The 56,070-nt window shown below is 63.2% G+C and carries 54 protein-coding genes and 2 tRNA genes (1 of these 56 only partly in view); 35 read left to right on the forward strand and 21 right to left on the reverse strand.

Annotated elements, in window-relative coordinates; genetic code table 11:
- A protein-coding gene (locus BLR35_RS05910; protein ID WP_090378745.1) for a ZIP family metal transporter crosses the window boundary here: on the forward strand, nt 1–439 show its 3' portion. 362 nt of this gene lie to the left of the window's left edge; only the last 439 of its 801 coding nucleotides appear in the window; its start codon lies off the left edge, out of view; the stop codon is at nt 437–439.
- 52 nt (nt 440–491) lie between these two features.
- On the forward strand, nt 492–1,865 hold the full coding sequence (locus tag BLR35_RS05915; protein WP_090378749.1) for a sulfatase family protein: 1,374 nt from the start codon (nt 492–494) through the stop codon (nt 1,863–1,865).
- Nucleotides 1,866–1,914: 49 nt separating this feature from the next.
- Here BLR35_RS05915 and BLR35_RS05920 read toward each other — a convergent pair whose 3' ends face one another.
- Nucleotides 1,915–2,670, reverse strand: coding sequence for a class I SAM-dependent methyltransferase (locus BLR35_RS05920; RefSeq protein ID WP_090378751.1), 756 nt, complete (start codon nt 2,668–2,670; stop codon nt 1,915–1,917).
- A gap of 211 nt (nt 2,671–2,881) precedes the next feature.
- Between BLR35_RS05920 and BLR35_RS05925 the strand changes: the two genes are divergently transcribed.
- Both BLR35_RS05925 and BLR35_RS05930 read left to right on the forward strand, forming a co-directional pair.
- Nucleotides 2,882–3,850, forward strand: coding sequence for a transcription initiation factor IIB (locus BLR35_RS05925; protein WP_090378754.1), 969 nt, complete (start codon nt 2,882–2,884; stop codon nt 3,848–3,850).
- A 986-nt stretch (nt 3,851–4,836) separates the two neighbouring features.
- Nucleotides 4,837–6,147, forward strand: a complete 1,311-nt coding sequence (locus tag BLR35_RS05930; protein WP_090378756.1) for an RNA-guided endonuclease TnpB family protein — start codon at nt 4,837–4,839, stop codon at nt 6,145–6,147.
- A 50-nt stretch (nt 6,148–6,197) separates the two neighbouring features.
- On the opposite strand, the gene BLR35_RS05935 is transcribed toward BLR35_RS05930, so the two are convergent.
- The 3 genes from BLR35_RS05935 to BLR35_RS05945 form a co-directional block, all read right to left on the reverse strand.
- Complete coding sequence (locus BLR35_RS05935; RefSeq protein WP_090378759.1) at nt 6,198–7,286, reverse strand: SDR family oxidoreductase; 1,089 nt, start codon at nt 7,284–7,286, stop codon at nt 6,198–6,200.
- Nucleotides 7,274–8,860 carry a succinic semialdehyde dehydrogenase gene (locus tag BLR35_RS05940; RefSeq protein WP_090378762.1) on the reverse strand — a complete coding sequence of 529 codons (1,587 nt, stop codon included), beginning with the start codon at nt 8,858–8,860 and terminating at the stop codon, nt 7,274–7,276. Before BLR35_RS05940 ends, BLR35_RS05935 begins: the two co-directional genes overlap by 13 nt.
- Nucleotides 8,861–8,993: 133 nt before the next feature.
- A complete protein-coding gene (locus BLR35_RS05945) occupies nt 8,994–10,289 on the reverse strand; it encodes a polysaccharide deacetylase family protein (RefSeq protein WP_090378765.1) in 1,296 nt (431 codons plus the stop codon).
- Nucleotides 10,290–10,698: 409 nt separating this feature from the next.
- Here BLR35_RS05945 and BLR35_RS05950 point away from each other — a divergent pair, with 409 nt between their 5' ends.
- Complete coding sequence (locus BLR35_RS05950; RefSeq protein ID WP_090379735.1) at nt 10,699–11,085, forward strand: DUF2267 domain-containing protein; 387 nt, start codon at nt 10,699–10,701, stop codon at nt 11,083–11,085.
- Nucleotides 11,082–11,768 carry a class I SAM-dependent methyltransferase gene (locus BLR35_RS05955; protein ID WP_090378768.1) on the forward strand — a complete coding sequence of 229 codons (687 nt, stop codon included), beginning with the start codon at nt 11,082–11,084 and terminating at the stop codon, nt 11,766–11,768. The genes BLR35_RS05950 and BLR35_RS05955 overlap by 4 nt, the downstream gene beginning before the upstream one ends.
- An 8-nt stretch (nt 11,769–11,776) precedes the next feature.
- On the opposite strand, the gene BLR35_RS05960 is transcribed toward BLR35_RS05955, so the two are convergent.
- Nucleotides 11,777–12,676, reverse strand: a complete 900-nt coding sequence (locus BLR35_RS05960) for a universal stress protein (protein ID WP_090378773.1) — start codon at nt 12,674–12,676, stop codon at nt 11,777–11,779.
- A gap of 116 nt (nt 12,677–12,792) precedes the next feature.
- On the opposite strand from BLR35_RS05960, the gene BLR35_RS05965 reads away from it, so the two are divergent.
- From BLR35_RS05965 to BLR35_RS05985, 5 genes are all read left to right on the forward strand, one after another.
- Entirely contained in the window at nt 12,793–13,740 is a 948-nt protein-coding gene (locus BLR35_RS05965; protein ID WP_090378776.1) for a hypothetical protein, read from the forward strand.
- Between the two features lie 175 nt (nt 13,741–13,915).
- A complete protein-coding gene (locus BLR35_RS05970; RefSeq protein ID WP_090378779.1) occupies nt 13,916–14,506 on the forward strand; it encodes a methyltransferase family protein in 591 nt (196 codons plus the stop codon).
- 284 nt (nt 14,507–14,790) lie between these two features.
- Nucleotides 14,791–17,481 (forward strand): phosphoenolpyruvate carboxylase, encoded by a 2,691-nt coding sequence (gene ppc / locus BLR35_RS05975; protein WP_090378781.1) that lies wholly within the window; start codon nt 14,791–14,793, stop codon nt 17,479–17,481.
- 59 nt (nt 17,482–17,540) lie between these two features.
- Complete coding sequence (locus BLR35_RS05980; protein WP_090378784.1) at nt 17,541–18,836, forward strand: M20/M25/M40 family metallo-hydrolase; 1,296 nt, start codon at nt 17,541–17,543, stop codon at nt 18,834–18,836.
- A 108-nt stretch (nt 18,837–18,944) separates the two neighbouring features.
- Nucleotides 18,945–19,457: a hypothetical protein gene (locus BLR35_RS05985; RefSeq protein WP_090378787.1), complete on the forward strand. Its 513-nt coding sequence runs from the start codon at nt 18,945–18,947 to the stop codon at nt 19,455–19,457.
- Nucleotides 19,458–19,492: 35 nt separating this feature from the next.
- Here BLR35_RS05985 and BLR35_RS05990 read toward each other — a convergent pair whose 3' ends face one another.
- Complete coding sequence (locus BLR35_RS05990) at nt 19,493–20,443, reverse strand: AAA family ATPase (protein ID WP_090378790.1); 951 nt, start codon at nt 20,441–20,443, stop codon at nt 19,493–19,495.
- 114 nt (nt 20,444–20,557) lie between these two features.
- Between BLR35_RS05990 and BLR35_RS05995 the strand changes: the two genes are divergently transcribed.
- From BLR35_RS05995 to BLR35_RS06005, 3 genes are all read left to right on the forward strand, one after another.
- Nucleotides 20,558–20,642: transfer RNA gene (locus BLR35_RS05995), tRNA-Ser, on the forward strand.
- A 643-nt stretch (nt 20,643–21,285) separates the two neighbouring features.
- The gene (locus BLR35_RS06000; protein WP_090378793.1) at nt 21,286–22,662 is read left to right on the forward strand and encodes a 4Fe-4S ferredoxin N-terminal domain-containing protein; all 1,377 of its coding nucleotides are present in this window, start codon (nt 21,286–21,288) and stop codon (nt 22,660–22,662) included.
- Nucleotides 22,663–23,214: 552 nt separating this feature from the next.
- Nucleotides 23,215–23,412 carry a hypothetical protein gene (locus BLR35_RS06005; protein WP_090378796.1) on the forward strand — a complete coding sequence of 66 codons (198 nt, stop codon included), beginning with the start codon at nt 23,215–23,217 and terminating at the stop codon, nt 23,410–23,412.
- Nucleotides 23,413–23,446: 34 nt separating this feature from the next.
- Here BLR35_RS06005 and BLR35_RS06010 read toward each other — a convergent pair whose 3' ends face one another.
- The 3 genes from BLR35_RS06010 to BLR35_RS06020 form a co-directional block, all read right to left on the reverse strand.
- Nucleotides 23,447–24,979, reverse strand: coding sequence for a 2-isopropylmalate synthase (locus tag BLR35_RS06010; RefSeq protein WP_090378799.1), 1,533 nt, complete (start codon nt 24,977–24,979; stop codon nt 23,447–23,449).
- 175 nt (nt 24,980–25,154) lie between these two features.
- Nucleotides 25,155–25,508 (reverse strand): DUF192 domain-containing protein, encoded by a 354-nt coding sequence (locus BLR35_RS06015; protein ID WP_090378802.1) that lies wholly within the window; start codon nt 25,506–25,508, stop codon nt 25,155–25,157.
- 54 nt (nt 25,509–25,562) lie between these two features.
- The gene (locus BLR35_RS06020) at nt 25,563–27,125 is read right to left on the reverse strand and encodes a methyl-accepting chemotaxis protein (RefSeq protein ID WP_090378804.1); all 1,563 of its coding nucleotides are present in this window, start codon (nt 27,123–27,125) and stop codon (nt 25,563–25,565) included.
- A gap of 134 nt (nt 27,126–27,259) precedes the next feature.
- Between BLR35_RS06020 and BLR35_RS06025 the strand changes: the two genes are divergently transcribed.
- The 3 genes from BLR35_RS06025 to BLR35_RS06035 all read left to right on the forward strand — a co-directional run bounded on the left by BLR35_RS06025 (nt 27,260) and on the right by BLR35_RS06035 (nt 29,472).
- Nucleotides 27,260–27,796, forward strand: a complete 537-nt coding sequence (locus tag BLR35_RS06025) for a DUF7097 family protein (RefSeq protein WP_090378807.1) — start codon at nt 27,260–27,262, stop codon at nt 27,794–27,796.
- 57 nt (nt 27,797–27,853) lie between these two features.
- The gene (locus tag BLR35_RS06030) at nt 27,854–28,972 is read left to right on the forward strand and encodes a saccharopine dehydrogenase family protein (protein WP_090378810.1); all 1,119 of its coding nucleotides are present in this window, start codon (nt 27,854–27,856) and stop codon (nt 28,970–28,972) included.
- A 68-nt stretch (nt 28,973–29,040) separates the two neighbouring features.
- Nucleotides 29,041–29,472 (forward strand): hypothetical protein, encoded by a 432-nt coding sequence (locus BLR35_RS06035; protein WP_139169245.1) that lies wholly within the window; start codon nt 29,041–29,043, stop codon nt 29,470–29,472.
- A gap of 29 nt (nt 29,473–29,501) precedes the next feature.
- Here the strand turns inward: BLR35_RS06035 and BLR35_RS06040 are convergent, their stop codons facing one another.
- Nucleotides 29,502–29,699 carry a DUF5800 family protein gene (locus tag BLR35_RS06040; protein ID WP_090379738.1) on the reverse strand — a complete coding sequence of 66 codons (198 nt, stop codon included), beginning with the start codon at nt 29,697–29,699 and terminating at the stop codon, nt 29,502–29,504.
- Nucleotides 29,700–29,816: 117 nt separating this feature from the next.
- Between BLR35_RS06040 and BLR35_RS06045 the strand changes: the two genes are divergently transcribed.
- The 7 genes from BLR35_RS06045 (at nt 29,817) to BLR35_RS06075 (ending at nt 36,466) form a co-directional block, all read left to right on the forward strand.
- Entirely contained in the window at nt 29,817–30,677 is an 861-nt protein-coding gene (locus tag BLR35_RS06045; protein ID WP_090378816.1) for a polymer-forming cytoskeletal protein, read from the forward strand.
- Nucleotides 30,678–30,869: 192 nt separating this feature from the next.
- Nucleotides 30,870–31,748 (forward strand): electron transfer flavoprotein subunit beta/FixA family protein, encoded by an 879-nt coding sequence (locus BLR35_RS06050; protein ID WP_090378819.1) that lies wholly within the window; start codon nt 30,870–30,872, stop codon nt 31,746–31,748.
- 2 nt (nt 31,749–31,750) lie between these two features.
- Nucleotides 31,751–33,316, forward strand: a complete 1,566-nt coding sequence (locus BLR35_RS06055; protein ID WP_090378822.1) for an electron transfer flavoprotein subunit alpha/FixB family protein — start codon at nt 31,751–31,753, stop codon at nt 33,314–33,316.
- A complete protein-coding gene (locus tag BLR35_RS06060; RefSeq protein WP_090378825.1) occupies nt 33,313–34,995 on the forward strand; it encodes an FAD-dependent monooxygenase in 1,683 nt (560 codons plus the stop codon). The genes BLR35_RS06055 and BLR35_RS06060 overlap by 4 nt, the downstream gene beginning before the upstream one ends.
- Nucleotides 34,995–35,360: a DUF8055 family protein gene (locus BLR35_RS06065; protein ID WP_090378828.1), complete on the forward strand. Its 366-nt coding sequence runs from the start codon at nt 34,995–34,997 to the stop codon at nt 35,358–35,360. Before BLR35_RS06060 ends, BLR35_RS06065 begins: the two co-directional genes overlap by 1 nt.
- 90 nt (nt 35,361–35,450) lie before the next feature.
- Nucleotides 35,451–36,101, forward strand: a complete 651-nt coding sequence (locus BLR35_RS06070; RefSeq protein WP_090378830.1) for a helix-turn-helix domain-containing protein — start codon at nt 35,451–35,453, stop codon at nt 36,099–36,101.
- A gap of 50 nt (nt 36,102–36,151) precedes the next feature.
- On the forward strand, nt 36,152–36,466 hold the full coding sequence (locus BLR35_RS06075; protein WP_090378832.1) for a HalOD1 output domain-containing protein: 315 nt from the start codon (nt 36,152–36,154) through the stop codon (nt 36,464–36,466).
- Between the two features lie 4 nt (nt 36,467–36,470).
- On the opposite strand, the gene phoU is transcribed toward BLR35_RS06075, so the two are convergent.
- Nucleotides 36,471–37,142 carry a phosphate signaling complex protein PhoU gene (phoU, locus tag BLR35_RS06080; protein ID WP_090378835.1) on the reverse strand — a complete coding sequence of 224 codons (672 nt, stop codon included), beginning with the start codon at nt 37,140–37,142 and terminating at the stop codon, nt 36,471–36,473.
- 441 nt (nt 37,143–37,583) lie between these two features.
- Here phoU and BLR35_RS06090 point away from each other — a divergent pair, with 441 nt between their 5' ends.
- Complete coding sequence (locus tag BLR35_RS06090) at nt 37,584–38,315, forward strand: HNH endonuclease (RefSeq protein WP_090378842.1); 732 nt, start codon at nt 37,584–37,586, stop codon at nt 38,313–38,315.
- Nucleotides 38,316–38,359: 44 nt separating this feature from the next.
- Here BLR35_RS06090 and pstB read toward each other — a convergent pair whose 3' ends face one another.
- The 4 genes from pstB to BLR35_RS06110 all read right to left on the reverse strand — a co-directional run bounded on the left by pstB (nt 38,360) and on the right by BLR35_RS06110 (nt 42,273).
- Nucleotides 38,360–39,226: a phosphate ABC transporter ATP-binding protein PstB gene (gene pstB / locus BLR35_RS06095; protein ID WP_090378845.1), complete on the reverse strand. Its 867-nt coding sequence runs from the start codon at nt 39,224–39,226 to the stop codon at nt 38,360–38,362.
- 193 nt (nt 39,227–39,419) lie between these two features.
- Nucleotides 39,420–40,349, reverse strand: a complete 930-nt coding sequence (gene pstA / locus BLR35_RS06100; RefSeq protein ID WP_090378848.1) for a phosphate ABC transporter permease PstA — start codon at nt 40,347–40,349, stop codon at nt 39,420–39,422.
- Entirely contained in the window at nt 40,346–41,287 is a 942-nt protein-coding gene (gene pstC / locus BLR35_RS06105) for a phosphate ABC transporter permease subunit PstC (RefSeq protein ID WP_090378850.1), read from the reverse strand. Before pstC ends, pstA begins: the two co-directional genes overlap by 4 nt.
- On the reverse strand, nt 41,284–42,273 hold the full coding sequence (locus BLR35_RS06110) for a PstS family phosphate ABC transporter substrate-binding protein (RefSeq protein ID WP_090378853.1): 990 nt from the start codon (nt 42,271–42,273) through the stop codon (nt 41,284–41,286). The genes pstC and BLR35_RS06110 overlap by 4 nt, the downstream gene beginning before the upstream one ends.
- 201 nt (nt 42,274–42,474) lie before the next feature.
- Here BLR35_RS06110 and BLR35_RS06115 point away from each other — a divergent pair, with 201 nt between their 5' ends.
- Both BLR35_RS06115 and BLR35_RS06120 read left to right on the forward strand, forming a co-directional pair.
- A complete protein-coding gene (locus tag BLR35_RS06115; protein ID WP_090378856.1) occupies nt 42,475–43,476 on the forward strand; it encodes a phosphate uptake regulator PhoU in 1,002 nt (333 codons plus the stop codon).
- Between the two features lie 93 nt (nt 43,477–43,569).
- On the forward strand, nt 43,570–44,019 hold the full coding sequence (locus BLR35_RS06120; protein ID WP_170830974.1) for a hypothetical protein: 450 nt from the start codon (nt 43,570–43,572) through the stop codon (nt 44,017–44,019).
- A 152-nt stretch (nt 44,020–44,171) separates the two neighbouring features.
- Here BLR35_RS06120 and BLR35_RS06125 read toward each other — a convergent pair whose 3' ends face one another.
- Nucleotides 44,172–44,546, reverse strand: a complete 375-nt coding sequence (locus BLR35_RS06125; RefSeq protein WP_090378862.1) for a 30S ribosomal protein S8e — start codon at nt 44,544–44,546, stop codon at nt 44,172–44,174.
- 115 nt (nt 44,547–44,661) lie between these two features.
- Between BLR35_RS06125 and BLR35_RS06130 the strand changes: the two genes are divergently transcribed.
- Nucleotides 44,662–45,627 (forward strand): DUF7972 family membrane protein, encoded by a 966-nt coding sequence (locus tag BLR35_RS06130; protein WP_090378865.1) that lies wholly within the window; start codon nt 44,662–44,664, stop codon nt 45,625–45,627.
- A 2-nt stretch (nt 45,628–45,629) separates the two neighbouring features.
- Here BLR35_RS06130 and BLR35_RS06135 read toward each other — a convergent pair whose 3' ends face one another.
- Nucleotides 45,630–47,885 (reverse strand): NADP-dependent malic enzyme, encoded by a 2,256-nt coding sequence (locus tag BLR35_RS06135; protein ID WP_090378868.1) that lies wholly within the window; start codon nt 47,883–47,885, stop codon nt 45,630–45,632.
- Nucleotides 47,886–48,025: 140 nt separating this feature from the next.
- Here BLR35_RS06135 and BLR35_RS06140 point away from each other — a divergent pair, with 140 nt between their 5' ends.
- Entirely contained in the window at nt 48,026–48,511 is a 486-nt protein-coding gene (locus BLR35_RS06140; RefSeq protein ID WP_090378871.1) for a phosphopantetheine adenylyltransferase, read from the forward strand.
- Between the two features lie 131 nt (nt 48,512–48,642).
- On the opposite strand, the gene BLR35_RS06145 is transcribed toward BLR35_RS06140, so the two are convergent.
- Complete coding sequence (locus BLR35_RS06145) at nt 48,643–48,951, reverse strand: transcription initiation factor IIB family protein (protein ID WP_090378874.1); 309 nt, start codon at nt 48,949–48,951, stop codon at nt 48,643–48,645.
- Nucleotides 48,952–49,210: 259 nt separating this feature from the next.
- Here BLR35_RS06145 and BLR35_RS20590 point away from each other — a divergent pair, with 259 nt between their 5' ends.
- The 5 genes from BLR35_RS20590 to BLR35_RS06165 all read left to right on the forward strand — a co-directional run bounded on the left by BLR35_RS20590 (nt 49,211) and on the right by BLR35_RS06165 (nt 52,841).
- Entirely contained in the window at nt 49,211–49,384 is a 174-nt protein-coding gene (locus BLR35_RS20590; RefSeq protein ID WP_006674019.1) for a hypothetical protein, read from the forward strand.
- Nucleotides 49,385–49,432: 48 nt separating this feature from the next.
- Nucleotides 49,433–49,517: transfer RNA gene (locus tag BLR35_RS06150), tRNA-Leu, on the forward strand.
- A 248-nt stretch (nt 49,518–49,765) separates the two neighbouring features.
- The gene (gene dacZ / locus BLR35_RS06155; RefSeq protein WP_090378877.1) at nt 49,766–50,578 is read left to right on the forward strand and encodes a diadenylate cyclase DacZ; all 813 of its coding nucleotides are present in this window, start codon (nt 49,766–49,768) and stop codon (nt 50,576–50,578) included.
- A gap of 1 nt (nt 50,579) precedes the next feature.
- Nucleotides 50,580–51,344, forward strand: coding sequence for a mechanosensitive ion channel family protein (locus BLR35_RS06160; protein WP_090378880.1), 765 nt, complete (start codon nt 50,580–50,582; stop codon nt 51,342–51,344).
- 117 nt (nt 51,345–51,461) lie between these two features.
- Nucleotides 51,462–52,841 carry an APC family permease gene (locus tag BLR35_RS06165; RefSeq protein ID WP_090378883.1) on the forward strand — a complete coding sequence of 460 codons (1,380 nt, stop codon included), beginning with the start codon at nt 51,462–51,464 and terminating at the stop codon, nt 52,839–52,841.
- Between the two features lie 13 nt (nt 52,842–52,854).
- Here the strand turns inward: BLR35_RS06165 and BLR35_RS06170 are convergent, their stop codons facing one another.
- On the reverse strand, nt 52,855–53,682 hold the full coding sequence (locus BLR35_RS06170; protein WP_090378886.1) for a nucleoside phosphorylase: 828 nt from the start codon (nt 53,680–53,682) through the stop codon (nt 52,855–52,857).
- Between the two features lie 59 nt (nt 53,683–53,741).
- Here BLR35_RS06170 and BLR35_RS06175 point away from each other — a divergent pair, with 59 nt between their 5' ends.
- Nucleotides 53,742–54,182 carry a DUF488 family protein, N3 subclade gene (locus BLR35_RS06175; RefSeq protein ID WP_090378888.1) on the forward strand — a complete coding sequence of 147 codons (441 nt, stop codon included), beginning with the start codon at nt 53,742–53,744 and terminating at the stop codon, nt 54,180–54,182.
- 4 nt (nt 54,183–54,186) lie between these two features.
- Here BLR35_RS06175 and cdd read toward each other — a convergent pair whose 3' ends face one another.
- A complete protein-coding gene (cdd, locus tag BLR35_RS06180; protein WP_090378892.1) occupies nt 54,187–54,582 on the reverse strand; it encodes a cytidine deaminase in 396 nt (131 codons plus the stop codon).
- Between the two features lie 56 nt (nt 54,583–54,638).
- Nucleotides 54,639–56,012, reverse strand: a complete 1,374-nt coding sequence (locus BLR35_RS06185; protein ID WP_090378895.1) for a phosphohexomutase domain-containing protein — start codon at nt 56,010–56,012, stop codon at nt 54,639–54,641.
- Nucleotides 56,013–56,070: the final 58 nt, after the last annotated feature.

The following is a 56,070-nucleotide window of genomic DNA, read 5'->3' on the forward strand; positions in this document are numbered from 1 at the left end:
AGTCGCACTCGGCGTCGCGTTCGCCGACCTCGGCGTCGAGGGCGATCTGGTCCTCGCCGGCCTCGCGATTCCGGCGCTCGCGGTCTTCATCACGATCGCGATCTCGATCCAGAACATTCCGGAGGGGCTTGCAGTCGCGATCCCGCTTCACACGTACGGACTCGCTAACTGGAAGATATTCGGCTGGGCCGTCTTCTCGAGCGTTCCACAGCCGATCGGCGCGGCAATCGCGTACGTGTTCGTCACTATCGCTCGCGATTTCCTTCCGCTCGGATTCGGTTTCGCTGCCGGCGCGATGATTTATCTCGTCCTCCACGACATCTTTCCGGAGGCGCTCGATCACGGGTCGGAGCTCCCCGGCAGGGGCCGTCGGGAGCTGGTGATCGGGATTAGCCTGGGCGTCGCGATCATGGTTCCAGTGATGCTTCTCACGGAGTAATCGCCCGGTACAGCCGCCAAAATTATCCACGGGGTCGTGGTAGAGCGGGGCTATGGCCCCGTCGAAGCCGAACGTCGTTTTGATAACGTGTCACGATCTCGGGCGGTACCTGGGCTGTTACGGTGCCGACATCGAGACGCCCCGAATCGACGAACTCGCGGCCACTGGCTCTCTCTTCGAGAACCACTTCGTGACGGCTCCGCAATGTTCTCCCAGCCGCGGCAGTTTCATGACCGGCCGGTTCCCGCACGTTAATGGACTGATGGGGCTCGCTCACGGCGACTGGGAACTCCACGACGGCGAACGCATCCTCCCTCACTACCTCGGCGACGTCGGATACGAAACCCACCTGTTTGGCCTCCAGCACATCACGCAGGATACCGATCGACTCGAGTACGACTACGTTCACTCCGAGGGAAACCTTTATCCCGGCGTCTCGCCGGCCGTCCATCAGGCAAACCGGGCCAGAAACGTCGCAGACGTCGTCTCCGGCTTCCTCGAGCGCGAGGCGTTCGACGACCCCTTCTTTGCATCTATCGGGTTCTTCGAACTCCATCGAGTCGAAGAGGAAAACGGCCGGTTCGGATTCGACAGCGACCACTACGAGACGGACGACCCGGACGACGTCCGCCCGCTAACCTACCTCCCCGATCGGCGTGGCATCCGGCAGGATCTGGCCGAGATGCACGGCATGGTCCGCGCCGTCGACGACGCGGTCGGGTCGATCGTCGAGACGCTCGAGGAGACGGGCCTCGACGAGGAGACCCTGATCGTGTTCACGACCGAACACGGGATCGCGTTCCCCCGGGCGAAAGGGAGCTGTTACGACCCCGGGATCGAGGCGGCGCTGATCCTGCGGTGTCCGGACATCGCCGACGACGGGAACCGGTACGACGAACTGCTCAGCAACGTCGACGTACTGCCGACGATTCTCGACCTGGTCGCCGACGAGGACGACCTCGAGACGCGCCACGAAATTCACGGCCGGAGTTTCCTGCCGCTGCTGACTGGCGAGGAGTACGAGCCACGGGATCGCGTGTTCGCGGAGATGACCTGGCACGACATGTACAACCCGGTCCGCGCGATCCGGACGGAGCGATACAAGTACGTTCGCAACTTCTGGCACCTGCCGAAAGTCTATCTCACCAAGGACGTGTTCGCGAGCGAGGCAGGACGAATGGTCAGAGAGAGCGACGGCGTTCCGCCACGACCCTACGAGGAACTGTACGACCTGCACGAGAGTCCACAGGAAGACGACAACGTCGTCTTCGAGCCGAAGTACCGGGACGTCCGGGAGGACCTCTCTCGAGAACTCTACGAGTGGATGGATCGGACTGACGATCCGCTGCTGGACGGTCCCGTCGTCCCCGGCGATTACGAGACGATCACGTCGTGGTCACACGAGGCGACGGGCGACGCTGACTGAGGTCTGGAGTGAGTTTCGGACCCCCTGCGAATCGTCGTCGATCGTCCTCTCAGCAGCGCGGTTCAGGCCGGGGCTCTGCACGCACACACAGCGTGTCGGGCTCTTCCGTAGCTTTCTCGTATCGTTCGGGATTGGCGTCTCTGTACTCCTCTCGCGGGGTTATCTCTCGAAACTGGTCTATGCAGAACTCGGTTTCCACGAGCGAGTCGATAATCTCCGCGATCGGGCGATGATACTGTTCGACGGCCGCTCCGGTGTCGCCCCACTCGAGGACGTACGAGTCGACGTCGTAGTAACTCGCCAGTTCGTCTCGATGTCGTCGGTACCGTCGAACCGGATGGATCACCGTGAACACCAGGGAACCGTCGGCAGTGAGGACTCTCCCGAACTCTGCTAACACCGGCCGCCAGTTCTCGATGTGGCCAAGGACGAGATTGGCGAACACGAGGTCGAACTGGTTTTCGGATGCGAACTCTAGTTGCTCGGTAAGGTCGGCGCAGTAGAACGTAGCGCGAGACCCCAGCCGACGCTCGGCAGTCGCGATCGCCTCGGAACTGGCGTCGACGCCGACGACCTCCGAACCGTGGTCGAGGAACCACTCGCTGTAGTCACCGATTCCACAGCCCGCGTCGAGAACCGTCGTTCCCGATACAGTCGGAAGAATCGACCGGACGGCGGGCCAGACGTAGTATCGTTGATACGCACTCCCCGCCCACGGACTCGTTTCGAGGTCACTCCGTTGCTGGACCAGTCGGTCGTAGCCTGCTACGGTGGTACCGTTCGACTTTCGTCCGTCGTCAGCCATCTGTTACCGAACAGGGCGGCTCCAGATATACTTTCTCCCGCAGAGAGAGGATACAGCGCACGATCTGCATCGTGATGGATTCTCGGCGGGTATCTGTCCGTTCGGCGTTTTAAACGTGAGCCGATTCCCACGAATCGAGAAACCACCCCCCATACATAGGGATTCTAACCCAACTTCGGGCCGAGAACGACACGGAAGGGTTCAGATACGTATGTCCCAAATGAGCGTCAACGCGGTCGAGCGGACTCAGACCCCGCAAACGGAACGTGAGGCCGTGCGGCGGCAGGAAGGGAGCTGTCCGGAGTGTGACGGTCGGATTCGGCCGGACGACGACCGTGGCGAACGCGTGTGTTCGGACTGCGGGTTAGTGTCCGACGACGCGGAGATCGACTACGGCCCCGAGTGGCGGTCCACCGAGGGAGACGAGAACAGTCGGCGGCGAGTCGGTGCCCCGATCACACAGCGCAGACACGACAAAGGGCTCAGTACGACGATCGGCTGGGAGGACAGGGACGCCTACGGAAACGAACTCTCCGCTCGCAAGCGAGCCCGGCTCAACCGACTGCGAACCTGGAACGAGCGGTTCACCTCGAAGGACTCTCGAGAGCGAAACCTCAAACAGGCGTTCGGCGAACTCGAGCGCATGGCGTCGGCGCTCGGCCTCCCCGAACCGTGTCGCGAGACCGCCGCGATGATCTACCGGCAAGCGGCCGAAGCGGACCTGCTTCTCGGACGGTCGATCGAGGCAGTAGCGACAGCCAGTCTCTACGCCGCTGCCCGCCAGCACGGGACGCCGCGAACGTTCAGCACGTTCGAGTCGGTGAGCCGCGTCGACGAACCACCGACCCAGCGAGCGTACCGACAGCTCTCGAGCGAACTCGGCCTCGAGATCGCACCACCTGATCCCGATCAGTATCTCCGGCAGTTCACCTCGAGTCTCGAGGTGACCGAAGAGACCGAACGCGTCGCTCGAGAGGTTCTCGCCGCGGCGAAAGAGGAGCAACTCCACGTCGGGAAGAACCCAGCCGGCGTCGCGGCCGCGGCGATCTACGCGGCCGGCCGGCTAGCGAACGACCACGTCACCCAGGAAACGATCGACGACGCGACCGGCGTGAGCAAGTTCACGATCCGGAACCGGTACCAGGAGCTACTGGACGCGTACGGGATCTACGAGGAGTAGGACTCGACCGTCGTTCGGGATTAGATTCCGATGACCATCGTCGATCGTCCGGACATCGATTTTCGGATTCGCTGACTCGAGCGTTCGTCTACTGTCGCTCCGGACCGGACGGCGTCATCGATCGGCGACCGCAAACGTGGCTACCGACGAGTACCGGAACGCCGGGAGAACGTCACGTTGCCGACTACACGTCCGATTCGCTCGAGCTGAATATGCGATGCAGCCTCCATCGAAACCGGTCGCAATTGATATCTGATTAATAATAACGGGTATTTTATTTCTCTGTTGAAAACCCGCTACTATGCCCTCCGCTGATCGACGTCAAACGCTTACGAAGCGCCAGCTTCTGGCTGTCTGTGGCTCCTGCGCTGGGGTCGGCACGCTCGGCGGATACGCATATGGATCGGGATTTTTTCGCGACGACTGCAATCCCACCCCGCTGGATACCTCGCCGGCTGACTGGCCCCTCCCCAGCTACGATGAAGGGAACACTCGTGCCGTCCCGTCCGAACACGCGCCAGAGAACGGACTATCCGAAACCTGGAGTGTCGGCATCCGGAACCCCGAACAACTCCTCGTGCTCAACGGCTCCGTTTTCGTCGTCCCGGAAGTGCCTCCGGCGGAGTTCATCACATCGTACGATCTGTCTACCGGCGAAGAACGATGGGTGAAGCCGGTCTCTATCTTTAAACAGCGAGAGAATCCCGCCGTTCACGGCGGGCGTGAATCTTTAAACAGCGAGAGAATCCCGCCGTTCACGGCGGGCGTGAATCGCGTCACTCGACTACGCAATCCACAGTCTACAGCAGACCGAATACCGAACAGAAGTTATTAGTGCCAAAATAACGTACAAATAATTGTGCGAACTGAAATCGATATGGAGCGAGGGAGCGACCTACATGAACGGGTGAAAGAGTACGCCCGCGACAATGGCATCCGCCATCCTCGCGCCTACGCTGAACTAATCGAGAACGGATTAGACGCCAGTGACAACGATAACTAAGACACTTCAAGCGACGTTCGCCCCACCGACAGCCCACAAGCAGTCGAAACTCAACGACCTGCTCGACACGTACCGTGACGGTCTGCAAGAGGCGTTTGACGCCGGGGCAAGTACCATGTCGGCGGTGAGCGACATCGTGACGCCCTACGACCTGCCGTATCAGGCCAAAGCAGCACTCTGCAACTACGTCCCGAAACTCCGTAAGACGTACAACGCGCAGGAGTTGGACGACGAACACCCAATACGGCTCACGAATCAGGCTGCCAAGTTCGACCACTCCGAGGAACGCGACTACGAGTTCACGTGGTGGGTTCCGCGTCCCGGTCGGGGAACGAACTTCTGGATTCCACTCCGAATCAACCCCGATCAGGAAGATCTCTGGCATGGCCTCGTATCGGAAGACGCGAAGGCGGGCGAGATACGGCTTCAGAAGCATCGGAAGAGCTGGGTACTGCACGTCACCGTCGAGTACCCAGTCGAAGAACCAGCGACAGACGGTGACGCCACACACATCGGCTTGGACATCGGAGAAACTGCCCTGATAACGGGCTGTGCCCTCAAGGACGGTTCTCCGACTGACCCGTTCGTGTGTAGCGGAAGCAGAGCGAAGCATCTCCGCAAAGAGATGCACACGACCCTGAAACGACTCCAAGAGCGTGACGCATCCGAGTGGCGAATTGAAGACCGCTTCTTGCACTACCAGAACGCGCTCACCGACATCGTGGAGAAGGCGTCTCGGCAGGCCGTCGAGTACGCCCGACAGTTCGAGAACCCTGTGTTGGTGATGGAGGACTTGACGTACATCCGTGAGCGTCTCGACTACGGGAAGTACATGAACCGTCGCCTTCACTCGTGGGCGTTCGCCCAACTCCAAGGGCGCATCGAGGACAAGGCGACGGAAGCAGGCATCCCAGTCGAGTACGTGAACCCGGCGTACACCTCGCAGACGTGCCACTCGTGCCACCGCATCGGTCGGCGGGACTCCCAAGCCGAGTTCCGGTGTCCGAACGACGACTGCCACGTTTCGACGTTTCAGGCCGACATCAACGCTTCCGCGAATATCGCACGACGGGTTGACCCGTGGGGAGAGAGCGTCCCGCTTGACAAGGCGGAACGCGATGACTCGTCTCGGGATGGGCGCGGTTGTGACACCGCCATGGCTCACCGTGAGAAGAGCGTACCAGCGCAGATGACGCTCACGGCGTTCCAAGAGTCGGAACCCTCTGCCAGCGTTCACGAGACCGGAGGTCTCGTGCAGCCCGCCAGAACCGAAGGTTCTGGAGACGACGACTAACTGGTATTCCCCATGCGTGGGAAGCCTCGCCGTTTACGGCGAGGAGGATGTCACACCATCGCTTCGTCGCCGACGTCGGGATTCTCGAGAACGTACCCGACCAGTCGATCGACGTAGGATTCGAACGCCGGCACCGCGATACCACTGCCCTCGAGCGCCTGTCTCGTCTTCGGACAGGCGTACCGCGTCGGGTGGTCGAGGTAGTCGAGGGTGGCGGGCTCGAGCGGCAGCGACGACGAGAGCCGGCTCGACACCGCGCGAGCGACCTGCTTCGTCGTCGGCAGCGTGACGGTACGGTGGCCGGCCGCCGTCGCGAGGGTTTCGACGAACCGCGGAACTGGAAGCGGCGCGGGATCACAGAGCTGGTAGACCTCGCCGACGGTCTCCTCGCGGTCGCTGAGGGAGGCGATGGCGTCGACGACGTAGTCCCTGGGGACGACGTTTAGCTCGGCGTCGCTCGAGTCCGGGAGCGAGAACGCCAGCGAGAACCGCGAGGGCTGGGCGAGCAGGAGTCGAAGCAGGTAGTAGGGGCCGTCGTACTTGTCGGTCTCGCCGGTTCGACTGTCGCCGACGACGATCGCGGGCCGGTAGATCGTCGCTGGCAGACCCGCGTCCATTCGCTTCTGCACCGCGACCTCCGCGCGGTACTTGGTCTCCTCGTAGTGGTTGTTGAACGACTGGCCCTCCTGCAGGTGGTCTTCAGTGAACACGCCGTCGTAGCGGCCGCTGACGTAACAGGTGCTGACGTAGTGGAGCCGATCCACGTCGCAGTCCTCGGCGAACTCGAGAACGTGCTCGGTGCCCCGGACGTTGACCGCTTCCGCCAGGTCGCGGTCGACTGCGAGGTCGTAGACCGCCGCGAGGTGGTACAGTTCGCGGACGCTCTCGAGCGACTCGTCGTCCAGTCCGAGGTCGGGTTCGGTGATGTCACCTTCGTAGAGCCGAATCGCATCTTTGTCGACTCCATCGATTCCGTCGGTGATCTCCTGTGCCCGCCGTCGAGCCGTCTCGAGGTACTGTGGCTGGACCAGACAGGCGACCGGTCCGTCGCCGCGGGCGAGGACGCGCTCGAGCAGCGCCGAACCGAGAAACCCCGGGAACCCGGTGAAGAAGACTTCGGGCTCGGTCACGGCAACCACCTCACGAGGCGCCGCTGGATCTTCGTCAGTCCGAACATGAAGCGGGCGAACCAGCGTGGCGAGACGCCCGGCGGCGCGTCCAGCGGGCCGATTCGCGAGGTCGCGACCGTCCGAGCGTCGACGTACCGGCGGAGCCCCTCCGGGCCGTGCCGACGGCCGAGTCCCGAGTCGCCGAAGCCGCCCATCGGCGCGTCCGTCGCCGCCCAGCCGACGGTGTAGGGATCGTTGACGCAGACAGTGCCATAGTCGATCTCGCGGGCGACTTTCCGGCCGCGCTCGTGGTCGGTCGTCCAGACGCTCGCGTTTAGCCCGTACTCGGTGTCGTTCGCCCGTTCGATCGCCTCGTCGGCGCCCGAAACGGGATGGACAGTGACGACGGGACCGAACGTCTCCTCGCAGGCGACCCGCAAGTCGGGGTCGACGTCCGTCAGAATCGTTGGCTCGTAACAGAAGGGGCCGACGTCGGGCCGAGCACGGCCACCCGAGAGCAACGACGCGCCGTTCTCGACCGCGTCGTCGACGAACTCCTGGACGGCCTCGAGGTGGTTGCCGTCGATCAGCGAGCCGACGTCGGGGCCGTAGTCGAACTCGAGGCCGAGTTCGAGTCGTCGCGTCGCACCGACGAAGGCGTCGAGGAACTCGTCGTACCGTCGTTCGTCGACGTAGATTCGTTCGGGGGCGAGACAGAGCTGTCCCGCGTTCGTGAACGCGCCCTTGACCGCGCCACGGGCGGCCGTCTCGGGGTCGGCGTCGTCGAGGACGACCATCGGGTTCTTCCCGCCGAGCTCGAGCGAGCAGCCGATAAGGCTCCGACCGGCCTGCTCGGCGACCGTTCGGCCCGTCTCGGTGCCGCCGGTGAAGGCGACGTAGTCGACCTCGTCGATCAGCGCGGGACCGACCGTCGCCCCTTCGCCGGTGACGATCTGGAAGAGCCCGTCCGGGAGACCGGCCTCCGCCAGCAGATCTGCGAGCGCCAGCGCGATAAACGGCGTACGCTCGTCGGGTTTGCAGACGACGGCGTTGCCGGCGAGCAAGGCAGGTATCGCGTCGGTCATCGCGAGCGTTAGCGGGTAGTTCCACGGCGAGATCACGCCGACGACGCCGACGGGATCGTACGTGACTGTCGCGTCCGAGGCCAGCGGTACTGCACCGGATCGGTCCGCGTCTGCGAGTATCGAGGACCCGTTCGCCGCGTAGTACGAACACGTCAGCGGGACGTCGAGCACCTCTTCGACGGCGTGATGGCGGGCCTTGCCCGTCTCGAGTTGAACGATATCGAGCAACTCCTCTCGGCGTTTCAGGACGAGGTCGCCGAACCGTTCGAGTATCGCCGCCCGCTCGTCGATCGGCGCCCGTTCCCAGGCAGCCTGTGCCGAGCGAGCACGTTCGACCGCAGCCGCGGCGTCGTCGGCCGTACAGGACGGGACCGATCCGATCGCCTCGTCGGTGACGGGCGTCCGAACTTCGAGCGACGCCCCGTCGCCGGTCGTCTCGATCCGAGCCGCGAGACGCTCGAGGCGGCTGCTCTCGAGAGTCGTCGCCCCGAGGATCTGCGATCCGCTCGTCTGTTCCATGTCCCGATTTTCGCCTCGAGAGTACCTGTAGTTTGGGTTAGAAGAAGGTGAGGGTCGAAGGTTCTCGTTCGAGGCTAAAACGCTGCGACGAACTCGAGTGAGGAACCGGCCGGATGGGGCTCGCGACCGACAGTCAGTCCTCGTAGACGTACTCGTCTGCCATCTCCGCGGGAGTAATCACCTCGAGGTCGCCTTGCTCGACGAGTGCGTCGATCCGTGCGGCAGCCTCCTCGAGTGCCGCGATCGAACTCTCCTCCTCGAGTGCGTAGAACGCGAGCGAGGTGATCCCACCGTATTCGGCCGTCCAGTCGAGCTTGGTCACCGCCTCGTCGGGCTCCGGATTCGCCACGAGCGAACAGAGGTGTGGGTTACTGGCGTACCCCTGACACTCGGCCTGGCCCGCGAACGCGAGGTCGTAGTTCTCGGAGACGAGGTCGTACGACTCCTCGGTGTACTCGGAGCCCGGATAGGCGAAGAACCGGGCACCGTCCTCGTACCCCTGTTCCTCGAGCCAGTCGATCGGGTCCGTCACGTTCGACTCCAGTTCGTTCGGACTTACATCGCCGAGGTGGATGCCCTGCGCGGACTGACTGCCGATCGTCCAGCCGGCGCTGGCGAGTTCGCCGACCTGATCGTAGGTGAGCCGGTCACCCTGAACAGCGATGTCTGCCCGGAGTCGGTCGGTCGGGACGAACGCCGTCGCCGGAAGGTCGTACTCCTGGAGGACGGACATCGCTTCCGTGTAGTGAGATTCGTACCCGCCGTGGAACTGCAGCATGACCTTTCCGGTGTCGGGTTTGGGGACGAAGTGGAAGTCGTCGACCCACATCTGGCCCTCGGCGTCGTCGCCGAACCAGCGGATAATCTGGAGGACGTGGATCTCGCTCAGGTCGGGATCACCGCGGATGCGCGTGAGCCCGAAATTCTTGCGCGTCAGCGGCATATCTTCCATCACCTGCTGGCTGTACTCGACGTAGTCGCCGTCCGCGTCCTGGAGCTGGATGCGGACCATCCCGCGCCGGTTGGAGGTCATCGCGAGACCGGGGGCGACGCCACGGATGTCGATCGGTTCGTCCAGTGAGCGGCGAACCCTGACCTGGCCGTCCTCCTCGCTCGGCTCGAGTCGCGCACACTGCGAGCCGTCGTAGTACCTGTCCGTGTCGGCCTCGATCGAACCGATGTCCTGGAACGCAATCCAGGGCTCGAGGTCCTCGAAGTCGTCGAACGTGCCGACGAGGTCCGAGTCCGATTCCTCCTCCACTTCTTCCTCTTCTTCTTCGGGTTCCTCTTCGGTCTCTTCTTCGTCGCCGGGGTCGTCCCCGTCTTCTACGTCGGGGTCCTCTTCGTCGGCTTCGTCACCCATACAACCCGCGAGCGCGAGCCCGGTGACCGTCGCCGTCGTCGTCGTGAGGTACGTTCGTCGCTTCATCGGTGTGTGCTGAGCACAGGCCGACTCGCCGGATTGTTATGTGGAAGATAGCTCGAACTGCCGCTCGCTACCGGTTCGATTATCGCGGGTAACGGCGTCGAACACGGACGCCGTAGCGGTTTCACCGATGGACGAATTTCCGGTCTTACGGAGCCAAGCGACGCGTTCTGCGGTGTAAGCAGTGGAGAGTGGATGCAGTGAGACCCAACACGGCTGTAAGGTCGGCCAATTACGCTGTCGTCTCTGGGGAACGACACCCTGCCACAGGACTCGGTTGCTCGACGGTCGTACCTTTATGCGGCCGGGCGATGTGGCGTCCAGTGAATCGGCTCGAGACGAGCCGTTCGAGCCAGCGCTACGGGTCGGCGAACGTGTCGAGACGACACAGCCGACCCACGGAGGAGGCCACATGAACTACAAGGAATTCGTCGGCCAGGTCCAGCACAGACTCGAGTACGCACAGTTCGGGCCCGCGGTCAGGGCGAGCCGAGCAGTCCTGACGACGCTCGGTGAACGCCTCCAGGAGGGTGAAGCGACGGATCTCGCCAGCCCCCTTCCGATGGAGATCGACCGCTACCTGACCGAGGCGAACCACGGACAGCGCTTCGACTATCAGGAGTTCCTCGATCGCATCGCCGAGCGCGGGGGTCTCGACCGGGCGGACGCGAACTATCACGCACAGCAACTGCTCGCCGTCGTCGCCGAGGTCGTTCCGCCCGGTAATATCGAGAAAGTACGCGGACAGCTCCCGGAGGACTTCGAACCGCTGTTCGAACACGTCGAGATCGACGAGTGACTGTCGACGCACCACCGGGACCGATCGCCCCCGTTTCGAGACCGAAGAGAGTCGCTCGAGACTGGTACGACTCCCTGAGCGACTGGTACGATCTCGTCGCCGATCCGTTCGAGGCTCCGGCGCGGCGAACGGGACTGCAGTTGCTCGATCCCGAACCCGGCGAACGCGTCCTCGACGTCGGCTGTGGAACCGGCACGGCGCTCGTCCTGCTCGCTCGAGCCGTGGGTGAGACGGGAACCGCCGTCGGGATCGACCTCGCACCGGGCATGTGTCGCGTCTCGCGAAACGCGCTCGCCGACGCCGGACTCGATCCCGGCGTCGTAATCGTGGGCGACGGGGCGACACTGCCGTTCCCCGACGACGCCTTCGACGCGCTGTTCGCGAGTTTCGTCCTCGAACTGTTCGACACGCCGGACCTCCTGCCCGTCCTCGAGGAGTGGCGACGCGTACTCGATCCGGACGGACGGCTCTGCGTCGTGGCGCTGTCTCGTCGTCCCAGCCCAGTAACCGAACTCTACGAGCGATTTCACGAGCGGTTTCCGATGTTCGTTGACTGCCGTCCGATCTACGTCAGAGAGACGTTACTCGAGGCCGGGTTTCGGATCGTCGACGGCCGAACGGAACGGGTCTGGCGGTTACCGGTCGAGGTCGTCCTGGTTCGGCCTGCGTCGTCGCGGTCGTAATTTCGGCATCAGTCCGCACCAGGACGCCCCCGGACCAGCGTTACCGTCCGCGGGGACCGACGGGAGACCCGTTCCGCGACCGATCCCGTAAAGAGCCGTGTCGCGATCGAGCGGCCGTGGCTCCCCATGACGATCTGGTCGACGTCCTCCGTCTCGGCGTACTCGACGATGGCTGTAGACGGTTTCTCGTCACTGGTCACCGTCTCGATCGTCGCGTCGTGCTCGCTGGCCAGTTCCCTCGCCGATTCGAGAATCTCCTCGCCCCGTCGCTCGTGAGCCGTCACGACCTTCTCGAGATACGTTCCTTCGACGTCGGAACGCGGCCGATCGAAGGGCAACGACAGCGCGTGGAAGGCGACGTAGTCCGCGTCGGGGAACTGCGCGAGCGCGTACTCGAGCGCCGCGTCGGCCTGCTCGGAGCCGTCGACTGGAACGAGGACTTTCCCGGGTAGTTCGCGCTCCCGGATCGCCGTCGTCGATTCGGGGACGACCGTCGTCGAGACCGGGCCGCGGCGGACGACGGCCTCGCTAACGTGACCGAGGAAGGGCCGCGTGATCGGGGACTCGCCGTGACTGCCGAGGACGACGTGGTCGATCCCGCGGTCGTCGTCGGCCGCGACAGTCAGGATCTCCGTGTGTGGCGTGCCGGTTCGGAGCAGCGTCTCGAAAGCGGACTCGTGACCGAACTCGTCGGCACGGTCGGCCGCCTGCTCGAGGATCCGTTCGCCGTGTTCGCGGGCCCGTTCCGTCGACGGAGATTCGCCTCCGGCGGTCGCTTCGTGGTCGTGGCTGGGGTCGACGACGTAGAGTGCGGTCAGTTCGGCGTCGGGAAACGACGCGAGGCTGTACTCGAGGCCGGCGAATCCGTGGTCCGAGCCGTCGACAGGAACGAGAACGTGCTGTGGCATGGTTGCTGGCGGCGCTAGCTCGCCGATCCGACGTTCCACATCGACGAAAATAAATTCAGTCCACGAACGGCCACTGTCCCCGAAACGCCAATACGATCGTACACGAAATTCGAAATATGCCCTCCAGACGACGTGTTCTCACCCTCCTGGCCGCGAGTCCTCTCGGCGTACTCGCGGGCTGTGCTACGCCCGGCGGCGCACTCACTATGCGGGCAGTCGAGACCGATACTGCGATCGGTGTGGAAGCGACCGAGACGGTCGACGCGAACAGAAATCCGGAGATAGCAACGTTGCTCGACGATACACTGAAGAGCGACAGCGTCGAAGTCGAAGGGAAACGCCCGCCATTCGATCCGGACCGTTCCGTCCGATGGAAAGAGGGCGTCTACGGTGTCTCGTGGGAGGTGACTGGCGAACGGACGCGTACTGACTACGTCGTCGCCGCGGAACCCGTCGACGAAGACGCCGACCGCGCTCGAATCGCATACGAGGACCTGCCAGCCACCGACAGATCGAAACTCGCCGGCTTTCGGGAAGAACTCGCCCAGGCCAACGACGAACCGCGGATCGGCGTTCGCCTGGAGTACGTCGACGAGGACGCGATCGAGGCTTCCACGCTGGTCCCCGAATCCGAGTACGATCTCCTCGTCGTCGACGACCACCTCGTCTCCATCGAGGCCAGGGAAACGGAGACGACGGTCCACACCTTCACGTACGAACTCGAGAAACGAGCCACCTCGACAGCGGCGTACGGTGCCAAACTGCGGGCCAACCGACTGGTCACCCTGGAGCCGTCGAGCGACGAGCAGCGCGACCTCATCGAGGAGGCGGTCACGGACGGCCGAGCAGTCGTCGGCATCGACGACGACGCGTTCGTCGCGGTCGGCGAGCAACTACTGACAGAGGAGCCGATTTACGTCTCCGGCAGAGAAGGAACGTGGCTCGTCGAGTACGAGGACACTATCTACTGGACGGAACTGGACGCGCTTCGAACCACGGAACTCGTCGATCGACTCGAGGAGTACGACACGGAACGCGATCGGGGTTTCTCTAGTAACAACTAAAACGAGTTACACCCGATCGCACTGTCCACGATTCTTGCCCGCTTCGAACTTCGCTCGTGTCGTCCGATCGGGACAGTACCTTCCAGTGGCTGCTAGCGTTCGGTCTCGTGACGGCGAGACGTTCGAAAACCGACGGAACCCAACCATTTTGTCATTGAGGGATAACGTTCCGGGTGTGACGTCACCAATCTATTCGCAGCCGCCGAATCTGTACGTCTTCCTGGCAGCTGTCGCCGTATGGGTCGTCTCCGATCTGAGCATCGGTTTTCGGTACGGCAACCAGTCCGGTAGCAAGCAGGACCGCGGGTCGAAACACGCCATCGGTGCGGCGGTCTGTGGCGGCGTCCTGAGTGCTGCGCTTCTTCCGGTATGGGTTCCAGCGGCTGAAATGCCGTATCCAGCCGCTGCCTTCTGGCTGGGTATCGGACTACTGTTGCTCGGCGTCTCCGTTCGCCAGTACGCCGTCCGGACGCTCGAGGACGACTTCTCCCTCGAGGTGTCGGTCGACGAGACGGATACGGTCGTCACGTCGGGTCCGTACCAGTGGGTCCGACATCCGTCCTACACAGGTGGGCTCGTCACGCTCGTCGGAATCGGGGTTGCGGTGGGCCACTGGCTGAGTTTCGGGGCGACCGTCGTCGCGGGGGTGCTCGGATACCGGTACCGGATCTGCGTCGAGGAACGTGCTCTCCGTGCCACGCTGGGGGACTCGTACGAGGAGTACGCGTCTCGAACACCGTATCGACTGCTTCCGTTCGTCTGGTGACGGACCAGGGGTGCCAGTCGAGCGTCTCGAACTGCAGTCGGAGTGGCTCGGTCTCGAAGCTTTCGCACCTCTCCGATCAGAACACTCCGTTGAAATACTGAAACTACAAACCGAAGAAACATTTTCAATGAAAAAGATGAACTAGGACGTCGACTACAAATCACCAGATATGACGTAATAGAGCACACATATATCAGCTACTCTGATCGTACGAATACAGGAGAATGGTGGCAATTGTAAACTCCACCAAGGATTTTTTACATCTCCGCAACCAGTAGAGTGATATGCAACTACATAACAGGGGCGTCCGACAGGACGTCCGCGAACTCGGCGCGTTGCTCGGTGAGGTCCTGGAGGACCAGACTTCCCGGAGTGCGTTCGAAACCGTCGAATCCTGTCGTCGTAGCGCGATCGACTACCGGTCCGACGACCTCGAGTCCCGAGAACCACTCGTCTCGGAACTCGAGAGCCTCTCGCCACACCAGCAACGGATCGTCTCACGTGCGTTCACGACCTACTTCGAACTGATCAACCTCGCGGAGGAACGCGAGCGAGTTCGATCGATCCGAACCGGCTCTCAGGAGGGAACCCTCGAGGACAGCCTCGAGACGGCGGCCGAGGAACTCGGCGAGAAAGACACCGAGACTGTCCGGCAGATACTCGAGGACGTCCTGATCGAGCCGACGTTCACTGCCCATCCCACGGAGGCCCGCCGCAAGACCGTCAAGTCGAAGCTGCGGACGATCTCGACGTCCCTCGAGACGCTCGACGAACGGCTCCTGACCGACAAGGAGAAAGACCAGCTCTGGCGGGATATCGACGCCGAGGTGACGAGCCTCTGGCAGACGCCCCAGGTCCGCAACCGCCAGCCCGAACCCGAGGACGAGGCCCGGAACGTCCAGTGGTACCTCGAGAACACGCTGTTCGACGTCGTCGGCGAAGTATACGACGAACTCGCCGACGCGATCGACGAGGAACTCGACGGGGACCTCGAGATTCCCAAGCTCTTCGAGTTCCGATCGTGGGCCGGCAGCGACCGCGACGGCAACCCCTACGTCACGCCCGAGGTAACGGCCAATACTCTGGAACGACAGCGGTCGGTCATCCTCGAGCGGTACCGCGAGCAACTCAAACGTCTCTCCGGCGTGTTGAGCCAGGACGGGAGCCGGGTCGAGGCCGGCTCCGAATTCCAGGCCTCGCTCGAGCGCGACCTCGATCGGCTTCCCGGTAGCGCCCGCACCGCCGAACAGCGGTACCCGGACGAACCGTACCGCCAGAAGCTCAAACTCATGCGCGAACGGCTCGACCGGGTCGGCGACGTTCGACCGGGCGGCTACGACGACGTCGACGAACTCCTCGAGGATCTCGAACTCATCGCCGAGAGCCTGCAGAACAACGGGGCCGAAAGCGTCGTCGAGTCCCACGTCGACCCGATCCGGCGTCAGGTCGCGACCTTCGGCTTCTCGCTTGCCAGCCTGGATCTGCGCGAACACCAGGAGAAACACACCGACGCCATCGCCGAGGCGCTCGAGGGCGAGGGGATCGACTATCACTCGCTCTCGGAGGACGAACGCGTCGAGTTGCTCACCGACGCGATCCTCCAGGACGAACCCGTGATCGACCTTACCGAGACCGACGGTCTCTCCGACGAGTCCGCACGCGTCCTCCGGCTGTTCGCCGAACTCGGCGACTGGCAGGCAGAGTACGGCGTCGAGGCCATCGACACCTACTGCATCTCGATGACCGAAGAGCCGAGTCACGTCCTCGAGGTGCTCTTCCTCGCCGACCAGTCCGGCGTCGTCTCCCTCCCCGAACACTGCGGCATCGACGTCGTACCGCTGCTCGAGACAGAGTACGCCCTCTCCGGCGCTCGACGGATCATGGGCACGCTGTTCGAGAATGAGGCCTACAGCCAGGCGCTCGAGGCGCGCGATCGAACCCAGGAGATCATGCTGGGGTACTCCGACTCGAACAAGGAGAACGGTTTCCTGGCTGCGAACTGGTCGCTGTACAAGAACCAGCGTCGACTCGGCGAGATCTGCGACGACCACGACGTGACGATGCGGCTGTTCCACGGCCGCGGCGGGTCCATCTCCCGCGGTGGCGGACCGATGAACGAGGCGCTGCTGGCACTGCCCAACAGTACCGTCACGGGCCAGGTCAAGTTCACCGAACAGGGTGAGGCCATCGCCGAGAAATACGCCAACCCCCGTATCGCCGAGCGCAACATCGAACAGATGCTCAACGCACAGCTTCGAGCGCGCAAGCGAGCCCTCGAACAGCCCGAAGAGGACGTCCCCGAGGAGTGGGTCGACGCCATGGAGACGATGGCCGACGCTGCCCGCCGGGAGTACCGCGACCTGCTCGAGAGCGACGGCTTCGTCCAGTATTTCGAACAGGCGACGCCGATCACGGTCATCGAAGACCTCAACCTCGGTTCGCGGCCGGCCTCCCGATCCGGCGAGCGGACGGTCGAGGACCTGCGGGCGATCCCGTGGGTGTTCTCCTGGACCCAGTCCCGGTGTATCCTGCCGGGCTGGTACGCGGTTGCGGCCGGGATCGATTCGTATTTGAACGACGGCGGGTCGATCGAGACCCTTCAGGAGATGTACGCCGAGTGGCCGTTCTTCCAGACGACGCTGGACAACGCCGCCTTGTCGCTGTCCCGGACCGAACTCGAGATCGCCGAGAAGTACGCGGACTTGGCCGACACGGAACTCCGCGCGACGTTCTTCCCGCGCGTCAGCGAGGAGTACGAGCGTGCCGCCGAACTGATACAGACGATCGGTCAGCGCGACCAGCTACACACCCGCGACTGGCTTGGCGAGAACCTCGAGCGACGCAACCCCTACGTCGATCCGCTGAACATGCTGCAGGTGTACCTGCTGGATCAGACTCACCGGACCGACGTCGAGGAGCGAACGCTGCGGCTGACTGTGAAGGGGATCGCCGCCGGGATGAAGAATACGGGATAGACGCTCTCCCGCCGGTCCCATTGTAAACCGTTAATGTACCGCCTCGTCTCGCCGTAGGTATGGACTTCGATCTCAGGGAGTTTACCGATCGTCTCTGTCGATTTCGGACGACTGCTGGCGAGGAGGCCGCTGCTGCGGACTGGCTCCAGGATCGCTTCGAGGAACTCGGCTTCGAGACCTACGCGTGGGACGCCGATCCCGATCTGCTCGCGAACCATCCGTCTTTCCCAGACGATCCGGCCGTCCTCGAGGCCGAAGTCGAAGGGCGACGGAGCGTCGCCGGCGTACTCGCACTCGGTGAGGCCGATCCCGGTGGCGACGACGAGTACCCGACAGTCGTCCTGAACGGACACTTCGACGTAGTTCCCGCCGAGCGAGGAGTGTGGTCGAGCGATCCGTTCGACCCGGTTCGGCGAGGTGGTGACGACGACCCCGAGACGCTCACCGCCCGCGGCGCAGCGGATATGAAGTCCGGGCTCGCGGCTTGCGTCGGCGCGGCACTCGAGGTTCGCGAAGCGATCGAGTCCGGCGAGATGGACGCCAACCTCCGGATCGTCGTCGAGGCCGTCGCCGGCGAGGAAGACGGCGGCTTCGGCGCGGCGACGGCAGCACTCGAGAATCCCTACCCGTTCGACCGCGATGCAGCGATCGTCGCGGAGCCGACCGAACTCCGTCCCGTCGTCGCCTGCGAGGGGAGTCTGATGGCTCGCCTCGAGTTGTCTGGGAAAAGCGCCCACGCCGCGACGCGGTGGCACGGCGAGGACGTGCTCCCGCGATTCGAGCGGATTCGGCAGGCCTTCGTGGATCTCGAGTCCGAGCGCACCCAGGCGACGACGCATCCGCTCTACGAGGCGTTCCCGGTTTCGGCTCCCGTCGTCTGCGGGAAAGTCGAGGCTGGATCGTGGGCGTCGACGGTTCCGGCGTCGCTAACGGCGGAGTTCCGGATCGGCGTCCTCCCCGGCGAGACGGTTCGGGAGGTCCAAGAGCAGTTCGAGCAACGGCTCGCGGAAGTCGTCGCCGACGATCCGTGGCTCCGCGAGAATCCGCCGCAGTTCGAACGCTTTTCCGTCCAGTTCGAGCCCTGCGAGATCGACGCCGACGAGCCGATCGTCGAGGCGATACGGGCCGGAATGGACGACGCTGGGGTTTCGCCTGCGGAGCCCGAGGGTGTGACCTACGGCGCCGACTCACGACACTACATCGAGGCAGGTATTCCGACGGTGCTGTTCGGGCCGGGAAGCATCTCCGAGGCGCACTATCCGAACGAGACGATCGAGTGGGCGGAGGTCGAGGAGGCACACAATGCGATCGCAGCTGCAGTGCTCGAGTACGCCGAGATGGTTCCTAACAGTTGAACCAGAATTCTGTCGAGTATAGATTTGGTCGGGGACCCAGGCCCTGCCACAGATGTGAATTTCGAGCCCTCCAAAGGAGTATAAGTTCTCCAGCACTAAGTACACGATATGAACCGCCGCCGATTACTCGCTCTTTCGGGTGTCGGTGTTGGCGTCTCCGGCGGGTATCTGGCACGGGAGTGGCATCGGTCCCGTTCACCGACGCTCCCCGACGGAATGGACGTCGATACCCACTACACGACCGACTTCCCCACGTTCGTATTAGAAGAGCAGTGGGAAGGCAGAGCCGATTGGAGAGAAGAACGCCACCACGTCTTTGCAGACGCCGATGCTGCCGACGAAGCAGTACGAACGACACGCGAGTCTCTCACGTCGCTCGTCGACGAGACTGATTTCGACGTCTCGTACCTCCTCGTCGTCCAGAACGGAATGCAATCGGCACCCGACCTAGAATTGGAGGGGATCGAACGGGTAGACGACAGCATCCACGTCGAAATCAGTATCAATGCGCCATCCAGTGGTGGCGACGATCTGGCTACCCACACCTTCCTAACCAGAATTACCGATACGAAAACCGGTGTGCCAGAAACCGCATCCGTCGATATCGAGGGCTACGTCTAACCGTTACTCCCGCAGTTGTAGACACGTTCGGTGCCCTACTCGAGCGTCGGCACCGGCACCGACTCGAGGATCGAGTCGACGATCTGGGCTTTGTCGACGCGGTTGACGGTTGCGTCCGGCGTCAGAACGAGTCGGTGGGCGAGCACCGGACCCGAGACGCGTTTGATGTCGTCGGGCGTAACGTATTCGCGGCCGACGATCGTCGCGTAGGCTCGCGCAGCCTCGAACAGCCGCTGGGTACCACGCGGGGAGACGCCGACCTCGACGCGGCCGTCAGTGCGGGTCTCGCGAGCGATTGCGGCGACGTACTCGAGCAGGTCCTCGTCGACGCGAATCGTCTCGGGGACCGACCGGAGGTGGTCGACCTGGTCGGGTTCGAGAACCGACTCGACCGTGGGGCTGGTCGTCTCGCGGCCGGCGCGTCGCCGCAGGAGTTCGACCTCGCCGTCCTCGTCGGGGTACCCCATCGAGGTCTTGACGAGGAAGCGATCGACCTGTGCTTCGGGCAGCGGAAAAGTCCCTTCCTGTTCGACGGGGTTCTGGGTTGCGATGACGAAAAACGGATCCGGAAGCTGGCGGGTCTCGCCGTCGACCGTCACCTGCCCTTCTTCCATCGCCTCGAGCAGGGCGGCCTGCGTTTTGGGGGGTGCGCGGTTGATCTCGTCGGCCAGCACGATGTTCGCGAAGATCGGTCCCTCGTTGAACTCGAAGGTCCGCTCGCGTTCGTTGAAGACGTGCGTGCCGGTCACGTCGGCCGGAAGGAGGTCGGGCGTAAACTGGATGCGGGAAAAGGACAGGCCGAGCGCGTCGGCGACGCTGCGGGCGGTCAGCGTCTTGCCCGTGCCGGGCACGTCCTCTAAGAGGACGTGGCCGCGGCCGACCACGCCGACGAGGATCTCCTCGAGAAAGGATCGGTCGCAGATGACCGCATCGCCGACGGTCTCGAGGACGGCCTCGCACTCGTCGCTTGCCTTGGTAACGTCCATGAAGACGGCGTCGGGGGCTCGAGTCAAACCGTTTACGCTTGGGGACGAGACCCCGTCACATCCCTCGAGAAAAATCGAAACCGGTAAAAACGTCTCGCGGGTAGATAGAGATGAGCCGAGATAGCCTAGCCCGGCCAAGGCGGCAGATTCGAAATCTGCTGTCCTCACGGACTCGGGAGTTCAAATCTCCCTCTCGGCGCTTCTGTGGCGACCAACAACGACGAGCGGCGCGTAGCAACGCGAGTCATCCGGTCGCCACGAACGACTACGGGAGATTTGAATCAGGGAGGTCGCAGGCTCGCGAACGAAGTGAGCGAGACCGTCCGACTGTGGTTCAAATCTCCCTCTCGGCGCTTTTCAGCGAACAACACCGCCGAGCACCGCGTAGCGTGTGCTCGGCATCCGTGAGCGGAAAGCGTGAACAGGGAGTTTGAACGAGACCAGGCGCGCGCAGCATAGCGAGCACGTCTGGGCGTTGTTCAAATCTCCCTCTCGGCGCTTTTCACCAGCACAAAACGACGAGCATAGCGAGTCGTCCGTGCTGCTGAAAACGATACAGAGGAGATTTGAATTAGACCGAGGTTCTGCGCCGCAGGCGCAGGTTCTCGGGCGTTGTTCAAATCTCCCTCTCGGCGCTTCTACGGTGACCAATACTGACGAGCGGGCGTAGCGACGCGAGTCGTCCAGTCTCTCCCTCGGAATCGCAGACGGCGTATACCTCGCCGTCATGCGCAGGGCTGTTTTTTATCGATATGTGTGTGGTCCCCACGCAGTGTGATCGATAGCAACGCTACCGCCCTTTCGTACGGTCCAGCGCCGCCTTCTCGAGGTGACGCCGCCCGATGAGTGACGATCGTCCGGACCGTGACGATCCGTTCCACCCTCTCGGGGAGGCCGCAGAGGAGGACTTCGAGCGAATGCTCGAGGAGACCGAGTACGACGCGGAACTCGGGATGGAAATGGCCAGAGACGCCTTGCGGCTGACGAAAGGCGAGATCGGCGAGGAGGAGTTCTACGATCGGTACCACGAGGACGTGATCGAGGAGTTCGGCGAGGACGAACGGCCGATGGCTGCGGAGATCGAGGCGGCGCGAGCGGAAGACGGGGAGGGTGCGGTCTCCGAGGCGCTCTCGACGCTCGGCGTCGGCAGCGAGTCGCGGCGCGATGTGATGAAGAAGATGGGCGCGGGGGCCGGTGTCGTCGGCCTCGGTGCGTTCGGTGCGAGTCAGGGACCGGACGGGACCGACCCGGCCGCTGCGCAGGACGAACAGGAAGACGCGGAAGACGGCGATGGCGTCCAGTGGGGAATGACTCTCGACCTCGAGACCTGCGACGGCTGTCTTTCCTGTGTCGTCGCCTGTAACGCGGAGCACAACTGGAACGAGGGGGCAAACTGGATGTACATCCTCGCCTACGACGACGGGATCGTCGAGTCCCCGGACACCGACGAGTTCGACGACTTCCGCGAGTTCAACTACCTCATCCGGCCCTGTCAGCACTGTACGGACGCCCCGTGTGAGAAGGTGTGTCCGACGACGGCCCGTCACACCCGCGACGAAGGTGGGCTGGTGTTGACGGATTACGACGTCTGTATCGGCTGCCGGTACTGTCAGGTTGCCTGTCCGTACGGCGTCAACTACTTCCAGTGGGAGGACCCCCCGGAGGAAGCACAGGAGATGGACGACGACATGATTTACGACCAGCGCGACCGGTGGGTCAGCGGTGCCGGACCGCGTGGCGTCATGGAGAAGTGCATCTTCGATCCAGCCCGTCAGGACGGACAGATGGGCGAGGACATGGTCGGAACGACGGCCTGTGAGGACGCCTGTCCACCCGGTGCGATCCAGTTCGGCGACATGAACGACCCCGAGAGCGATCCCCAGCAGTACCTCGAGGATACCGCGCTCGCACGCGCCCTCGAGCACGATCCCGAGGAGGAAGACCTCCAGGAAGCGATCGAGATACTGCAGGACGAAGACGACGCCGACGAGGAGGAACTCGAGGAGGCACGCACGCTCATCGAGAGCGAGTACGGCACCGGCGACTCGCGGTTCAGGCTCCTCGAGGAGTACAACACGAATCCGAACGTGATGTATATCGGCAACGAGCCGGGGCCACACGCCGAGCAGGTCGAGGGGCCCGTCGCCTACGATGACGTTGGTATGGTGGACAATCGGAAGAACGTCCTCGACGAGGGAACGGTCGGCTTCGATCTCTGAGACGGTCCGTTGTAGCAATTTGACGACCCCGGAATAGCTCTCGATCGTCCCGGAAGTGAGTGGTCGTTAAAGTGGCCGATATTTGATAGGAACCGCGTGCTGGATACATGGCACGAATGTGGGACGGACTGAGGGAAATCTACAAGTGTTAGTGATCGGTCAATAGGAGATGATCTACCACCAAAATCAACTTCCCCTCTCCTCAATCACCGACCAATGATCTTGTCATAGAGCCATACACCTACAAACACAACTGCGAGAAGGAGGAGTATATTGAACAATATGACTGTTATTTCCGGAATTCCAGGGAGCTGTAAGGGTGTGGGGTTCACAACTAGAGGTAATATTAGGAAAATGATAGGCTTTGGGGTGTCCTATATACAGGTGTACTGAACGACTATTTCTCCTACTTCGTAGCGAAACAAACAGAGTCGTGTTGCACTTATGCTCTGAATTCAACCGCTAGAACCTATCGTCTGTCGAGGGTTTCGACGACTGACAGCAGTCCGTATAACTCGAGGCTTTCATAACGGTTCGGCCGAAGAACCGGATATGGATACTCGTGACCGGGTAATCGTCGGCACGCTCTGGTTTTCCGTCGCTGCAGTGATGGCGCTGACGCTCGAGCCCGCGATTCCGTCGACAGTGAGCGAGGGTGCGCGGCTGTTCGTGGTCGTCGTTGCGCTGTCTCTCTCCGTCCTCTACATCTTCGATCCCTGGGGGCTGTTGAGTCGACAGCCGTTCCACTGATCGTCTCGGTTACCGCAAAAATACGCCAGTTAGGTCAGTCGTCCGCCAGCGCGAGCGGGTTCTCTTCGGTCGCGAGTAGTCGATCGAGCGCGTCGACCATCGCGTCGACGCTGGCGCGCGTGATGTCGGCCTCGCTGCGGGCGACCGTTACGGAGCGGTCGTCGCGGACCATCGTCACCTCGACGGTGACGACGGCGTCCGTTCCGCCCGTCACGGCGTCGACGTGGTAGGACTCGAGTTCGGCGTCGGCGCGCGAACCCAGTGCCTTGCGGATCGCGGAGACGGCCGCGTCGACGGGACCGGAGCCGGTGCCGCTGGCGACGCGCTCCTCGCCGTCGACTGCGAGGCGGACGCTGGCTGTCGGGACGGGGCCGCCGCTGGTCGCCTGGACGTCGAGCAGTTCGACGACGCGTTCGCGGTCGTCGCCGGTAACGTCCTCGGCGATGGCGAGCAGATCGGCGTCGGTCACCCGCCGGCCGCGGTCGCCGAGTTCCGTCACACGGGTGGCGATATCGGCGACTTCGTCGTCGGTCGCCTCGACGCCGTGTTCCTCGAGGGTCGCTTCGACACCTGCCCGGCCGGTGTGTTTCCCGAGTGCGAGTCGGCGCTCGCGTCCGACCGTCTCGGGCGCGTAGGGTTCGTACATCTTGTCGTCCTTGAGCGTACCGTCCGTGTGGATCCCGCTCTCGTGGGTGAAGGCGTTCTCGCCGATGACGGCCTTGTTCGGCGGCAACGCAACACCGGTCGCCCGCGAGACGATCTGGGCGAGGTCGTACAGTTCCTCGAGGTCGACCGTCTCGACGTCGTAGACGTGCGAGAGGGCGATCGCGACCTCCTCGAGCGCGACGTTGCCGGCGCGTTCGCCGAGTCCGTCGACCGTACAGTGAACCAGGTCGGCGCCAGCAGCGACGGCCGCGAGCGCGTTCGCGACGCCCAGGCCGAGGTCGTCGTGGGTGTGGGCGCTGACCGGTCCGAGTTCTGCGAGTCGCGAGACTGCCTTCGCGGTGTGTTCCGGCCCCGTGTGGCCGACGGTGTCGGCGAAACAGAACCGGTCCGCGCCGGCGTCGAGCGAAGTCTCGGCCAGGTCCGCGAGGTAGTCGAGGTCGGCCCGTGAGCCGTCTTCGCCGATGACTTCGACCCACAGGTCGTGATCCGTGGCGTACTCGACGAGTTCGGCTGTCGTCGCCAGGTTGTCCTCGCGGGAGGTGCCGACCTTCCCCTCGACGTGGCGGTCGCTCGAGGGGACGACGACGTGGACGCCGTCGACGTCACACTCGAGCGCGAGGTCGACGTCGCCCGTGAGCCCCCTGCAGAAACTCGTCACGCGGGCCTCGAGGTCGAGGTCGGTGACCCGCGAGATGGCCTGGCGTTCACCCGCACCGGTGCAGGCGCTGCCGGCCTCGATCGTCGAGACGCCGGCACGCTCGAGTGCGCGGGCGATCTCGACTTTCTCGTTCGGTGAGAGCGAGACGCCAGGGGCTTGTTCGCCGTCACGAAGCGTCGTATCGAGAAGGCGGACTGTACGGTCGGATGCTATCGTCTGTTCGGCTGAGTGAGTAACAGGCAAGAATGATGAACTGCGACTACGTTCGTCGCGGAATTTCGCGCCCAGCCGGGTCGCCCCGACTTCCTCTATCCTCGTCAGGCATGGAATCTCGTGCCATCGTACCACGTCCTATTGTAACAGGCCTACTTAACTCCGCCCCTCGAGGCGGAGTTTGCGCCGTCGTGGTTGCGAGCCGTCAGGTTTCCTCGAGGAAGAGTCGATCTCCTTCTTCGACGTCGTCTGCGGCGCCGGCCGGGAGTTCGACGATCGTGTCGGCTTCCGCACGGGCGAACCCGCGCCATGGCTGGAGGCGTTCGACCCGCGTCACCTCGCGGTCGACGACCCAGACGACGTCGATCGGGAAGAAGACGAATAGCATGTGGACGTCACGCGACGTCGCACCGTCGAACCGGAAGACGAGTGCCGATCCGTCGGGGAACGACCGGCGGAACATCAACCCGCGAACCTGACTGAGCATCGACTCCGCGAGATCGACGCTCGTCGCGAGCACCGACGACCCCTCGCCGGCCGGTTTATGTCGTAATCGCACGCCCTCGAGTCGGTACCGGGGGGTGAAAAAACTCCCGTCCCGTACCGGGGACGCTCACGCCATCGCACGATCGATCGTCGCGTTCGGGCCGACGTCGGTCTCGAACCGCTCGAGCGCTTCCGAGAGATCCGTGGCTCGCTGACCGAGTTCGTCGGCCGAATCCAGGACAGATGCGAGTGCGGAAGTCTGCTGTTCGGCGGCCACGGCGACGGTTTCAGCCTCGCTGCTCGTCGTCTCCGAGATAGTCGCGACCTCGTCGACGACCGCGACCACTCCCTGGGTCGAGGCCGCCTGCTGTTCGGTCGCCGTCGAAATCTCCTTGACTCCGTCAGTGGTCTCGGCGGCGTAGTCGGCGATCTCGTCGAGCGAGTCCATCACGTGGGTAACGAGTTCGTCGACGCGGTCGATCTCCTCGCTCGTCCGGTCGACGGCCGTCGCCGACCGGTCGGTCTGGGACTGGACCGCCTCGAGCTGGGCGCTGATCTGTCTGGCGGCCTCCTTGACGTCCTGGGAGAGTTCCTTGACCTCGGCTGCGACGGTGCTGAACCCACCTGTGTCGCTCCCGCCCGCGGAGCGCGAGGCCTCGATGTTGGCGTTCAGCGCCAGCATGTTCGTCTGTTCGGCGATTTCCGTGATCGTCTCGGTCAGGTCGTCGATCCGGTCGACCTGCGTCCGAAGGTCGTCGAACTCTTCGACCGCAGAGCGATACTCCGACTCGAGGTCGTCACAGGCCTCGATCGCCGCCCACGCTGCCGCACGGCCCTCACGGGTCGTTCGCGTCGTCCGTTCCGCGAGATCGACGACGTCGTTCGAGGAAGCGGCGATCCGTTCGGTCGTCGTCGAGAGCGTGTCCATCCGGGAGTCGACCAGTTGCAGGGCCTGGTACTGCCGTTCCGCTCCCTCGGAGATCTCCTGAATCGAGTCGCTGACCTCTCGGCTCGAGGTCCTGACGTCCTCGCTCGAGTCGGTGACGCCCGTACTCGCGGCCACGACGTCGGTCGCGAATCCGTCGAGGCGAGCGATCGTCGCCTCCATTTCGGCAACCATTCCGTTGAATTCCTCGGCGATCGACGTCATCGCCTCGTGCTCGCCCTGTGGCTCCATACGAGCGGTCAGGTCACCGCTTGCGGCCGACTGGATCACCCGACTGTACTCGGCTGCCGTCCGTTCCAGTCGCTGGTTGCTTCGCTCGAGCGCGTCTCGTTCGGCCTGCAACGCCGCCCGCTGGCGCTCGGTTTTCTGGATCCGCTTTTCGAACCCGTCACACGTCGCGTCGATGCCGTCGTAGAGTCGGCCGACTGCGTCGATCCGCTCCGACTCGAGGTCGATCCCTGAGTCGTCGTCTCTTTCCTCGAGTTCGTGGGTGAGACGGTCTATCGATTTCGCCGTGTTGTGAGCGAGAAGCGCCCCGACGAGTCCGGTCGCGAGTGCGCCACCGCCGATAGCGACGAGCCCGTACGTCGTCGCGGTGGCCGGTTCGATGCCGTCGACGGCGACGGCACCGACGAGGCCGGCGGTTCCGAGGGCGAACGTCGCCAGAGAGAGTACGATGGCGAACTTGAGCGCGTATCTGCGCCTGACGAACTGTGGGACGAGACGTCGAAGCTTCCCGATCATGATCCAGGATGTATGTCCCCTCCCACCGAGTTTCCAAAACCTTTTCTTTAAAATCAACTACTATTCTAGAGTACGTATCGGTCTGCTGTAGGGTCGGTGCATTCAACACGGTCCAGTCCATACTGGGGGCCGATATGGAGAAGACGCCCCAGGGAACGTCGGTCGGCGTCGACGACCCCTACGAGTTCGCGGGCGTCTGTGACTACCTCACCGGAGAGGGACAGTGTCGCTACGCCCTCGAGCAGTACGGACACGACCCGGAGTTCGCTCGCGAACGCGCACAGGAGGAGTACGAGTGTCCGGTCGTCGACCCCGAACGTGAGGAGACCTGGGCCGACTGTCCGCACTTTCGGTCTCGCAACCGCGACCGCGAGTGCGTCCGCTGTGGCCTGGAGGAGAAGCGGATGGCCCACGACGACGAGCGGCCGCTGCTCGAGGAACACCACCTCTCGTACGCTCGCGACGGCGAGGAACTCTCCCACGAGATCACGGTCTACCTCTGTCGGTGGTGCCATTCGAAGGTCCACAACTCCTGGGCACGGATCACGGACGACGCCTCGCCCGAACCGGCAGCCATCGCGGAACTCGAGGGGCGACGGAGTCGTGAACAGGAGGAACTGGGGTTTTCGTCGGCCGCGGATCGGTACGATCCAGAAGCGAGCGACGAGTAGTCGATCACATGCGTTCGTCGGGGAGTTGTTTAACCGCTCAGCTACCGAACGCTCGCCGTGTCCCAGGTACTCGTCTACGGTTCGTACGGCTTCGTCGGCGACCTGATCGTCCGGGAGGCGATCGACCGCGGACTCGAGGTCGTCCTCGCCGGCCGCGACCCCGAAGCCGTCGCCGAACAGGTCGAGGAACTCGAGGTGCCGGGTCGACGGTTCGCGCTGGACGACCCGGACGTCGTCGCCGAAGCGATCGACGGCGCGGATGTCGACTGCGTGTTGAACTGTGCGGGCCCGTTTTCGAATACCGCGGAACCGCTCGTCGAGGGCTGTCTGCGGACGGGGACGGACTACGTCGACATCACTGGCGAGATTCCGGTCATCGAATCGATCGCGGATCGCGATAGCGAGGCGGAAAACGCCGACATCACGCTGTTGCCTGCCGTCGGTTTCTCCGTGGTGGCGATGGACTGTCTCGCGGCCCACCTCGCGGACCGACTCCCCGAGGCTGATGCGCTCGCACTCGGTGTCGACTCGCTGCGTCCGCCGTCGATCGGTACGGTCCGGACGGTCATCGAGGGTGCCGAAGACGGCGGTGCAGTCTACCGGGACGGCACGCTCGAGCACGTTCCCGCCGCGTGGCGAACGCGGCGCATCGACTTCGGTCGCGGTACCAGACCTGCAGTGACGATGCCGACGGGCGACGTCTCGACGGCTCACTACACGACGGGTGTACCGAACGTGACCGTCTACGCGCTCATGCCCCAGCCTGCAAGAGCGGCACTGAAAGCACACCGGTACCTCGCGCCGATAGTCGCTTCGAGGCCGATCCAGGAGACGCTAAAGACGCTCGCAGGCTACGTCCGTGAGGGGCCGTCCCCGTGGTCGCGAAAGCTCGGATCGACCTACGTCTGGGGCGAAGCAACGGTCGACAGCACAGACGACGAAACACCCGACAGACAGGCCGTCTCCCGGCTGAAGACACCTGACGCCTACGTCGTGACCGTAAACGGTGCCGTCGAAGCGACCGAGCGCGTCCTCGAGAGCGAGGCCGAAAGCGGATTCCAGACGCCCGCTGGCACGTTCGGGTCCGGATTCGTCCTCGACCTCGAGGGCGTCGAGGGCTACTTCGACGAGACGACGCCCGAGTCGGGGACACGAGTGGTCGACGTCCCGTCGTAGGCAACGGCCGGGCGCTTCCTGCTGGTGCAGGCAACGAGCGTTTCGTCCGGCGGCCACGTGTCCGAGACATGGGTACTATGTTCACCGAGGAAGACATCGGCAAGACGGTCGAGGACTCGAACGGAGCGGCGCTCGGCGTCGTCGCGTCCGTCGACGACGGCATCGCGATGGTCGAACCGGATCCCGGAGCCATCGACTCAATCAAGGCGGCACTCGGCTGGGAGAGCGATCCCGACGAGGTGTTCCCGGTCGAACCCGGCTCCGTGGACGTGATCGGCGGCGAAACTGTGCGTCTCGAGGGTGACGGAGCCGACCGAACCGAAGACGACGTACGAATGGCCGATGGGAACGAGAACGGAGCGAAACGCGGAGGTGCGACTCGAGACCAGTCGCAGGTCGAGGGAGAAGCCGGCAGTGACCGCCACCAGGATAACGCGGACGCACCGCCGGAGGGCGATCGGACGATGACGACCGACCGCGGGAGAAAAGACGACCGGTAGCGGTCACAGCATATCGTTCGCGGTGTCTGTCAGTCGATAATGTCGCCGACGCGTCGCGGTTCGCCCTGCAGGTTCGGCTGTTCGGCGACGATCTTCAGCACCTCGTGGTCGGTGACGTCGTAGTAGGTCTTCTCCGTTGCCTCTTCGATGAGTTCTCGCTCGAGTCGGAACTCGGTACCTTCGTAGACGACGTCGACACCCTCGTCGTCGAACGCAAGTGTAGTCATGCCCATCCGTATGAGCCGAGATAGTAAAAACGGGCCGGACTCGCGCGATGATATCCGTCCGCCGTCCGTCAGACGACGCGCGAGGTTTATTAACGAAGGAACGCATTGGATGGAAGTGTGTCCTTCAGCAGGGATCCGCTCGACGAACTCGTCGTCCCGGACGGGACTGAAGTCAAGGAAGTCGCCGTCGAAACCGACGGTGACGTCCTCGTCGGGAGCCGTGCGACGATCGACTTCGGGATCCGCGGCCGGAACGTCCTCGCGGGCGAGAGCGTCGAGGTCGGCGGCGAAATCGAGGCCGAGGGAGACTGTCGGCTCGACATGTGGTGTGACGTCGCCCAGAACGTTCTCGTCGCCGAGGACGCCTACATCGGCGAACGGGTCCACATCGGCGGACAGCTAAAGGTCGCCGGCGACCTGGACATCGGTGACGACGTCGACATCGAGGAGGGGTTCGAGGCCAACGGCTGGATCGTCATCCGGAACCCGATGCCGACGATCGTCTTGCTTTTCGTCTACCTCAAACACCTGCTTCTGGTCGGCGAGGAAGACACTGCACAGCGACTCATCTCGGAACTCGTCGACGAGGAGGAACTGGACCAGCCCTCGACCGATCCGCTCGTCATTCCACCCAATTCGACGCTCTCGGACGACGCCTGGCGAACCTCCACGCCTGCAACGATCGGTTCGGACTGTCGACTCCACGGCAACGTTCGCGCCGAGACCCTCGAGGTCGGCGACGAGTGCAACGTCTTCGGGAGCCTGCGTGCTCGCGGTGATATCCGTATCGGCGAGGAAACTCGGATACACGGCGACCTGACGACTCGGGACGGTGACGTGGTCATCGAGGGTGACGCACGCGTACTCGGTGACGTCTCCTGTACGAACCTGGACCTGGCCCCCGGCGCGGAGGTTGACGGGACGATCAGGGCAAGCGGCGAGGTCACGATGGGAACGACCGAGCGCGAACTCGAGTAACACGCGAGAAATAGTCTTTGTGGCCGATCGTAATCGGCGGTTGACTCGGTAAAGAGCTGCTAGAAAACTCCTACCGTCGCCTGAGCGCACTGTTTCTAATGGCGATTTTCACCCCCATCCTTAATACCCATACTTCCGATAGGGAGAGACAGGCATGGTATTTGAGAACATACTTGTTGGACGGAGGTATCCATGCGATCGATCGTACTGACCAAGGGCGTCCCCGATTTCTCGGAGGGGGCAGTGTCGTTCGACGAAGACGGTCACCTCGAGCGGGGCAAGACGCCGACGGTGATGAACCCGAACGACGCGTTCGCGGTCGAGGCGGCCCTGCAGACCAGGGTCCGCCACGGCGGTCACGTCAGTGGGATGAGCATGGGGCCGCCGGGGTACGCGGACGTCCTGCAGGAGGCGATGGAGTCGGTCTACACCGACGACAGCTATCTGCTCTCGGATCGGGAACTGGCCGCCTCGGACACGTGGGCGACGTCGATCACGCTGAGTGCGGGCCTCGAGAAGTATCAGGAGGAGGTCGGGGAGATCGACCTCGTTTTCGCGGGGTTCAAATCGGCCGACGGGGAGACGGGTCAGACCGGCCCCCAGACTGCCTGGGCGATGGACTGGCCGATCGTCACGCACGTGATCGCGCTCGATATCGATCCCGACGAGCGGGTTCTGCGGGCAAAACGGCTCGTCGAGGGTGACGTCGACGAAATCGAGACGGTCGAGGCGCCGCTTCCCTGTTTCGTCGTCACCGACCCCGAGTTCGAACCGACGTATCGGAAGGCCTCACATCGACTGACCCACAAACAGCTTCGGGCGGAGACCCAGGAGCGGGCGGCCGAACACGAGGAACACCTGACCACGTGGAGTCAAGTCGACCTGAATCTCGACCCCGACTACATCGGACTCGACGGCTCGCCGACGATCGTCTCGTCGGTCGATCCGATCCCGAAGGCACCGTCCGAACGGGACGCGACGATGATCGATCCCGACGAAGACGACATGAGCGACGTACTCGAGGAGATGCAACCGTTTGCCGCCGGCGCTGGCGCGGAGGCAGGTGATTGACCATGACTATCGATCCGGACGAACATACCGTAGACGAACTCGAGGAAGAGCTCGAATCGATCGACGACGCGGATACCCTCCAGTCGGTCATGGAGGCAGAGCAGGCGGGACGGGACCGCAAGACCGCTCGTGAAGCGATCCACCGACGGCTGGAAGCGATCGGCGCAGTCGAGGGCGACAGCGAGAAACTCGAGGGTGACACCGAGACCGAAGGCGAGTACGAGGAGACGAAAGAGACGGTCGGCGAGCAAGCGGAGGGTGAGGAGGTCGAAGAGGTGGACGAGGAGGAAGACGAAGAAGAAGAGGACGACGAACTCTCTCACCCGACCCGCGACAAGAGACACGTCCGTGCGCTCGAGGGCGGCGAGTACGCCGACATGTGGGTGTTTTGTGAGACCCAGCAGGGCGAACTCGTCGACGTCTCGAAGGAGATGCTGGGGAAGGCCCGGCGACTGATGGACCAGTTCGCCGAGGACTATGGGGACGAGGAGAACGTCGTCGCCTTCCTGATCGGCGACGACTGCGAGGGCCTCGCCGAGGAGTGTATCGCCTACGGCGCAGACGTCGCGGTCTACCACGACGACGAGCGACTCGAGCGATTCCTGCACAAGCCCTACACCGAAATCTCGACTCATATGGCTCGCGGCGAGGGATCAGTCGAGAGTACGGACTGGCGCAATTACGACGAGCCACGCTACATCCTCTTCCCGGCGACGAACAACGGACGGGACCTCTCGGCGAAGGTACAGGCCGAACTCGACTCCGGGCTCGCGTCGGACTGTTCTGACCTGTTCATCGAGGAGAACGAGGTCTCGAATCCCGTCAAGACCGGCGAACCCGGCGTCAAGAAGACCTTCGAGAAAGTCCTTCACATGAAACGGCCCGACTTCTCCGGGTTCGAGTACTCGACGATCCTCTGTCTCGACAATCCAGGACGCGATTTCCACCCGCAGGGTGCCTCGGTCATCCCAGGCAGCTTCGACCCGATCGAACCGGACCACGACCGCGATGGACTGGTCGTCGAACACGAGATGGACCTCGAGGAAGAGTGGTTCCGCGTCGAGATCACCGAGTACGACCAGCTCGAGGCCGGGATCGACCTTACGGGCCACGAGGTGATCGTCTGTCTCGGTCGCGGCATCGCGGACGACCCCACGGAGGGGATGGAACTCGGCCTCGACCTCGTCGATGCCTTCGAGGATGCCGAACTCGGCATCACACGGGGTATCGTCACTTCCTCCTACCAGTTCGAGGGCCACGTCGAGGAGTACTCGAAGGAGGAACGCCAGATCGGTGAAACCGGCCAGGTCGTCGCACCCGAACTCTACATCGCGGCAGGCGTCTCCGGCGCGGTCCAGCACAAGGTCGGGATGGACGAGTCCGACACCATCGTTTCGATCAATACCGATCCGGACGCCCGTATCCGGGACTTCTCGGACTACTTCGTCGAAGGTGATCTGTTCGAGGTCGTTCCGCAACTGATCGAGGCGATCGAAGCCGGCGAGACGAAACTCGAGGCGATCGCCGACGGCAGCGGTGGCGACGAGAGCGGGGGTGAGTCACAATGAGCGCCGACTCGAGCGACCGCGAACACTACGAGGCGGTCGTCGTGGGCTGTGGTCCCGGCGGGGCCGCGGCCGCTGCACGGCTCGCCGAGCACAACATCGAGACGCTCGTCCTCGAACGGGGTACGGCAGCGGGGTCGAAGAACGTCTCCGGCGGCCTCATCTACGCCGAGAACTCCGCGCCGTACACGATCGACGACCTCTTCGACGGCTTCCGCGAGGCGGCCGCCGAACGGCCGGTCACGGACTACCGAATCCACAACGTCGCGGGCAATCGCGTCAAGACCTACGACCTCACCGATCTCCACGAGCACGACACCGACTGGTGTGACGCCGTACTCCGCCGGCAGATGGACTCGTGGCTCGAGACACGCGTTCACGAGAAGACGAGCGAGACGGGGGGCGGCGTCCTGACGAACGTCCGTGTGAACGGACTACTTCGGGAAGACGGCGAGATCGTCGGCGTCACCTGCGACGAACTCGATCCGATCGAGGCGGATATCGTCGTCGCCGCAGACGGAGTCAACTCCGAACTCGCCCGCGACGCGGGCCTGATGGACTGGGAGGAGCCCGAGGAGTGGTTCCAGGGCGTCAAGGCCGTCGTCGATATGGATCCCGACGTCATCGACGACCGGTTCGATATCGGGGAGGACGAGGGCGTCGCCCACCTCTTCTCCGGCGACCTCTTCGAGGACGTCCGCGGCGGCGGCTTCCTCTACACCAACGAGGACTCGCTTTCGATCGGGACCGTCTTCCACCTCGACAGCCTCGTCGAACAGCAGGCCGAACCACACCAGTTACTCGACGCCTTGCTGACACACCCGATGATGGCCCGCTGGCTCGGCGACGAGTACGAGGAACGCGAGTACGCAGCGAAACTCGTCCCCGACTCGAAGAAGGTGGCCCATCCAGAACCGTACCAGGACCGACTCGTCCTCGTTGGCGACGCGGCCGGCCAGATGCAGGCCCAGGGCCCGATCATCAAGGGGATGAACCACGCCGTCACCGCCGGCGCGCTCGCGGCCGACGCCTTCGCAGTCACCCGGGGCAACGCTGACCCCGAAGCCGCGGGCCGGCGATACGCCAGGATGCTCGAGGAGTCGGGTACGATGGATAAACTCCGTCCCCGGCGGTACGAACTCGCGCGGACGGTCGGCGAACGCGACGTCGTCACGAACGCCGTCGAACGCGTCCTCGAGTCGCCAGTCGGCTCGCTGGCGCTCGGGAATCCGATCGCGGATCGGCTCCTGCAGCGGGCGTTCAACTCACCGTTCATGCTGGCGATGTTGCCCGACACGAAAACGGGCTACGTGACGATTCCGTCGATCATCGGCGAGGAACACGGCCGCACCATCCAGTGGGAGACCGATATCGAGCCGCCGAGCCTCGAGGAACGGATCGGCGACCTCACCTACGACACCGACGTCGGTAATCCCCACATCGAACTCCAGGACGAGTCCTTCGAATCGAGCGGAACGGCAGTCTACGCCTGCCCGGTCAGCGCGGAGGACTTCGGCGGCGGCTGCTACCGCTCGGAGGAGGTCAAACGAAACGGCACCGAAGAGACAGTCGTCAGTCTCGACACGCAGCCGTGCGTCGAGTGTGGCACCTGTGCGATCGTCGCCGACACCGAATGGGAACACCCACGCGGCGGCAAAGGCGTCGAGTACCGAGAGGGGTAATGAGCCGATACGGACCCCGGATCGCCGCGTTACAGCGCCAGGCCGAACGCGACCGGCAGCGACTCGAGGACGAGCGCGAGTCGGACTCGCGGGTCGACGAGCCAGCCGACTACCTCCGGGACGGCGCTGGCAGCGCCATCTGGCTCTACGTCGAGGGTCGAACCGGCGGGCGGATGGTTCCGTACTCGGCGGCCGAACTCGAGGCCCTCGAGGGAGCGATGAACGACTGGCTCGAGTGTTACGCACTGTGTCACGGCGTCGAGATGGAGGCGGCGTTTACGGTTCGCGAGGCGGCAGAACTGTTGCTCGAGACGCGAAACGTGATCGATACGGCCCAGTTACTGCTCGGCGTTCCAACCCGGTGAGGGTCGAACGGCCTACGTATCGTCTAAAACGAAAGACATGGCGTCCGACGGCTCCGAACAGTCATCGACGTTCGGACCCTGCCTATCGACGTGGCACTGATCGTCGAGTACGAACTCCGGACGCCAGTACTCCGGCCAGCGGAAGCGACGGACAACCGTATCCACCTCGAAGAGGGGTACAGTACGGAATCCGGAGCACTGAAACTGCTCTTCTGGGCGATCGGGGAAGAGTCCGAATCGTTCCAGGCTACCGTGAGGGACGACCAGAACGTGATCGAACTCTCGTTGCTCGAGGAGACGGTCGATCGCCGACTCTACAGCGTCACCCTGACCGACAGAGCCGCGAACAAACTCACGTATCCCCTCGCCGCCGAACACGACATCGTGATACTGGAGGGCGTCGTCACCGACTCGACACTCGTCCGGGCTCGAGCGCCGAGTCGCGAGGCGCTGTATGCCTATCGTGACAGCTGTCTCGAGCGTAACGTCGGCTTTCGAGTAAAGCGAATCTACCAGGAGAAAGAGCGAGCGACCGACCGGTACGGAATCACCGAATCGCAGCGCGAAGCGTTGCTGGCCGCGTTCGAAGCAGGCTACTTCGCAGTGCCGCGAGACACGTCGCTGTCCGATATTTCGGCAGAGCTTGGCATCTCCGATCAGGCGCTGTCGGCACGACTCCGGCGCGGACAGGCGAACCTCCTGGCACAGACACTCGGGAAAGACCTCCCCCGTTTTGAATGATTGACCTGCCAACGACGCTGCTTTCAGTGCTGGTCGGCCTTCTTGCGTTAATGAGTACTGAACAGCCGATGGCGACGGTGGGCGACGACCAGTTCGTCTATCAGACAGCGACGGAACGACCACCCAGCGAGGCGGTTGTCGCTGCAATCGCAGCCCAGACCGACGACGCCCCGATAGCGATCGCCGGCGAGTACGGACCGCTGTACGAGGTCGTCGATCCTGGCGCACTGGACGCACTGTTCGACTCGTCGGGCGGGCCCGACCGGTCCGAGGGAACGGTCACGTTCACCTACGCGAACCGTCGCGTCGAAGTCGATACGACGGGGCGAGTGGTACTTCGCCCGCTCGAGCAAGAACAGGTATAGACCGTCAGTAGATCAGTTCGTCGTCGTTTTCGACCATGTACAGCGTCCGCGCAGCGATGTTGACCGCGTGATCGCCGACGCGTTCGAGGTCACGAACCGTCAACAGCAATCTGGAGACGTCCTGCAGAAGCGGCTCGGCCTCATCGGGTGACTCGAGTTCGCGCTCGATCAGGTCCCGGACGACGGTCTCGCTGGCCCGCTCCGCGACCGCGTCGAGTTCGTCGTCTCGGGTTGCAATCTCACGGCAGCGGTCGGTATCTTCGGTGTCGTACGCGACCATGGCGTCCTCGACCATCTCGAGGGTCATCTCGCCCATCGACTGGACGTCGACGTCCGGGAAGAGATCCTGTTCGGCGTTTATAGTGTACTCCCCGAGGTTGACCGCGAGGTCGCCGATCCGTTCCAGGTCGGTGATAATCTTGAACGACGCCGCGATAAACCGAAGATCGCTGGCAACAGGCTGCTGGAGCGCGAGCAGGTCGATACACTCCTGTTCGAGCTCGAGATACATCTGATTGATTTCGCTGTCGCCATCCATCACCTGCCGGGCGAGGTCGACGTCTTTCTGCTCGAGTGCGTCGAGTCCCATTCGAAGCCGCTCCATGACAACCTCACTCATATAGAGAATGTCCTCACGGAGTTCCGTGAGTTGTGCCTGATACGATTTTCTGGCCATGATGCAGGCACCTTTGCGGGCGTAAATATAGCTTGCGCCCACGACGAACGTTACACCCGTCTGTCGGTTGGCCGGAGAGTCCAGCCTCGCGTTCGACACCCCGAGCCGAACCCCGATCGGTACTCGTCGATCCGCTCGTACACCTCGAGAGAGTCCCCGAGCGAGACGTTGTCTGCTCGGGCTTCCGTCTGTGGCGTTCGAACGACTCTGTCTGGCGTCAAAGTCAGTTCCGTCGAAGGCCGATAGCGGACCTCGAGCATGCGACTCTCGTCGATGGACGCTCCGAAATGTAGCGGGCGACGGGACCGATTTCTCCGCGGTTTCGGCGGTCAAAACGGCTGATCGAGCACACACAGGGGTGTCAGTGACACCGCCCTACGGTGGAATCGAGTCCAGCCGCCGACGAATCTTTGATACCCGCCACCGTAGCACCCCGAACAGATGGGGAATCGCAGTGAGACGGACACCGACGACCAGTCCGACGCTCGAGGCTACGGCGAGGGATGGGAGGACCTTCGCCAGCAAACCCTACGTCGCGACGGCTATGCCTGTACTCGCTGTGGTGCCGACGACCGGACGCTCCAGGCCCACCACGTCGTCCCGCGATCCCAGGGCGGCCCCGACGAACTCGAGAACCTGCTGACGCTGTGTCGGCCCTGTCACGGCGTCATCCACCAGTCGAACAGTTCGTTCGACGACGTTCGCGACGACGCGCCGCTGTTCCCCGAACCGGACGCGCCCGATCCGGTCGCACGGATGCGCGAGCCAGGCGACGGCGACTGTAGTCGCTGTGGACACGAGTTCGACCCCGAGGAACTCGTCGCCTGGACGGACGTCCCGCCGGCCGACGGTTCCGTCCCCGACCACCTCACCCTCTGTAAACCCTGTGCCGGGTTCGCCCTCGAGAACGTCCCGGCGTGCGACCAGGAGTCGCTGACCGGAAACCACCGGTTCGGGATCCACGAACTCTCGGCGTGGCGGCTGGACGCCCCTGTCCGCTCGAGCATCTTCGCCTCGCCACAGGTCGCCGTCCGCCGGGAGCCACGGACCGTGCGCGAACGGATCGTCGACGACACGCCGCTGCGATTCGTCTGGAACCACACGGGTATCCGCTGGCTAACGCTGATCGCGATCGGGTACGTGCTGTTGATGCTGGTAGTCGCGTCGATCTAACCGCAGCAAAAAGATCGTCGACCGCTGAGCGGCGAGAGTCGGTCTTACCCGAACTTGCCCGTGATGTAGTCCTCGACGCGGTCGTGTTCGGGGTTCTCGAAGATCTTGTTCGTGTCGTCGAACTCGACGAGTTCGCCGCCGGTGAGGAAGACGGCCGTCTTGTCGGAGATACGGGCCGCCTGCTGCATGTTGTGGGTGACGATGACGACCGTGTACTCCTCGGCGAGTTCCTCGACGAGGTCCTCGATCTTCGAGGTCGCGACGGGGTCGAGCGCCGAGGCCGGTTCGTCCATCAGAATGACCTCGGGGTCGGTCGCGATCGCTCGAGCGATACAGAGTCGCTGCTGCTGGCCACCCGAAAGATCAAGTCCCGACGAGTCGAGTTGGTCTTCGACCTCGTCGAGGAGCGCGGCACGCTCGAGTGCCGTCCGGACTTTCTCCTCGACGTCGCCGTCGTCTTTCCCCTGAACGCGGAGTCCGTAGGCGACGTTGTCGAAGATGCTCTTCGGGAAGGGGTTCGGTTTCTGGAAGACCATGCCGATCTTCCGGCGGAGAGCGACGGGGTCGACGTCTTCGTCGTAGACGTTCTTTCCGCGGAAGTAGAGGTCGCCCTCGACGCGTGCGACGTCGATGAGGTCGTTCATCCGGTTGATCGACCGCAGGAACGTCGACTTCCCACAGCCCGAGGGTCCGATGAGAGCGGTCACCTGCTGTTCGGGAATCTCCATCGAAATACCCTGGAGCGCCTGGTCGTCGCCGTAGTAGACGTCGAGATCGCGAGACTCGAGGATTGTTTCGGAGACGTCGGGACCGTCGAGCGGTGCCTCTTCGGTCTCCACGCCGGTCTCGGGTTCGGAACGGCCGGTCTCGGAAGTCGATACGGTTCGTGGGCCGCCGCCGTTCGCGGTCATACGAGGTACCTAGGCGTTGGTCCTGGCGCAGTTACCTGTTCCGGATTCGGTCGGTCGATCGGCTGTTCGGCTGCCATTACGTAGTCGATGGCACGTCCCGGACAAATACTCCACTATGATACGTATGTCGGAAAACTGTGGGATACGTAGCACTATATAGTCTGCAGGAATCGAGAGGAAAACGGAGCGAGTCTCACCCGCGAGGATCGTACCGGTTGCGGATGTAGATCGCGACGGCGTTCATCAGCAACAGTACGGTCAGCAGGACGACGATCCCTGCCGCAGCGACGTGCTGGAAGTCGTCTTCGGGGAGTTTCGCCCACTCGAAGATCTGCATCGGCATTGCACCGAACGGCCCCGTCGGATCGGTCAGGTCCGGCGGCGCAAACAGCGTCGTCGCCGCACCGACCATCAGGATCGGCGCCGTTTCACCGATCGCTCGAGATAGCGAGAGGATAATCCCAGTCATGATGCCCGGGACCGCCTCCGGGAGGACGACGTTGCGGATCGTCTGCCACTTCGTCGCACCCGCACCGTAGGACGCCTGGCGCATCGAGTCGGGAACCGCTCGCAGCGACTCCTGGGACTGGACGATGACGATCGGCAGGATCAACAGGGTAAGCGTCAGCGAACCCGCGATGAGACTCTGCCCTGTCTGGAGTGCCCGGACGAACACCGCCAGGCCGAGCAGTCCGTAGACGATCGACGGAACGCCCGCGAGGTTCGAGATGTTCGCCTCGATAAACCGCGTCAGGAAGGTATCACCGGCGTACTCCTCGAGGTAGATCGCCGCACCGACACCCAGGAACAGGGTGAAGATAGCGGTGAGCGTGATCAGATAGATCGAGCCGACGATCATCGGGTACATCCCGCCGGGACCGGTTGGGAGGTCACCGTAATTCGACGGATCGTAGTGTTCGACGATCTGGGACGGCGGATACGTCAGGAACTCCCAGGTGAGCCAGCCCCAGGCCTCGACGATTACGTCGACCAGCAACGCGACGAGTGCCACGATGCCGACCATCGTCGCGGCAAAACACAGCCCGAGGAAGACCCGCCCGAGCTGGCGTTTGCGTTTCACCGCCGATTCGTCGAACTCGAACTCGCTCGTTTCCGTACTCATTGGTACTCCTCCCGGTAGCGCGACCGGATCCACATACTGAAGACGTTCATCAGGAACGTCATCACGAACAGGGTCAGCCCGATCGCAAACAGGCTCTGGTACCCGATCGATCCAACCGACGCGTCACCGGTCCCGATCTCGACCATGTATGCCGTCATCGTCTGAATCTCCTCGAACGGATCGTTCGTAATCTGGGGCAGGGCCCCGGCCGCGAGCGTGACGGCCATCGTCTCGCCGATTGCCCGCGAAATCGCGAGGATGTACGCCGCCATGATCCCCGACAGCGACGCCGGCAACACGACCTGCGTCGAAACCTCGAACTTCGTCGCTCCGAGTCCGTAGGCGGCGTTTCGAAGCGAATCGGGGACCGCCGACATCGCGTCCTCGGAAATCGAAGACACCATCGGGATGATCATGACTCCGACGACGATCGCCCCCGCCGCAGCGTTGAACGTCCCCGGAACCGGTAGGAACTCGACGTGCCTCCCGAGTGACTGCAGGATCGGCGTGATAAACGACAATGCGAAGAAGCCGTAGACGATCGTCGGAATCCCCGCGAGAATCTCGAGCGTCGGCTTTACGACCTTCCGGACCCGCGGATCGGCGTACTCGGAGAGGTAGATCGCGGTCAGCGTTCCGACCGGAATCGCGATCAACGCCGAGCCGACGGTAATCATCAGGGTTCCCCAGACCAGCGGTAACACACCGAAACTCGGGTTGTCGGCCGCTCGTGGCGACCAGTTAGTCCCCGTGAAGTACTCGGTCAGCGAGACGTACGAGAAGAAATCCATCGCGCCGTCGACCAGGACGACGATGATCGCGAGCGTCGTCGCGACGGTGACGAACGCACACGCGAAAAAGACGTACCGAGCAACCTTGTCGCCCAGCGTCCCGACGTCGTTACCGTTCCGGCTCAGATCCAGTGGTTCAGTACTCATGTATACCTCTCGATGGCGTCCTCGAGTTTCTCCCGCTGATCTTCGATCGTCTCGTCGGGAACGGCGTAGAACCCGACGTCACGTGCCGTCTCCTGGGTGTTCTCGAGGTAGAACCGCATGAACTCTCGGAACTCGGGCCGCTCGAGTTCGTCCAGGCGTACGTAGAGAAACATTGGCCGGGACAGGGGCTGGTACTCCTGTGCTTCGATCGTTTCCGGAGTCGGGATTACGCAGCCGTCACCGTTGTCGATGGCGATCAGGTCGACGTCGTCCTCGTTCTCGTAATAGTAGCCAGCGCCGCCGAAACCGACAGCGTACTGGTTGCCACGGACGCCACGGATGATGTTGTTCGTGTCCGGCGAGCCGCTGTAATCGTTGCGGATGTTTCCGACGGCACCGTTTATCTGCTCGGTGAAGTAGTCGTACGTCCCCGAGGCGGCGTCACGTCCGTAGAACGAAATCGGTTCGTCGGGCCAGCCATCGTTGTCGTCGTCGAGGTCCGCCCACGTCTCGACGTCCGACCCTCGCTCCCACATCCGGTTGAGCTGGTCGACCGTGAGACAGTCACACCAGTCGTTCTGTGGGTGTTTCATGACTGCGAGGCCGTCCAGCACGACCTCGAGTTCGAGCCAGTCGACGTTGTTTTCCTCACACTGTTCTCGTTCGTCGTCGCTGATCGCTCGACTCGCGTTCTGGAGTTCGGTTTCACCCCGGCAAAACTGCTGGAATCCGGCTCCAGTACCGGAGCCGCTGACTGGAATGTCTACCTGGTTGTTCTCCCACATGAACAGCTCGGCCACGAGCGCGCTGTTTGGCAACAGCGTGTTCGAACCGTCGATCGTGATTCGCCCCTCGAGCCCGCTGTCTTCGCCACGTGTGATACAGCCAGCAAGTCCAGCAAGAGCGGTTCCCGCAGTGCCGAGTAGAACGCGCCGACGTGAGAGTCCACCGTCGTCGGCCCGATTCGATATCGGCTCATTTCCCATCATTCACCTAGTGGGGATATCGTCTCTAAATACTCTACTATGTTCTCTATATACTGCTATATGGGGCAATCATTCGCACGAGGTGAACTGGCGGCCTGTATACGACGGCCTATGAGGACAGCACACCGGTCACTGTCTGGCGTCTCGTACTCGAATCTATAGATGGATGTGGATTTACGTTTGGATCTCGAACGCCGATCCATGGAGACGCGCAAAGTACAGGTGACGGGTGGGTCGACGTACACCGTCTCGCTCCCGAAAGGGTGGGCGACGGAAAACGACGTCAGTTCCGGGACGGTCGTCGAACTTTTCCCCGAGGACGACGCCTTGCTGCTGACGCCACGGAGCGAGACCGAACGGCAGGAAGGAACCCTCGACGTCTCGGATCTCGAGGGCGAACGGCTCACGCGGGCCGTAATGACGATGTACGTAAGCGGCTTCGATATCATCCGTCTCGAGGCCAGCCGGATCACGACCGACCAGCGACGAGCGATCAGGGACGCGACACAGAGTCTCGTCGGCGTCGAAGTCCTCTCGGAAACGACCGACAGCGTCGTCATCCAGGATCTACTCGACTCCTCGGAACTGTCGATCGTCAACGCCGTCCGGCGGATGCGTCTGATCGCGACCTCGATGCTCGAGGACGCGGTGCGGGCGCTGGTCGAGAACGACGACGACATCGCTCACGACGTCATCGAACGCGACGACGACGTCGACCGACTCTGGCTGGTCGTCTCCCGGATCTTCCGGGCGACGCTTCGCTCGCCCCGCGCCGCCGAAGAACTCGGCGTCTCCCGCGAGGACTGTTTCGACTTCCACTCGAGCGCCCGGCAACTCGAGCGTATCGCCGATCACGCGGCCAAGATCAGCCAGCTCGCGCTCAAACTCGGCGACATTCCAGCGGAAGTCGACGACGCGCTCGCAGCCCTGCACGCCGACGCGTCGGACGTTCTCGAGAAGTCGATGGACGCGCTGTTCGCCGAGGAAACCGACGAAGCGAATCGACTCGGTCACGCCGCTCACGAGGCCGTTCTCGAGATCGACGAACACACGCGACGCGTCGACGACATGCTCCGAGACCTCGACCCCGTTCAGGCCCAGTCGCTGGGATTGATCGTCGACTCGCTGTCCCGGAGTGCAGACTACGGCGGCAACATCGCCGAAACCGCGCTCCAGAAGGCAGCGCCTCGTCCGCGGTCGTAAGCGACGAGAGCAGGCAAACGGCACGTTCGTCACACAGATCGTCGAACCGGAAGCGGCCAGAAGGTAGATTTGTACCTGTTAGTGAATGAAGATATGGTCTCGAGGCGGAAACTGTTGGGTGGAGTCGCTACGGCCTCACTGCTGTCGCTGTCCGGTTGTCTGGCGAATATGGACGTCGTCAACTATTACAAGAAAGCGGATCAGCTATTTCAGGCTGCGGAGGTCTCGAGAGAAGAGGGAGAACTCGAAGACGCGATGTTTCTGTACGGAGAGTCTGCCACCTACTTCGAATCTGCGAGAGAGCTGACGGAGAACGAACACTCCGAACGATTCTGTTACGAAGCCCGGGAAGTCGCACGGATTCACGAGGAGGCGACCGAGGCGATGATCGAAGAACACGACCCCGACGACGACGAGACGTGGGACGTCCCGGACGACATCAGCGAGTACGTCGAACCCAGTGACCGTCGGAAACTCGACGAGTACGAGATCCGATATTCGGCAGCCCTGGAGCGACGAACTCGTCTCCCCTCTTCTTCCTAACAGCGTGCGATCCCTGGCGACGAACCTGCCCGTTCTTCGGAGTTGTGACGCAGGAAACCCACGTTGTATTTGGCAAACGGGTCGGCCCCGCTCGTTTCGATCCTGTTGGTACTACCGGGAATGCAGTGTCGAAGAAAACCTTTGAAAACGGCTTACTCGTCGAGCAGAACGGCGTTGACCTGTCCGGTCTGGCCGGGACGGGACGTTACGCGTGCTTGCCCTTCGGACGTCTCGATGACGGCGCCTTTCGTGATGATGTTTCGGCGGACGTAGTTGGGGTTTGCCTCGTTCTCGACGACGTCCTCGATTTCGGCCGAGACGGTCTCGTCGCCGTTGTTGACGCTTGCGACGTTCGTCGCAAGCGCACGAGTCTTCGTATCGTTACCGCGGACGTCGACAGTACGGAACCGGGGCTCGCCGACCTGCGTCTCGGTCGGGAGTCGGCCGAGTTCGTCCTTTCGGCGCTTGCGAACGTTCTTCAGTCGACCGCCGGTACGCTTGCGCGTAGAGCGTCCCTGATCTTGCATATACGGGAGAAATCGTGGCGTCTACTTGAATGCACGCTTTCACGCCGGCGGACCCGTCCACCCCGCCTCGGTCCAATCCACTGTCCATTTCGTGTCGCGGGACGAACCACACACAATGAGTGTCTCGTCTCTTCGTCGCCGACTCCGGGCCGTCGCTCTGGAGGCAGACCGTCGGTACGTCGCCTTCGGTATCGTTTCGGTCGGAACCGTTCTTCTCGCAGCCGTCGTGTTCGATAGCGGCTTCACGAACCCGCTCCCGCTGTACTATCTCTACGGTGGCCTCGTCGCTGGGAACGTCACCCTCATTACCGTCGTCGTTTCGATCAACCAGCTGGTTCTCTCTCGCGACTTCGGCTCGCCGAATCAATTGCGAGACGAGATCAGGCAAACGATCGACTTCCACCGGTCCGCGACGAACCGAACGGACGTCCCGTTCGAACCGGCTCCGTTCTTCCAGGCGTCAGTCGACCAACTCGAGTCCTACTCGACCGCTCTCAGCCGATCGGTTGTGGACAGCGACGAAGCCGGACGTGAGCTTTCGGCTGCCGTGTCGACGTTCAATTCCCGAATCGACGAGCACGTCTCGGCAGTTCGAACCCGCCTCGAGGACGACGCGTCGTCTCCATTGCTCGCCGTCGTCGTCGCGGTGCTTCCAGTCAGATACATGGACCTCATCCAGTCAGTCCAGTACGTCAAAACCGAATTCGCAGACGAATTGTCCGCGGACGACGAGAACCTACTCGAGGAGGTCCGCACCGAACTCGAGCAACTAGATATTGCCCGGTACTATTTCGTCTCGATTGCTATCCAGCGCGAACTGTCGCGGCTGTCACAGACACTACTTTATACCGGCATCCCTGCCGTCTTCCTGGCGATCACGATGCTCGTTCGACTGGCGGGCTACGAAACAGCCGCGGAACTATCGATGGCGACGATTCTGCTTGCGATACTGACAGTCGCCATCGGATTCCTCCCGATAGCCCTGTTGACTGCCTTTGCAGTGCGAATATCGATCGTCGCACGACACGTCTCGATTACGCCGTTCGATCTACGACTCGAGCGGGAACCAGTGGAAAAATAGGGTTACTCCTGTTGTGCGTCGACGACCGCCACGCTCGCCAAGTTCACGATATCTTTGACCTCGTCGCCGCGCTGGAGGACGTGGACCGGCTTGTCCATGCCGACGAGCATCGGGCCGATGGCGTCGGCACCGCCCAGTCGCTGGAGCAGTTTGTAGCCGATGTTACCCGACTCGAGGTTCGGGAACACGAGCACGTTCGCGGGTTCGTCGAGTTCCGAGAAGCCGTAGGTTCCCTCGAGGATGTCTTCGACGACGGCGGTGTCGGCCTGCATCTCGCCGTCGACGGGGAAGTCGGCTTCGGGGTCGTCCTGCAGCATGTTCGCAGCACGGCGGGGTTTGCGGGTGCCCTGATTGTCGACGCTGCCGAAGTTCGAGTACGACAGCAGGGCTGCGCGGGGTTCGATGTTGAACCGCCGGGCGAGGTCGCCGGTGAGTTTGGTGACTTCCGCGAGGACGTCCTCGTCGGGGTTCTGGTTGACCGTTGCGTCCGCGACGAAGACGACGCGGTTCTTGAACGTCAACATGTAGACGCCGGCGGCGTAGTCGACGTCGGCGGCGGTGCCGATGACCTGCAGTGGCGGCCGAAGTGCCGACGGATAGTGATGGGAGAGACCGGTCAGGAGGGCGTCGGCGTCGCCCTGTTCGACCATCACACTCCCGAAGTAGTTCGAGTCGTTCTCGATGAGTTCGGTGGCTTCGGTTCGGGTGATCCCCTTGCGCTGGCGGAGGTCGTGGAGGCGTTCGGCGTACTCCTCGTAGTCACCGACGGACGGATCGGCGACCTGTGGCTCGAAGTCCAGCCCGAGGTTCGCCGCCGTCTGGCGGATTTCGCTCTCGTCGCCGATGAGGATCGGTGCGGCGATTCCCTGCTCCTGGATCTGGTAGGCCGCTCGGATGATCTTCTCGTTTTCACCTTCCGCGAGCGCGACCGTCTTCGGATCGCTCTTTGCCTTGTTGAGGACCACTCGCATCATCTCGCGGGACTTGCCGAGGCGGGCCTCGAGTTCCTCTTCGTACTCGTCGGGGTCGATCTCGGTACGGGCAGCGCCGGACTCCATCGCGGCTTCGGCGATCGAGGGAGCGACCCGGAAGAGGACGCGGGGATCGACCGGCTTGGGGATGATGTAGTCGGGACCGTACTGGAGTGGTTCGTCGCCGTAGGCCTTGACAACCGCGTCGGGGACGTCCTGCCGTGCCAGGTCCGCGAGGGCTTCGGCACAGGCGACTTTCATCGCCTCGTTGATCTCGGTGGCCCGGACGTCGAGTGCACCACGGAAGATGAACGGGAACCCGAGGACGTTGTTGACCTGGTTGGGGTAGTCGGAGCGGCCTGTGGCCATGATGACGGTGTCGTCGCGGGCCTCCTTCGCTTCCTCGTAGCCGATCTCGGGATCGGGGTTGGCCATCGCGAAGATGATCGGGTCGTCGGCCATGGACTGGACCATCTCCTGGGAGACGATCCCGCCGATCGAGAGGCCGACGAAGACGTCAGCACCCTCCATCGCGTCCGCGAGGTCGCCCTCGGGGACGTCGCGGGCGAACTGCCGTTTGTACTCGTTGAGTTCGCCGTTTCCGGCGCGTTCCTCGGTGATGATTCCCGAGGAGTCACACATCGTGATGTTCTCTCTCTTGCAGCCAAGCGAGACGTAGAACTTCGCAGTCGCGATCGCGCTCGCACCAGCGCCGGAGAAGACGATCTCGAGGTCTTCGAGGTTCTTGTCGGCGATGTCGGCGGCGTTGAGCAGTGCCGCACCGGAGATGATCGCAGTGCCGTGCTGGTCGTCGTGGAAGACGGGGATGTCGATCTCCTCGCGGAGTCGCTCCTCGACGGTGAAACACTCGGGGGCCTTGATGTCCTCGAGGTTGATTCCGCCGAAGGTCGGCTCCATCATCTTGACGGCTTCGACGAGTTTGTCGGGATCGCTCTCGTCGAGTTCGACGTCGAAGACGTCGATATCTGCGAACCGTTTGAAGAGGACGCCCTTTCCTTCCATGACGGGTTTGGAAGCCTGTGCGCCGATGTCGCCGAGACCGAGGACGGCGGAGCCGTTCGAGACGACGCCGACGAGGTTGCCCTTCGCAGTATAGGTGTAGGCTTCGTCTTCGTCCGCGTCGATCTCCATACACGGTGCGGCGACGCCCGGCGAGTACGCGAGCGAGAGATCACGCTGCGTATTCGTCGGTTTCGTGGTCGATATTTCGATCTTTCCTGGCGGATCGGTCTGATGATAGTCGAGTGAGTCCTCGTCCAGTCCCATACCAGGGACACTAGGGGCGACCACTAAAAACAATGCGAAGGGGCATTTCGACATCTGTCGAATTATCGGCGGTGGAAACCGTCACTGGAACTGTTCCCCGTTTCGACCGTTTTATACGCACCGCGCCAGTCAGGAGGGATATGGACGTCGCGCTTGGTGGGACGTTCGACCCCGTTCACGACGGTCATCGCAAACTGTTCGAACGGGCGTTCGAACTCGGGGACGTAACAGTCGGACTGACGAGTGACGACCTCGCGCCCAAGACACGACAGGTCGACCGGGAGATCAGATCCTTCGAGCAGCGACGGGAGGATCTGGCGGACGAACTCGAGACCATCGCCGAGGAGTACGACCGCGAGTTCGAGATTCGCACGCTCGAGTCGCCGACCGGCATCGCGACCGAGCCCCAGTTCGAGTACCTTGTCGTCTCGCCGGAGACGCGCGAGGGTGGCGAACGGATCAACGAAATCCGCCGCGAGCGAGGGCACGACGCTCTCGAAGTCGTCGTCGTCCCCCACGTTCGAGCCGAAGACGACGACATCATCTCGAGCACCCGGATCGTCAAGGGTGAGATCGACGAACATGGAAACGTCCTCGGCGATAGCGACGAGTCGACGACGGAATAGGAGAGAAGCGAGCGGCTACTCGAGTCCGACTGCTGTTCCAGCATCGTATTCTCCAGTTACGGCCAGCAACAGTTCGCCGACCTCGGCTAACGTTCAGCTACGGTTACTCGCGATTGCCACGTCTTATCGCCTTACCAGCCCGGTGGCTCGAGGCCGGCGGTCTCCAGGACGTCTTTCCAGCGTGACTGGATCGACAGCCGTGAGACGTCCGCGGCGTCGGCGACCGTTCCCTGACTCACTCCCTCGCCGGCGACGAGCGAGCCGGCGTAGACGCTCGCCGCGAGTGCGGGCCGTTTGGATCGGTCGTCCTCGGGGACGTCGGCGAGAAAGAGATCGGCCGCACACGACCGTGCCTCGCTCGATAACTCCAGTCGGTCGGCGATTTGATCGAGTTCCTCGAGCCAGGACTCGTACTCGATGCGATCCCGGGCGCTGTGCATACCCGAACTATCGCCTCGTCCGAAATAAATCCGCGGACGAACCGTTTCTGTTCACCGGGTTACCGTTCCGGACCGCCAATACGGTGCTACTGGACCCAACGGACAGCTACGAACGGGTAGGTGAACCGGCCGTTCTCTCCGGATTTCACTAGGAGGTGGCTACTAAAGCGGGGGGAAGATGAACGGATGGACGACCCGACAGTATTCACGACCGTCCACGACCCTTCGCCCGGCTTCGGTCACGGTCGGGCACACCGACATGAAAGAGCCAACCTGCAAACTCGTCTGTACCGGCTGCGGGCTCGAGATGCCCTACCGGGACCGATCGCTGGCTGAACAGGCCGCGGAACTCCACCAGCTACGGGATCCGGAGCACGTAACCTTCATCGTTCCGCCGGACTGGTCCCCCGAGGAGCCGGTCAAGCATCAGTGACCGCTGGATCGACAGGTTCTTACTCGATTCGTGAAAATGCAGGAACGAGCGCGGGTAGCCAAGCTAGGCCAACGGCGCAGCGCTTAGGACGCTGTCCTGTAGAGGTCCGCCGGTTCGAATCCGGTCCCGCGCATTGCTGTCGCGAGCTAACCCGCGAGCGACAGCAATCGTCGGCCGGTTCGAACCAGACGAGTCGCAGCGCGAACGGAGTGAGCGACCGTCTCGGCGAGGTTCGAATCCGGTCCCGCGCCTCTCTAACCTGAGACCACCTACTCGAGCGCCCAAACCACCCCGATTTCTTTCCCCCCATGACACGACAAAATCAGACACCTGTCGGACGGCCCATAACGCTTATTCGAGCGGGCACAGGTTGTATGATCAATGGACGGGTTAGACGACGTGTTCGGTGACCTCTTCTCGAGTGTCGACGGTGTCCTGCTGTTTTCGCCGAGTGGTTCCTACTACGAGCGGTTTGCGGCGATCGAGGAAGTCGACGTGATCGTCGTCGGGACGGAAAACGAGGTCGGCGCGGAGACGTTCGTGGAACTCCCGCTTGCCTTCGACGACGTCGCCGATCGGATCAAGTTCGGCATCGAGGGAGCACTCGAGCAGGAGGTAATCGAGGACGGGGACGAGCTAGCCTGTGCCACCCGGATTTTCGCTGACGAGATCGACACCGTCTCCCGGGTCCGTGCGAGTGCGGACGCACACACTGGCATTTACGATCTGTTCGCCAAGTCCCGTGCCGAACCCGACGTCGTCAAGTCTGTCCTCGAGTTGGCGGTCGAACTCGGCAAGAAAGGGCAGAAGGGCAAACCTGTCGGGGCGCTGTTCATCGTCGGCGACGCGGGGAAGGTGATGAACAAGTCCCGGCCGCTGTCGTACAACCCGTTCGAGAAGTCCCACGTCCACGTTGGCGATCAGATCGTCAACGTGATGCTCAAGGAGTTCTCGCGGCTCGATGGCGCGTTCGTCATCTCCGACGCCGGCAAGATCGTCTCGGCGTATCGGTATCTCGAGCCCTCCGCGGAGGGAGTGGATATTCCGAAGGGGCTGGGTGCTCGGCACATGGCTGGCGGTGCGATCACCCGGGATACGAACGCGGTGGCGATCGTCCTCTCCGAGAGCGACGGTCTCGTCCGGGCGTTCAAGGGCGGTGAACTAATTCTGGAGGTCGATCCGGAGGCGTACTGACATGGAGTGGCAGACGTTACTCGAGGAGCCAGCGGTCATCGCCGCTGCGGTGCTTGCCCTCGGGCTCGTCGCTGGCTACCTGGTCGGGCGGCTCAACAACGAGTTGCTGACGGCCGCGGGCGTTCCGGAAGCGGTCGAGGGGACGCCGTTCGAGCGGACGGCGCAGTCGATCGGGACCTCGACGGTCGAGATCGTTGCCCGACTGAGTTCGTGGTTTATCTACGGGATCGCCGTCCTGACGGCGATTCACATCGCCCAGTTGCTGGACACCGACGCGTTCTGGTTCCGCGTGACGGAGTTCATCCCGCAGGTCTTCGTCGCGGTGCTCGTGTTGATTCTCGGCTTTATCGTCGCGGACAAGTCGGAACTGGCCGTTAGTGAGTACCTTCGTGGAGTCAAGCTTCCCGAAGTCTCTTTGTTCCCGAAGATCGTCAAGTACTCCGTTCTCTACGTCACGTTCGTCATCGCGTTAGGGCAGATCGGCGTCCACGTCCTCGCCCTGTTGATCCTGTTGACGGTGTACGCCATCGGGTTGCTCGTCGTCTTCGTCGTTGCCTTCAGGAGTTTCCTGACCTCGAGTGCGGCGGGAATCTACCTGTTGCTCGAGCAGCCCTACAGTATCGGCGACGAGATCGAGATCGGCGACCAGTCGGGGATCGTCCAGGAGGTCGATCTCTTCGTCACGAAGATCGAGGACGAGTCCGAGGAGTACATCGTCCCGAATCGGAAGGTCTTCGAGGACGGGATCGTTCGAGTTCGAGACTGACGTTCACGGCGCGGTGACGGTCGAACTGTTTTCATCGTCGTAAACTGCCACCGGCACCCATGAAACATTGTTAGCGTTAGAAACGATTATGTAGAACAAACTTGAGTGTGGTATGCAATGGCAGAACATCGGTTGATCGATACCCAGGTCGGGGTGATCGGAGCGACGGTCCTCATCATCGGAAACGTCATCGGCGTCAGCGCGTTCGTCCTTCCTGGACCGCTTGCCGGCGACGCCGGTCCGGGCGTGATCGTCGCGCTGTTGCTCGCGTTGATCCCGCTCGTCTTCGGCATTCTCATGTCACTGCAACTCGGGAGCGCGATTCCGGTCGCCGGCGGGAGCTACGTGTATGCCTCGCGGCTCGTCGGGCCGTTCTGGGGGTTCCTGTTGCCGTGGATCACAATCCCGGGTGTGTGGGCCGGCATGCTCTTCATCGGACTCGGCTTCGCAGAGTACGTCGACTTCGTCGCGGAGAACATCTCGTTCGTCCCGTCGGTGCCCGAACTCGCGCTCGTCTACGCGTTGCTCGTCCCGTTTATCGTCCTGAACGTCCTCGGAATCAGGATGGTTGCGATCGTCCAGTTCACGATGGTATCGCTCATCGTCGTCGGCATGATCGCGTTCATCGTTCCCGGTGCGTTCGCGATCGATGCGGCCAACTACACGCCGCTGTTCCCGGAAGGTGCTGGTCCCGTCATCGTCGCAATCGTCTCACTGTACTTCCCGCTTCGCGGGTTCCGACTCGTCGTCGAACTCGGCGAGGAGATGAAAAATCCTGCAGAGAACATCCCGCGCGTGCTCGGCCTGTCGGCCGCCGTCTCCCTCTCGTTGCTGATCGGTCTCGTCGTCGTCCTCGTCGGCACGACGAACTGGCAACAGCTCGGTGGTATGGACGCCGCCGTCGCCCAGGTTTCGCTGGGGAGCTTCCCGGCACCGCTGACGGGACTCGTGCTTGTCGCCGCCGCGATGGGTGCGCTCACGTCGATCAACATGACTTACACCGCCTACTCACGGCTCCTGATGCGAGCCGCTCGAGACGATATCATCCCGTCGCCGATTGCACGGGTCCACCGCCGATTCAACTCGCCTCACGTCGCCGTTCTCCTGCTTGGTATCCCGCCGCTGGTCGTCGCACCAGTCTCGCCAGGGACGGTGACGCTCTCGGTCGCGCTCTCGCTGACGATCCTGTTCGGGCTCGCCGTCGCCGGGGTCGCGCTGTGGAACCTGCCGAAAGCCTTCCCGCAGCGGTACGAACACTCGCTGTACAGGTTACCGCCATGGCTGCTCAAGTTCGTCGCCGCCGGCGCGGTCGTCTCCGCCGGGTTCCTCTGGGTACTGGTTTCGACGCAGCTTCCCGAGATGGTTGCCGTACTCGTCGGCTGGCTGGTCCTCGGCTACGTCTTCTACCGTGTCCGGATTCGTCGGTTCGCCCAGCGCGGCGTCGACCTCGAAGAGCGGATGGCGAGACTACACGAAAACGAGCGAGTAGAGACGTAGGTCGGTCGAGGTTTCAGTACTCCTCGAGCGAGAGTCCGGCGTGCCAGCGGTCGACGCCGGCCTCGCGCTTTTTCGCGTCCATCTTCGCGAGCAGGTGGGTCGCGAGCGTCGCCGTCTCCGCCGCTCGAGACTCGCCTTCGGTCCTGAACTCGCCGGTCTCGCGGTTCGCGTAGACGGTACAGACCGCGCCGGCACGGAGTCCGTAGAGGTTCGCCAGCGTCATGATGGCGCTTGCCTCCATCTCGATGTTCTTGACGTTCGCTTCTTTCAACTGGTCGACGAGTTCTTCGGAGCCGGCGGCCTCGAAGCCGTCGTAGCCGGGGCGACCCTGCCCGGCGTAGAACGAGTCGGCGCTCATCGTGACGCCGGTGTGGTAGTCGTAGCCCAGCCGTTCGGCCGCGGCGACGAGCGCGCTGACGACCTCGTAATCCGCCGTCGCGGGGTAGTCTTCCCGGACGTACTCGTCGCTCGTCCCTTCCTGCCGGACGCCACCGGTCGTGATCACGAGGTCGCCGACGTCCATCTCGCGCTGGAGCGCACCACAGGAGCCGACCCGGATGAACGTATCACAGCCGACACGCGCCAGTTCTTCGACCGCGATAGCCGCGGACGGACTGCCGATACCGGTCGAGGTGACCGAGATCGGCGTCCCCTCGTAGCTTCCCGTCGCAGTCCGGTACTCGCGGTGGCGTGCGCGGATCTCGTGGTCCTCCCAGTGAGCGACGATCTTCTCGAGGCGTTCCGGATTGCCCGGCAGGAGGACGGTGTCCGCGACGTCCTCGGGGCCGACCTCGAGGTGGTACTGTACGTCCGCGTTCGGGTCTTCGCTGTCGCCGGTCATTCGACGCCGGTGATTCGCGCCGACACCGTATATAAATGCGGGGCACGCGTACTCCCGGTATGGCACGCGGAACGCTCGCGGACACGTACGCCGCGGCCGTCCAGCACGACCTGGCGGAACTTCCGGAGGAGGCGACGCTGATCGGGGTCGTCCGGAAACCGGCGCCGTGGTTCCACAGCGCGGTCGACGAGAACAGACCGGAACTCGGGCCGCCCGTCGACCTGCTCGAGGCGACCAAAGACGCCGAGGAAGAACTGAAGATGCAGGGGCTGTGTGCCGAGGGTGCCCACAACGCGGCCTGGGATCGAGTGAACTTCGACGAGCAGTTTCGAACCTATCTCGAGACCTCGAACGAGGCAGGGGATGCCCTCGAGGACCTGCAGTCCCGGCTCGAATCCGGTGAGTCGCTGGCGCTGGTCTGTTACGAGAACACCGAGAAGAAACGGTGTCACCGGACGATTCTCCGGGAGCGGCTCGAGGATCGAATCGGCGCGGAGTAGAACGCTACTCGAGTGTCTCCTCCGAAATCGTGTTCGGCAGCAGTTCGCCGAGGGTGTACTCGCTCGGTTCGTCGTCGCCTTCGTCACAGACGATCACGAGGTCGTCGCCGCAGAATTCGGCGAGCGTCTGGCGGCACATCCCACAGGGAGTGACGCCGTCCCGACGGCTCGAACTGACGGCGATCCTGGTGAAGTCGCGGTGGCCCTTCTTGACCGCCTCGGCGATGGCCACCTCCTCCGCGTGGAGGCTGTTACTGAAGTTCGCGTTCTCGAGGTTACAGCCGACGAAGACCTCTCCGTCTGCCGTCTCGAGGGCGGCCCCAACGCGGTACTCGGAGTAGGGAACGTGTGCGGCAGACTGGATCTCGCGGGCGCGCTCGAGGAGTTCGAGATAGGGCATGAAAACTGGTACTCTCGAGTCGTGCAAGAAAGCACCGACCGTGCTTGCGGATTCGGTTACGATACGTCAGTGACCGTCGATACGACGACCTCGCGTGCGTCCCCGACCAGCGCATCGACGTCGTCGCTTTCGGCGTAGATTCGGACGTACGGTTCGGTCCCGCTCGGCCGGACGAGGATCCACGAGGCGTCCTCGAACTCGAGGCGAACGCCGTAGTCGGTGTCGACGGCCGCGTCGGGGAACGCTGCGGGAAGGTCGGACTCGAGAGTCGCCATCACGTCGGGTTTGGCGTCGTCGGGACAGTCGACGCTGACCTTGCGGTAGGGGCGTTCGGTGACCGGGTCGCGAAGCGTCTCGGTGTCGCCGACCTCGGCGACGAGCGCGGCGACGGCGGCGGCGCTCGCGACGGCGTCGATCCAGCCGCCGAAGTGGGTGTGGACGTGCTTCCAGGGTTCGGCAGCGAAGACGACCTCGGTTCCCTCGTCGCCTGCACGTCGTTCACGAGCGATTCCCTCGTGGAGCGCGCCGAGTCGGACGCGTTCGACGCGGCCGCCGGCCTCGCGCACCTGTTCGTCGATGCGTGCGGAGGCGTTCGGCGTCGTGACCACGACGGGGTCGGCGGCGTCGCTCTCGGCCGCGTAGTGGGCTGCGACGACGGCCAGGACGGTGTCTTCGTGGATCACCTCGCCGTCGGGACCGAGGACGACGAGTCGGTCGCCGTCGCCGTCGTGGGCCAGTCCGAGGTCGAACGAGCCAGCGGCGAGAAAGTCCGAGAAGTCTGTCAGCGTCTCCGGCGTCGGTTTGCTCTCGCGTGCCGGAAAGTGGCCGTCGACGGTCGCGTTGACCGCGACGACCTCCGCGCCGAGTCGCTCGAGAACCTGCGGCGTCGCGACCGACGCCATCCCGTTCCCACAGTCGACGGCGACCGACAGTCCCTCGAGGAGGCTCCCCTCGTTCTCGCCGTCACCGAACGCCGAATCGACGTAGTCGACCACGGCGTCGCGGTACGGCTGGAGCACCTCGAGCCGATCGGAATCACCCCAGTCGTCCCAGGAGGCGAGCGTGTCGCCGTCGACGCGGCCCTCGATCGTGCGCTCCGCGTCGCGGTCGTACTCGACGCCGTCGACGAACAGTTTGATCCCGTTGTCCTCGGGCGGGTTGTGACTCGCGGTGATCATCGCGCCGCGTCGCCCCTGCGAGGCGAACGCGAGCGCCGGCGTCGGCACCTGCCCGAGTCGGTAGACGTCGGCACCGGCGCTCTCGAGGCCGGCTTCCATCGCCGCCGCGAGCGCCGAACCGGTCTCGCGGCCGTCGCGACCGACGACGAACGTCTCTCCCGGCTGGCCTGCGGCCTGCCCGACCGAAAGCGCGAGCGCGGGCGTGATTTGCTCGACCGGGCCACGGATCCCGGCAGTCCCGAACAGTGTCATGTGAGGTCGTTTCCAGAGGAGACACTTATAGTGTCGGAGAGTGCGCCGACGGCAGAAG

It is taken from the genome of Natronobacterium texcoconense, assembly GCF_900104065.1.
Lineage (GTDB): Archaea > Halobacteriota > Halobacteria > Halobacteriales > Natrialbaceae > Natronobacterium > Natronobacterium texcoconense.

Bases quoted from the DNA above. Each gene is read 5' to 3' on its own strand.
- BLR35_RS05915 (WP_090378749.1), top strand. From the start codon at position 492: ATGGCCCCGTCGAAGCCGAACGTCGTTTTGATAACGTGTCACGATCTC.
- cdd (WP_090378892.1), bottom strand. From the start codon at position 54,582: ATGCCCTATCTCGAACTCCTCGAGCGCGCCCGCGAGATCCAGTCTGCC.
- BLR35_RS06020 (WP_090378804.1), bottom strand. From the start codon at position 27,125: ATGATCGGGAAGCTTCGACGTCTCGTCCCACAGTTCGTCAGGCGCAGA.
- BLR35_RS06040 (WP_090379738.1), bottom strand. From the start codon at position 29,699: ATGACTACACTTGCGTTCGACGACGAGGGTGTCGACGTCGTCTACGAA.
- BLR35_RS05940 (WP_090378762.1), bottom strand. From the start codon at position 8,860: ATGGAACAGACGAGCGGATCGCAGATCCTCGGGGCGACGACTCTCGAG.
- BLR35_RS05980 (WP_090378784.1), top strand. From the start codon at position 17,541: ATGGACTTCGATCTCAGGGAGTTTACCGATCGTCTCTGTCGATTTCGG.
- dacZ (WP_090378877.1), top strand. From the start codon at position 49,766: ATGGACGGGTTAGACGACGTGTTCGGTGACCTCTTCTCGAGTGTCGAC.
- BLR35_RS06125 (WP_090378862.1), bottom strand. From the start codon at position 44,546: ATGCAAGATCAGGGACGCTCTACGCGCAAGCGTACCGGCGGTCGACTG.
- BLR35_RS06035 (WP_139169245.1), top strand. From the start codon at position 29,041: ATGGGTACTATGTTCACCGAGGAAGACATCGGCAAGACGGTCGAGGAC.
- BLR35_RS06050 (WP_090378819.1), top strand. From the start codon at position 30,870: ATGCGATCGATCGTACTGACCAAGGGCGTCCCCGATTTCTCGGAGGGG.
- BLR35_RS06075 (WP_090378832.1), top strand. From the start codon at position 36,152: ATGAGTACTGAACAGCCGATGGCGACGGTGGGCGACGACCAGTTCGTC.
- BLR35_RS06145 (WP_090378874.1), bottom strand. From the start codon at position 48,951: ATGCACAGCGCCCGGGATCGCATCGAGTACGAGTCCTGGCTCGAGGAA.
- BLR35_RS06140 (WP_090378871.1), top strand. From the start codon at position 48,026: ATGGACGTCGCGCTTGGTGGGACGTTCGACCCCGTTCACGACGGTCAT.
- BLR35_RS05990 (WP_090378790.1), bottom strand. From the start codon at position 20,443: ATGGACGTTACCAAGGCAAGCGACGAGTGCGAGGCCGTCCTCGAGACC.
- BLR35_RS06110 (WP_090378853.1), bottom strand. From the start codon at position 42,273: ATGGGAAATGAGCCGATATCGAATCGGGCCGACGACGGTGGACTCTCA.
- BLR35_RS06115 (WP_090378856.1), top strand. From the start codon at position 42,475: ATGGAGACGCGCAAAGTACAGGTGACGGGTGGGTCGACGTACACCGTC.
- BLR35_RS06000 (WP_090378793.1), top strand. From the start codon at position 21,286: ATGAGTGACGATCGTCCGGACCGTGACGATCCGTTCCACCCTCTCGGG.
- BLR35_RS06025 (WP_090378807.1), top strand. From the start codon at position 27,260: ATGGAGAAGACGCCCCAGGGAACGTCGGTCGGCGTCGACGACCCCTAC.
- pstA (WP_090378848.1), bottom strand. From the start codon at position 40,349: ATGAGTACGGAAACGAGCGAGTTCGAGTTCGACGAATCGGCGGTGAAA.
- BLR35_RS05920 (WP_090378751.1), bottom strand. From the start codon at position 2,670: ATGGCTGACGACGGACGAAAGTCGAACGGTACCACCGTAGCAGGCTAC.
- phoU (WP_090378835.1), bottom strand. From the start codon at position 37,142: ATGGCCAGAAAATCGTATCAGGCACAACTCACGGAACTCCGTGAGGAC.
- BLR35_RS05960 (WP_090378773.1), bottom strand. From the start codon at position 12,676: ATGCCACAGCACGTTCTCGTTCCTGTCGACGGCTCGGACCACGGATTC.
- pstB (WP_090378845.1), bottom strand. From the start codon at position 39,226: ATGACCGCGAACGGCGGCGGCCCACGAACCGTATCGACTTCCGAGACC.
- BLR35_RS05965 (WP_090378776.1), top strand. From the start codon at position 12,793: ATGCCCTCCAGACGACGTGTTCTCACCCTCCTGGCCGCGAGTCCTCTC.
- BLR35_RS06065 (WP_090378828.1), top strand. From the start codon at position 34,995: ATGAGCCGATACGGACCCCGGATCGCCGCGTTACAGCGCCAGGCCGAA.
- BLR35_RS05985 (WP_090378787.1), top strand. From the start codon at position 18,945: ATGAACCGCCGCCGATTACTCGCTCTTTCGGGTGTCGGTGTTGGCGTC.
- BLR35_RS06170 (WP_090378886.1), bottom strand. From the start codon at position 53,682: ATGACCGGCGACAGCGAAGACCCGAACGCGGACGTACAGTACCACCTC.
- BLR35_RS06060 (WP_090378825.1), top strand. From the start codon at position 33,313: ATGAGCGCCGACTCGAGCGACCGCGAACACTACGAGGCGGTCGTCGTG.
- BLR35_RS06005 (WP_090378796.1), top strand. From the start codon at position 23,215: ATGGATACTCGTGACCGGGTAATCGTCGGCACGCTCTGGTTTTCCGTC.
- BLR35_RS06185 (WP_090378895.1), bottom strand. From the start codon at position 56,012: ATGACACTGTTCGGGACTGCCGGGATCCGTGGCCCGGTCGAGCAAATC.
- BLR35_RS05950 (WP_090379735.1), top strand. From the start codon at position 10,699: ATGAACTACAAGGAATTCGTCGGCCAGGTCCAGCACAGACTCGAGTAC.
- BLR35_RS05945 (WP_090378765.1), bottom strand. From the start codon at position 10,289: ATGAAGCGACGAACGTACCTCACGACGACGACGGCGACGGTCACCGGG.
- BLR35_RS06055 (WP_090378822.1), top strand. From the start codon at position 31,751: ATGACTATCGATCCGGACGAACATACCGTAGACGAACTCGAGGAAGAG.
- BLR35_RS06090 (WP_090378842.1), top strand. From the start codon at position 37,584: ATGGGGAATCGCAGTGAGACGGACACCGACGACCAGTCCGACGCTCGA.
- BLR35_RS06120 (WP_170830974.1), top strand. From the start codon at position 43,570: ATGGTCTCGAGGCGGAAACTGTTGGGTGGAGTCGCTACGGCCTCACTG.
- BLR35_RS06130 (WP_090378865.1), top strand. From the start codon at position 44,662: ATGAGTGTCTCGTCTCTTCGTCGCCGACTCCGGGCCGTCGCTCTGGAG.
- BLR35_RS20590 (WP_006674019.1), top strand. From the start codon at position 49,211: ATGAAAGAGCCAACCTGCAAACTCGTCTGTACCGGCTGCGGGCTCGAG.
- BLR35_RS06135 (WP_090378868.1), bottom strand. From the start codon at position 47,885: ATGGGACTGGACGAGGACTCACTCGACTATCATCAGACCGATCCGCCA.
- BLR35_RS06165 (WP_090378883.1), top strand. From the start codon at position 51,462: ATGGCAGAACATCGGTTGATCGATACCCAGGTCGGGGTGATCGGAGCG.
- ppc (WP_090378781.1), top strand. From the start codon at position 14,791: ATGCAACTACATAACAGGGGCGTCCGACAGGACGTCCGCGAACTCGGC.
- BLR35_RS05925 (WP_090378754.1), top strand. From the start codon at position 2,882: ATGTCCCAAATGAGCGTCAACGCGGTCGAGCGGACTCAGACCCCGCAA.
- pstC (WP_090378850.1), bottom strand. From the start codon at position 41,287: ATGAGTACTGAACCACTGGATCTGAGCCGGAACGGTAACGACGTCGGG.
- BLR35_RS06160 (WP_090378880.1), top strand. From the start codon at position 50,580: ATGGAGTGGCAGACGTTACTCGAGGAGCCAGCGGTCATCGCCGCTGCG.
- BLR35_RS06175 (WP_090378888.1), top strand. From the start codon at position 53,742: ATGGCACGCGGAACGCTCGCGGACACGTACGCCGCGGCCGTCCAGCAC.